Here is a 56,758-nt window from a genome sequence, read left to right on the forward strand (position 1 = left end):
GAGCGCGTTCGTCAGTTTCCCACCGAGCGTATCCTCGCCGGACTCGATATCGAGTTGTCGTTCTGCTAATTCCGGTGACCAGTCGGCTTTCGGCTGTCCGAGTATCTGGAAGGCTATCGGAAACGGGCTGTTCGCGATAGTCTCGACGACGCCGGCCAACGGAACGCGATTCGTGCTGGATTCGCCTTCGTAGAAGGAGCCGAAAGACGTGAGACTCGTCTGCCAATCCTTGCGATGTGTCGTCTGGCGTTCGTACTCGACAGCGGAAGGTGGTGTCCCAGTGGCGTCAGTCGGTAGTGTTGTTACCCCCTGCAAGATTCCTGCCCGACTCTCCCGGACGCGTTCGAACTCGTAGGTGTCCGGAAAGAGCGCTCTGAGCGAGCCCTGTAGTGCGTCCAGTGTCTCAGGTTGGTCAGTCGTAACGTAGTAGGACAGTCCCGCGTCGTCGCCGACGAGCAGCCACTCGAACATCGGTGGCTGGGTTCCTTCGCGCAGTCGTGTCAGCCAGCCTGCCTCCGATGAGGCAGCAAGGCGGTGTAGCCGACGGGCCTGTGTCTCGACGACGGCCGGGTCAAGTGGGTCCTCGGCCGGCTGTATCCGGATGTAGGTGTGCGTTTCCTCGGCTGGGACTGGTAGGGTGTTGTCTGTCGGTGGGGAACGAGCCATCGATACTGGTTGGTCACTCGATGCAGGGTGTCTGTATAAGCGCTCGTGTCCGGGCGAACTGTGACCCAAGGTTGGAAGTAGCAGTTCCAGAAGCAGGGTTGGGCCAATCTGAGTAGAGTTGGAAATACGCAACGGTGCGCTCCAACGCACGCAATCCTGATTATCTGTAGGGCTTGCAAGACTACTCCGGAGCGTATCGGTCGAGTGTCTTGGGGAATTCAGCGATCCCCTTCGTAGAATCGGTCGTCAACGTCGTCATCTCCGCTCGCTCGGTCACTGGTCACAGTTGCAGACGCCGCCTTCGCGGATCTGGTCGGTGACGTGTTGATGGGTTTCGCGGGCCAACCGATGCAGCGCTTCGGCCTGTTGCTTCGATGGATGGCGGCCGCCGTAGTAGCTGTCTGTCCGATTGTCGCCATACAGGTCCTTGAGTTCGCCAGTCAGTCCCCGCTCTTGAGGCCGCCTTCTTTCGCGCAGATCTCGACCTTGGAGTGAGATAGTCTCGGACGACACACCGTCGATTCAACTGGACATCAAAACCGGAATGGTGGTTTTTGGCTGCAGACACACCACTCATTCATGTGAACAAGCAGGTCTATCCTCGGAGGAGGCAAAGATAATCTGGGTCTTGAAAGACTGCACGAGGAAACAATGTTCGATCGCTCTTGGGAAGTAGATTGTTGATAGCGAGAGCTGCGGCTAAAAGTCGAAGAGGGCAAGGGCACCGCGCCAGCGGTGCCCGATATGTTCCCAATGAGCCGATTCGTGTCGGAATCGGCTGCAGCGGACCTGCTGGAACAGGTTCGCTGGCGTGATGGCGTCGAATGCCCCCGCTGCCGTTCTGACCTGACGGTCAGAAACGGCAGCTATCGGGTGTATCAGCGGTATTTGTGTAAGAATTGCGGTCGGACGTTCAACGACAAAACCGACACGATCTTCGCTCACTCGAAGATGAAGCTCAAAGAGTGGTACTTCACGATCTACGTGTTCTTACGGTTTAACACGAGCATTCGACAGATTGAGGCGGAACTCAATCGTTCGTACAGAACGGTGAGACGGCGCGTCGAGCGCTTCGCCAGAGCGCTCGACGCGCCTTCGATCACGCTGTCTGGACCGGTCGAAATCGACGAGGTGTACGTCTCTGCTGGCCTCAAAGGCCGCGAGCGCGACCAGGAGTCGCGCTCGCGTGGCCTGTCCACGCGTGGACGAGGATCGTACGACGGTGACAAACCGCCGGTGTTCACGCTGGTCGACCGTGGCTCGGACGATCGGTACGTCGTGCCAGCGAAATCCGCCGACGAATCGACCATCCGACTCCTGCTCGCCGACCACGAGCAGGAGTCGCTGACCGTCTATACCGATGGATTTCGGGCCTATGATCCGTTAGAGGACGACGACGGGTTCAACCGCAAATACGTCGTCCACGGCGACGGAGAATACGCTGACGGCGATATCCACGTCAACACCTGCGAGAGCCACGCGTCGCTGACGCGACGGTGGCTCTCGCCCCACCGAGGAGTCTCAAAAGACAAGCTAACGCCGTATCTCAGAACGCTTCAGCTCCGTCGCGAACTCTACAGAAAACCAGGTGACGAAGCACTCAAACATGCTCTCGACGCCGTTCTCTGAAATCAACAACGTGCTTCACAAGAGCGATGTTCGATAATTACGACGTCGGTTGATTTCGTTGAGTATTGGTTTATGTTGTTCAGTTGAAACAATGGTGTGTGGGGCACTGTCTAGTTCAGAACCTCCTCTGCTGGCGTTCGTCCGTCGAGTGATTGGTTGGGCCGTTCGTGGTTGTAATGATGTCTGAAGCGTCGTAACCACTGTCTGGCGCTCGATTGACTGCCCCGCCAGTACGTGTGGAAGCGGTCGATTCGCATGGTGATGGTCTGGAACCATTTTTCGATGTGGTTCCGGGTTCGATAGTCGAGCCGACCGCTCAATTCGTGACGTGCGAGGGCAGTCAGATAGCCACCAGCGTCGACGAGAAACTCTGTGTCGGCGAGATCGTGTTTCTCGGTGAGGCGATGAAGGAACGCCGCGGCGGGATCGGTCCCGCGGCGGCTGAACACGTCGATTTCAAGCAGTAGTTTTGAGTCGGTGTCGATCGCTGCAAACAGCCACTTCTCTTCGCCGTCAACCTCGATCTGTTTCTCGTCGACCGCGACCCGCGACGGCTCTGCCGTCGGCGGGTCGCTCTGGACTTCAGAGAGCGTATGCACCCAGTTCCAGACCGCACCGTGGGAACGATCGACACCCAATAACTCTAAGATAGCGACCGTCTCCCTGATCGACAGCCCCGCCGTGTGGAGACGCACCCCAAATCGCCGGACGGGTGTCGGGGTGCGCTCGTTCTCCCAAACGTCTTGACTCTCCTCGTCTAACGTTTCACTGAGCAGGTCTGCGAGTTCCATGAACAGTTCTCGCTACGGCCTGCTCGTTCCTCAATCCCTCAACTAGACAGTGCCCTTCACTTGAAATCGTGGAGTGTCTCGGGTGACGCGGGTGGCCGATTTGTCCTGCCCCGAATCGGTCGGCGGCGACGATTAGTGGTATGCCAACAGTCATGCTAGTACACTGACGTCGAAAGCCCTCGTACCGGTTGGAGACCGACTTGTTGGAAGTGTTTCGAGGTGCCAGCCCCCCGTGTCGTCGACGATGTGTGGCGAGTTGAAGGATGACTGCTTGAATTCGTAGACTGATTATCCGACACGATCAGTAAGTCGGTCCAGTACAGTCCAGAGAATACGCGGTGGTGTGTCCGCCGAGAAGGACACAGACTCGTAGTCGTAGGGTCCGTCGGTTGAAGAGCGTTCCTGGTAGTGGAGTTTCCCGTCCACGTGTGGATTCGGTTCCCGGTGCCAACCACAATCGAATCCGGAAGCATCGCTGTAGTGAAACGCATACTCTGGGTCTCCTGGTGCTGGCCACCAAGCTACGCGGAGTGTCGCTTTGTCCGCATCGACGCCGAGTACTGCCGGATCGAGAATTGCACGGAGTTCACGATATTTGCCGTCCGGACGTCCGGTCGCTCGTTGCACTGAAGGATGTCGTTCGAGTTCACGTTGTAGTTCTCGGAGAATGCGGTGGCGCTCTGCTCCGAGATCGTCCGAGTTTCCACCGTCAGTGGCGACATCTTTCTTGTAAACAGGAGGGAATCCCGACGGCGGCATTACGCTGTCGCCGTCCGCGTATCGCTGTACTCATCGTACCGCGACAGTGCATCTTCGATAAGGGAGAGACGGTACTTCGTGAGCTCCCAGTCACTCGCAGTGCGTCGACGCTCCATAGCCTCCTCAGCAGATGTCTCTTCACCAGCCGCAGTACTGCGGAGTTCGTCCGGCGAGCGCACGTCGTATTCGTCTTGCCACGACTCGACGTCGGCTTTCAGATCTGCAGCCAGTTTAGTGAGTTCGTCACGGTCGTGTTCGATGACGAGTTCGCGGAGGTCACGGGTGCGGACGTACACCGGGTCTGGATAGTACGTGACGGCACTGCCCGTCGTATCCGTAGTGAGGACGTGGAGTTCTGCGAGGCTGTCTAAGTGTCGACGGGCGGTGTTCTCGGCGACGAGTGCTTCCGCTGCGATCCATCCCGCGGAGCGTGGGTCTGATAGTGAGAGCGCGACAGAACGAACGCGATCGAACGCGCTCGTGTGTTCCTTCCAGGCGGCGTCACCCGACGCACCATCCGTGTCGGCGGGAACGTCGGCGTCGTCCTGATCAGTCGGTGCCATGCTAGTCCGTTGGATTTGCAAATGTATAATTGTATCTCTGTATCAAATTATTCACTTCGTTATCGACGACGGCGAAAGAGAATATGGCAAAGACGTTGAGAGGGATGCAGTTACTTCGAAAGCCCTCGGGCCGTTCGACTCCCGCGACTCGCTGCGCGCTTCGCTCACTCCGTTCGCTGCAGTGCTTGTGCTTTGAAAATCGCTGGCCACGATTTTCAGCATCCCGCAAGAGCGCCGCGCTCTTGCGAGGACGTCGTCGGGGTTCCTCGAGCGGCCCTCGCCCTTTCAGTCCACCAGGAAGCGGTTGGGCGGGTCTGGATGTGGCCCGCCCCGCTCGCCCGGCCGACGCCCGCATCACTCACAGCGAACGGCGTTCGCTGTTCGTTCCTCGCTCGCCCGTTTGGGACGCCAGCATCAAGTGCGGTTTCGGTCTTCGTGCCTCAGACCGGAAACCGACTTGAAACTGGCCGCTCGGGCGGCCTGGCCGGCCGCGCGGTTCTGGATGTGCCTGTCGAGAGCGCGCGCTGCCCGCGCCCTGTCGGGCGCGTGAAGGCGCGGACAGCGCGCGAGGATGTCGTCGAGGTGTGATGAGAGCCACGGCTGGAGAGTCGTGAAAGTTGGATGACGCTGAGTAGGCGCCTTCAGGATACTGCAATGAGTATAGAGAATTCGATCCGATATGAAGGTTGGCACGAGGAACAGCGCGTTGAACAGGAAGCCGTCGTCGAGGAGACGCCGGAGCTGCGGCGGTCAGTCGAACAGGAGATACAGGGCACCGTCGACACGAATCACTACGAGGCAGCTGGACGAGGGCTCACCCTCGAAGCGGAGGAGCGGTTAGCGGCACGCGACTGGGAGATTTCGCGAACGCGAACCCGGTGGGACTGCAGAGCGGACTCAGACCGAGAAGCCCGGACGAGAGCCGTGGTCGAAGAGAAGAACGAGGCGCGACGTCGGCGGTTCGAGGAGCGAGCGGCGAGCGTGGATACGTGGGCAGACTCCAAGCGGGTGGACCCACGAAGCGAACTCACCCGAGAGGAGTTGGCGAGCGTGAATCGGCAGGCACGGCGGATACACGAGCGGGTCCGGACGGGAACGACGACGGCGGCGCTCTCGAAGCGCATGGCCCAGAAGATGGCAGACGGTGCAGATATCGTGGATGCGTCGGTCTCAGTCACCGAAGAAGAGTGGCTCGCACCGGGAACGGTCGTGCCGATCGGGAAACTGGAAGGAGCGAATCGAAGCGAAGTGTGTCTCGAGGGTCGGGTCACGGTGCTCTGGGAGCCAACGACGCCAGCCATCTCGCAGGTGGGCCTCATCGAAGACGAGACGGGGACGACGAAGTTCACGGCCTGGACGAAGTCGGACATGAAGCTGGTCAGAGAGGGCGAGTGGGTGCGGTTCCGTGGGGTCGCAAAGAGCTGGTACGACGGGCGCGTCTCGGTGGCACTGACGGGCTGGAGCAGAGTCGAGTTCCCCGAACGCGAGCGCGGCGAGCGGTTGTAGGCCGAGCGGGCGGTCTTTTTTGTTGACCCCCCGTTGCCTCCCCAGCCGTCGTCCTCGCTTCGCTCGGACGCCCCTCGCGCGTTCTCGGCGCGGGAGCCCCGATTCCTCGCGCGCCACTCTGTCATCTACCCACGGCTAAACAGTAGTTGCCGATTCAAATTGCAGAGTGTTCGCTGAGGGACGGCGAGATTGCTGAAATCCAGCCTGAGTCGGTTGTTTTAGCAGTGATTCGAGTAGGTGGTGATGGACGAGACGAGATATTTACGGCGACCGTCAGTCTCGCCAGTACGGAGGGGCGTGCTGACCCGGGCACCAGCCCGGGTCTGCCGCCCCGACGAGGCTTATCCGTAGGTCACTGGCCCGAGGAAGAACCGAAACGTCGCCGTCGAGACTGCTGGGCGCGTTTTCACCCGCCGGTGCTCAGAGAGCAGGAGACACACCACTATCCAAAGATTGTACAGCGCCACAGCGAACAGAAAGTAGAACAACCGCACCGCAAACACCGGTGACGTCGTCCGAGGCAGGAATTCACCGATCTTCCGGTAGGACGTTTCTATGCCCCACCGACGCCGATACGCTTGCGCGAGTGGGACCGCTTCATCTACCGTCCGCTCCCGGTTCGTGATCAGACACAGCGAGTCGTCGTCCCGCGAGTGGTGCGGGACGACGACGAGCGTCACCGGGACACGCATCGTCGGTGAACTCTTCTTCACTAATGCGTAGTCAGTGACGAACACACTCTCATCATGGTCGGATAGGTCGCGCTTGATTCCCGGTGTTTTGGGAGCACGCATGACGAACTCCACACCGAGATCGACGAGTTCGTCGACTAACTCTACCCGATACAATCCACGATCACAGTAGATGCGGGTGATCGAGACGGCCTGACGCGCCGTCTCGATCACCTCGCGGATCGCCTTGATCAGGGACGGTGTGTCGGTCCGAGCAACGTGCTTGGACGCGAGCGTGAACCGCGCTGCCGGTGACACAATGCACAGTGTCACAAAGACGTAGGCGAGGTCGGTGCCGCGGTCAGGGTTGATTCGCGACACCATCGGTGTCTGCTTCGAGCCGTAGTAGAGCCACTCGTGGAGGTCTAACGCAACCTCTGCCGTGTTCGGAAAGCGACGAGCCCTGTGTGTCTGCGTGATGAACTGCTCGCGGACGCCATCGAACTGGGCGTCGATGGCGTCCGCGTTCATCCGGCCGAGATTGTACAGCAGAGATTTCGCCAGCGGACTGCGGTCTTCGAGATCGAGAGTTTCACCTCTGGCAAGTTGGAGATGTCTGGCACTGGTGTTGGTGAACTCCCGTTCGAAGGCACTCCGAGTGAGGACTCTGGCGAAGTCCTCACTCGGATAGGTGCCGTTGTGTTTCGCTCCGAAGTCTAAGGCGGGATAGAGAAGCGAGCCTGCGGCACGACAGAGCTGCCGTGCCTCGGTGGTAGCGACCATACTCCTCGTACGGTGTCACCGAAGAAATCCGACTCTCAGCTACTTCGGCAACTACTGTAAAGTCGTGGGCTTCCGCCTCAATTCTCTGTGAATCGTTCAGTACAGCGGAGTGAGATACCATCTCAGTCGAATCCCGATCGGATACTGAGCAGGAGCGGTGTGCAAGATACAACGTGCGAGTCGGGCGTGTATGTCTCTGTGACGAACCCCGTTCTTTAGCTCCTCCACCATCTCCGGGGAACGAACGGTGTCCATGTCGACCCCACTATGCACAACGGTGGATATCTGCCACTTGAACGAGTCTGTAGGCAGAAGACTAATTACTCACGTCAACAGATGATTACAGTAGATTACAATGCCCGTCGATTTCGAGAGCTACCATCCGAGTAACCTTCCAAATGAGGGGACAAACGGGCGGCGGATCCTAGAATACCTTGCACAGCATCCCGAACTTGGGTTTACGCCGAGCGAGCTCGCCGACGAACTCGAGATACCACGGGGAAGTGTTGGGACGACACTGAGCCGCCTCGAAGAGCGAGGGCTCGTCCGACACAAAGGTGAGTATTGGGCGATCAATATCGAGGCATACGACGCTCAAACAGCCAGTGAGATCGGCCTCCGGGCAGTGGCTGACCAGTTCGAGGGTGATCACTACGATACAAACCCTGATTGGGACGATGCACTCCCAGATGTTAACGCTGAAACGAGTGCCGAGTGATGCTTCGACGTGGAAGCATCGTCGTCGCCTCCGATCCCTACGGACATACTCCTCGACGACCCTACCTCATCTTGAGCGACGAGGCACACCCATTTGCGGGTGAGCAATACATCGCCACCGGTATCACGACGAAAGAGTACTCACCATCGATTTCGTTGGAGGGACGGTTCGTCGAAGGTGGTCTCTCGGAACAATCATTCGTCTCTCCGTGGGCTGTCGTCTCCCTTCGTGAGGCCGATATCGAACGCGCCGTGGCAATTGTCGACCAAACGGTGACGAGAACCGCGGCTGAACAAATGGCCCGATTCGTTGGATACGCCCCAACCGACTCGTAGTAATGCGGTTCAGAGCGCCAGGTGGCTCACGCTGAACAGCAATCTAAAGAAACGGAGACACATTTACACACTGGCTGGGGCGCCATCAGTATCGGAGTCATCAACGAGTGGGTAGTCGATATGCATCTCGATACGGTCGAACGGAACGACAGGTTGTATTGCTCCGCCAGAGCCCCCCTCTTCGAGATTGAGGATACCGATCACCTCCAGATGCTTCAGGTCCGAGTGGACATCGGAGACATCTCGATCGACGAGCCGTGCAGCCTCACGCATACTTTGTGGATCGTGTTCCGCGATTGCTTGAATGAGCTCGAGGCGGAGTGGCGTGAGACTATCGACGAGATCGTCGTAACTTCCGAACTGCAGGGTTACCGTCTCATCAGAGTCATCGAGCGTATTGTCTTCCCCTGCTTGGACGAAATCTAACGCGTCGTTCCGGAGCTGTTCGCGGTCGCCAACGGTGATGTGGAGTGTGGTCATGGTCAGTTGAGGTGGTTTGTTTGGTCAGTACGGTCGGTCTGGTCCGGCGTCGACGGCGTCCCAGTACTCATCAGCACTAGCCCAGAACTCTACAGGCGGAGCAGGCCGAGTGCCTCGGGGTCGTTCGAGAGAGCGAAGGCCCTCTCGTGAGGACGAGACGACGTCGGCGTCTCGAACCACTTGACCCTGAGCCAGTTCACTAGGTGTTGGTTCTCTCCCCAACAGGGTAAGCGTGTTGGGTACGAAGCCAACACGATTGACAGCGAAAAATGGCGACAGGTTGGTCCCAGTACAGACTCACGGCGTCAACTGACGGGGGGCAGACAACCGCCGAATCCAGAACAGCAAGAACTCAGTACGTTTGGGGTGGCCGTTCAAGAATATCGAAGATCTCCTTTGTTCGGTACTCCTTGTTGCGCTTCTTGCCCGTGATGTTGATTTGGCGTGTCTGACTGCAATTACTGGCTCCCGGTGAGGAACATTGTTGCATTTCACTCTACTCTATACAACAAGAAACCACGCGGAGTGAGGAACGAATTCGGCGACTCGTAGACCCATCTATTCGTTCTCGAGAGCCTCATAGAGGTCAGCGTGGCGGTGACCGTCGAGTTTCCCCATCTCGAGGGCGATCTCGTGGCGTTCCGCGTCGCTCTCAGCCGATTGAAAATTTTCGGAGATTATTGGGAATGGAACGGAAATAGAGGCGACCAGTACTAATATTCTGGCTTAGAGTGGAATTGGATGGGCCATAGCTTGTCGCAGTTGTGACATAGCGTGAGATTCTTGAGGAACCGTACCCCACGTCGACGCCCCAAGCAGCGTAATCGATTGTGACGTCGGCCGACGCCTCACCGTCGTCTCCATCGAACGCTGCGAACGTTCCCGAGCGCTGTTAGCTGACCCGGACCCCGTCTCATTGGCTTCGATAGACCACTGGAGCGAATCGCCGGCGTCACTATCGAGTTGTCCGAGGTCACAGCAACCATCGAAGAGTGGGGATACATCTCTCGGCTGCGTCGACGTCGTCGATAATTTTGTCGTGCCCCGCGAGGGGCGCGGGGCACACTACTCGTGCCCTGAAACAGACAATGTCGAACGCACAACCAACGCCGAACCCACAACCAACGCCGAACCCACTCTCGCAGTTGGAGTTCACCACCCGAGTTGCAAAACGTGCTCAGTACGAAGCCTTCGAGTTTGACCTGCTCGGGGACCGAATCCGTGTTCGCAACGGGAGTTATGCCGATCCAGAAAATCACGAGTATCTCGTCCAGATCGAAGACGGCGTGCCAGTTTCCTGTACCTGCCCGGCCGACGAACATTTCGAGGGTGCCTGTAAGCACCGCGTCGGCGTCGCGATTCGCCGACCGATCGTCGACCTCGTCACCGACGTCCAACTCCGAGCCGACGGCGGCGACTCCATTCGGCCGAGGGTGCATGGAGAGCGACGGAACAGCGAACCAGTACCGGGCGACCCGCAAGGTGAGGAAGAGAAAACGGACGACTGTGAGTGTGATGAGTTACCCGATTCGGTCCCGTGCTGGCCGTGTTTCCGTGATGGGCGAAAGGAATTCGAGTAGAGATTGCTCTGTAGAGTAGGACTGTTGCCGGTGAATTGATTACAATCACAAAAGCACGACAGTACATTCAGTACAGTAGCACAACAATTACAGCATATGCCAGTGAGTATCGAGGACTTCGAATCAGGAGATCTACCTCAGGGCCCCTGTATTCCAGAACAGGTCGTCACATATCTGTACAGCCACTCCGATCAGGCCTTCACGCGCTCGGAAATCGCAGCCGCGATAGACGAAACACCGAATGCAGTGGGAACCATTCTTTCACGGCTGAAGAATCGAAATCTGGTTCGACATAAAGGAGAGTACTGGGCAATCACGGACGATATACAGCGTGTCACTGAGGCATACGACCTTCACACGCTCACTACCCGTCTCAACGACGAAGACGGCGGAATCAATCCGGAGGAATGGGATGCCGCTGCACCGGATCGCCCACACCCGAGTGAAGAGAGAAATAACTGATGCAGCCAGAACGGGGCGAGCCAACTACTCTATCTAAAGCTCGGCAACTTCGTCGACGAAATCTTCGTCAAACTGCTGTTTCAAGACACGGAGGTTGGCAGCTTCTTCTGCACCAATGAGCGCTTTGAGCTGCTCGTAGGTGATGACGTCGTCGTAGTAGGCATCAGCAATTTCCTGGGTGAATGCGTCGTCGTGGGTGGCTTCCCGTAGATACTCCCGGAGTGCAGATATGAGGACATCTGCCCGGTCTTCTCCCAGAACTGTAACGAGTGCGTCGGCCCAGACGATGAGTCGATCCGGGGCCCAAAACTGAACTCGCGTCTTATCGGAGCCCGTTGTGCGTACAATGTGAGATAATTCACTTACATATTGCTGTGAGTACAATGTGTGTCGGAGATAGTCGCTCAAGTCGCTAACGAACCCATACGAACCCTCAGCGACATAACCGCCCTTAGCACTAGTCATTCTGTTTACGATTATCTAAATCACAGTTTTACTAATCGTGATTTTACTAATCTCAGTGTTACTAACTTAGATTCGCTGCTCTCTCATTGATCCCGACAGGCGACGGAGATCCACACAACGCCGACAGCCCGTTTTTATTTCCCCCTGACGGGTGCGGGGCCCTCAAACACGTGCCCCTGAAAACGAATGAGTAGTTCCAAACCCTACGCAAATGGCTTCGACGAAGATCCCGAAACCGATGTGCACGGCGACTGCCCGGAGTGTGCAGGTAGTATCGAGACAGACGGCGGCGAGCGAGCGTGTACGGACTGTGGTCTCGTCATCGACGGCCACGGACTCGCCTACGGCAATCGACCGCGGTGGTTCGACGACGGCCCGGATACCCGACGGACGGGCGCTCCGCTGACGCCGGCCAGACACGACAGTGGACTTTCGAGTGAGATCGGGCGGGGCGGCGACGCCAACGGACGGCCGCTTTCGAGTCGGAAGCGACGACAGATCCGTCGACTGCGTCGTGAGCACAACCGGGCCAGATTCCGGTCGAAAGCAGAGCAAAACCTCGCGTTCGCCTGTGGAGATATCGCCCGTATCGTCGGGGCGCTGGACCTGAAACACGACGTTCGCGAATTCGCCAGCGTGCTGTTCAGACGAGCGCAAGATGAGGACCTCCTCAGAGGACGGTCACTCGAAGGATTCTCGGCAGGGAGCGTGTTCGCGGCCTGTCGGTGCCGGGGACTACCCCGATCGGTGAGCGAGATTGCGGCCGTGGCTCGGTGTGAGGAAACCACTGTGTTGAACAGCTACCGTGTCCTCAATGCCGAACTCGAACTGGCGACGGCCGTCCAGGCGCCGCGTCAGCTCTTTCCCCGACTCGCCTCCGAACTCGATGTCGATGACGTCGTCCGTAGCCGGGCACGCGACCTCATCGAGGTGGCAGAAAGCGAGGGCGTTGCGAACGGACGTCGGCCCTCGGGTGTCGCCGCTGCGGCCATCTATCTCGCGGGACAGGAATTCGGTGCGGAGCAAACGCAAGCAGAACTGGCCGACGCCGCAGACGTCTCGCCGGTGACGATTCGAGAGCGAATGTACGACCTCCAGGAGGTCATCGCGTGAGGCTTCTTCCTCGCAACTCAGTAGAGGGGAGGCGTGAGCGCTCATGAAGATCCGATGGTTCCGCTCCCTGTTCAGCGATCAGACCGTCGTCCACGAGTGTCGGTACTGTGGAACCACGCTCCCCTCGAAACGAAGTCACTGTCCGTACTGTGGTCCAACGAGCGTCGTCACGTACGACGTCTCGTAGCTGACAGAGAGGACTATCCTTTGCATAGTGCGTAGCAAACTGCGGCCGTGGAGTCGAACATCAGGAGGCAATACTCATTTTCGAACACGTCGTCAATGTCCCGATTCGCGTCTCGGTTGGTCGTTGCAGCCTCCGGGGTTCGCACCGGATACCTTACACCACTTCGCTAAGCGGGGAATCAGGCGCTGTTCCCCCTTCGGAAACCATATTCGGTATGCCGTACTGGTCGTAGGTACTCAATCTTCGGGGAGTTCCTCACCAGCGGCGACTGCTCGGCCGTGATCAGTGATGCGATAGGCAGGGTCCGTTTCGTGGCGCTTTGCCAATCCGTGGTCGACGTAGACTGGACAGCGCTGTGCTATCCACTGCCTGCTGAAGTCCGTATTCAGCTCCAAGTTTTTCGGCGTGTGCCAGCCATCGTAGCGAGCCAGTTCATCTAAAATAGAGGGATCAGCGGGAACTGCCCACTCAATTGCTGGATACATACCAGATACACATTATCGTCTCTGTTAGTCGTTGCGTTCAGCAAAAAGTGAAGCGGGTTCAGTGCCATCCGTACAAATGTCAGACAATTCGTACGAATGCTAACAATTAAGCCCCCCTTACGCGCTCAGTAGAATAGGAGTCACTCATCCGCGGTCATCGGGTCACGACCGCATTTTGAGCGATTGCTGCCGAGACACATGCAACCGGACAGTCACAACACCGCCGAGTCAGAATCGCTACGAACAGCACACACCACTGAGTCGGTCCGTCAGATACGGACCTCCGTCCTCGCTTTGCTCACTCTGTCGGTGGTCGCCGTCGACCCCGTCGCCGCACAGACAGTGGGCACAGCGTTCTGTGAGTCCGATATGGCGCTGACGGTCAAGAATCTCTTCACGGTCATCCAGTTCGGTGGGCCACTCATCGGGGGCGTCCTCGCGTTGGGTGCGACGGTCGCCATCCCGACGATTCGCCGGGCGGACATGAAGAAGGAGCTCAAAGAAATCCGCAATCAGGGAGTCATCTGGGGCGTCATCGTCGCACCGCTCGCGACGACAATCTTGCAGTTCATCCTGAACAACGTCGTCGCAGGTGGCACGAGTTGCGGATTCTGAGCCAGCAGCAAGTGCCAGTCGCACTCACGCTGGTAGCGTCGCTGCTCGTTGTCCCCGTCATGGCGAGTGCACACCCACCAAACGAGACGAGTCATGGCGTGAATTCGTCGTCGTTCACGCCACTCTGGTCAAACGATACTGATGAGACAGTCCTGACCGGGGAGAACGCCTCGAGTAGCGCGCTTCGAACACTCGCCTCAGGAACCGACATCCCGACGAACGAACCGCCAGTGGCCGTCGAGCAGTGGAACCGTGGTGAACACGAGGAGTTCCCACAGACTGGTAGTGATACGTCGGCCGCACCAAGCCACGCAGCTCTCGAACAGGGTCGATATATCCGAGACGCCCACGTGACGCTCCTTGCTGTGCAGCCGTCGACGGTCGTCCATACGTCAGCGTCCGAGCGAACACACTACGTCGCGCCATCCGGCGCAGTAATGGGCGTCGTCGATTTCCGCGTCCAAGCACCGGCCGGGCGGCAAGCGACGAATCAGCGAGTCGAGCACTCAGTGGTGCAGACTCGCGTGAACGAGACGCGATTACTGGTCGACGGCGACGTAGTCGCTCGACAGACACAGACACGGACGCCGCGGCTCACCTACAGCGGGCTGGAAGCCAGTACCGAACCGACGACGCTCACGCTCGAAGCGACGATAGAGACGACGATTCGGACCACTAGTCGGACGTGTGCAGCGGGCAATACGACACAGCAGTCCTGTACCGACTGGGACAGCAAGACGAGCTATCGGCGTGATTCGGTCACTGTCACTGACTCTGTCGACGTCCGACCCTACACGCTGGAAGTGTCTGGCTACGTCGGCCGATATCCAGATGGCGACTTCGGACTTGTCGTTTACAAAAGCGACCCGTGGGGCGGGTACGAGCGGACCGACGCAGACGGGCAAGTCACTGGCGTCTGGCGCTTTTACACCGCTCGGAACCCTGCGTGGGACACACTCGAACGCCGGAGCAACGACGGAACCGAGCGTGTCCATTCCCCAGTTCACCCGCTGCAGGTGCACGCCTTTCCTATCGAAGTCGGGCCGACGGCGTCGCCTCAGTCTGCGGTGACGATTCTCGACATCTTCGGCGAGGAACTCACCCCACCAACCCTCCCTCGAAACGTTTCGCTCGACGTCGTCGAAGACCCCTATACGGCGAGCTATGGACTGGCCACGCGGTGGGAAGCGTCGGATGCAAACCACACGCAGTATACTGGCGCTGTCACCGCACGTGGTCTCGTCCGCGGTGTCGAGACGACGCGCCAACTCGATACCTTCGCCAAAGTCCCGATTCGTGAGAGTAACCTCACCCTCTCGATTCAGAATCGCTCGAACGAGACGGTGCGTCTTCGTGCGACGCTCCGTGATACCGAGACAGGCGAACCTATCGAGACGCAGACCCGCGACGGGTACGTCCTCATCGCTGGCGACCGCGTCGACACCAACGCCACGGGCGTCGTCGTCCGCACCATCCCTGCGGATAGCGGCGGGGTGAGTGCACGTTATGTGCCCGGACAGTGGTGGCTGAACATCCCTGGGTATACCGGTGACAGTGACAGCATCTACGTTCGCAGTCCCCTGTTGAACCTACTCTCGACGCTGTTCGTCTTCGCTGTTCCAGTCTCGCTGTTCTTACTCGCCGTCTTGCTCATCGACCGCATCACTGGCTGGCGTATCTGGCCACCATGGAGGGCACTATGACCGACCAAACCACGGAGACACCGAACTCCCAAGCGACCGTACTGCAGGCCTCACGACGACAGTTCCTTCGCACCACCGCGATTGGTGGTGTTCTCGGACTCGCCGGCTGTCCCTCGATAGATGGTGATACCGAAGAAGCGACGCCCACGGCCGAGATGGAGGCTATTGAAGATATCTCGTTCGAGGGCGAGCATCTCGTCCTCACTGCAACAGAGGACTTTCGTGGGACGGAACTGCACGTCGTCGACCCGACGGAGACTGTCTGGGCGAAGACTGAGACGGAGCCGACGACCGGGAAGGCACGGATTCGATTGTTGGATGTCGATAGCTATGACGAAGACAATCACTACACGCCCGGAACATTCCGATTCGTCTTCGAACCGCGAGCAGAGGACCCACAGACGGAACAGGTAGATCTGGTTCCAGATGTATCAATTATAGACATTCGCTCTCCAGAGAATGAGAATCCAGAGTATGCTGGTAGGGTAGCTGTCGATATCAAGAATAGTGGTAACTCTCCCACGTGGATTAGTGAGATCGTCTATGAAGATGCCCCAAACTACGCGGCAAATGATGAGCCAGGTGAAAGGATGTCCCCGTCTCTCTATGGCATAGAGGACGCTATTGACGCCATCATCTATCCCAACGAAGGCAAGACGTTCTTCTCGGGAGACATACCATTCATTTTCCCAGATGACGATCGGCCCTACTGCGCAAATAATGAATATGCGGTCACAGTGGTAGTCACGGCACCTCATTCACCACACCTTCGTCGGAAAATCACAGTGGAACGAAATGGAGACCCAACCTTCTCAGCGTTTTCTGGCGAATACGTCTGTTCAGATCTTAAAATAGTAAATGGGGACTCAGAGTGAATAGTTCTCAAGCGGTCACTGACAATTTCTACTCCTCGGTGGCGTGATGCAGGCTCTTAGTGATGTAATCAGCAGTGCGTTATCTAACTGGCTCGGGGAACTTGTTGAGCCAGTCGCAACCACAATAGAAGACGGAACAGAAGCGGTTGTGAAAGCAATCGTAACTACTCCAGCCCCAGATACGGTATTTCGTCCACCAACAAACGACCCTTGGACACAGATTTACGAGTACTACTGGGACGAGCTGATTCCGATAGTGCTCTTTCTCTATGGCATTTCGATTGGACTCGTCATCTTCCTCGAATCGACGAGTCATCTGTTCTCCAGTTACCACAGGACGAAACTCAAAAAGCGAGCGTTCTCCGGCCTGCTGGGGATTCTCGCGTGGTGGTGGATTGCTGCACTCTCTCTGCAATTGATGGATGGGTTTGCGGCCGTCCTGGTGCCAGATCTCTCAGATATCTCGCTCTTCGAGTCACTCTCGTTCGGTGCGATGGGTCTACTCGGATTGTTAGTCTCGTATACTGTAGACCTCATCCTGTTCGTCCTGATCGGCCTCATCTACTTCACCCGGCAGGTGATGCTCTATCTCTTCGTCCTGTTGATGCCGATCCTGATCGTCTTCTGGATTCCCGGCGTCGGGCCGTTTTCGCTCGTCTCGCGGTTCATGGCTCGCCTGGCTGGCTTTTACGCCCCGTTCCTGTTCATGACCATTCCCGTGGCACTCCTCTTTCGACTGGGACAGTTACTGGGCAGTAGTTTCCAGTTCACAGTCAACGGTATCGCGCTGTGGTTCGTCGCGTTGATCATCCCGTTCGTTGCTGTCGTCGCACCGCTGTTGATGTTCTGGCAGGCCGGTGCGATCTTCGTCTTTGGCGAGCGGGCGAGTCGTCACGCATCAACCCAGCGAGCACAGCAGCGATTTGCCAAGACGGCCGGCGGCGCACAGACTGCGGCGCAGGGCACGCAAAACTTCAGCAGAGGCGTTCGTGGCGAACCCGCAATGAGAGGGGACGGCCAGACCGTACTCGGCTCTGGGAACTCCCGTGCCCACGCAGGCGGCCAGCGAGTGAGAAAGACGGCGGTTTCTCTTCGAGATCGAGTCACGGCCGACAGCAGTACTTCTGAGCCGACACAGCGCAGTTCGACGGGCGGCAAAGACTCCGGAGATCAGCGTGAGGAAAGCGACAGTCGGGCAAGCGACTTCGCAGCGATGCGTGACCGCGATACTCGTTCACCATCGGATTCGACGGACTCCGCCAGCTCGCAGAATTCCGAGACGGCGAACAGCACGGACCGATCGGACGACGACCGTCCGCGGTACATCAACTGAAACTGACCACACACGACCCGCGAGATTTACAGACCATATGTCACATCGAGATCCCGCAAAGCGAATCCCGAAATTTCTCGGGACCGAGGCAACGCTCTTTGGAACGTACACCCTGTCGGACGCCGCTATCGGACTGTTTCCAGGCGTGGTAGTCGTCTTACTCTTACAGGTCGTCCTGCCCGAGTCACTCACTATTGGTGGGTACGCTCTCCAGACACTGACACTCCCATTGGCCGGCGTGGCAATTCTCGTTGGTGGGGTATTCGTCTACCTCACACCATCCTACACGACGAGCATCGACTGGATCGCGACGTATCTCGGGTCGCTCAGAACACCCGATGAATACGACGTCGAGGCAGCGAAAGAGCACACACAACTCGAACGCATCCACCCAGAACACGATGCCATCGAACGGACCGACGGCGCGTTCGTCGGGCTGGTGCAGGTCGACCCTGCGAACATGGCGCTCGCAACGAGCGAAGAGTGGGCAGAGCGAGCAGATGCCTTTGCTGACTTCCTCAATACGACTGTCGAGTTCCCCATCCAACTGTACTCGACGACGCAGGACTTTCCCGTCGAAGAGTATCTCGCCCACTACGACGACCGCTTGGACGATCCGGACGTGAAAGCGAATCCTCGGTTGGCGAGGTTGATCGAGGCGTACACCGAGTGGTACGAAGACGAAGTCGAATCACGCCAGATGACGATTCGAGATCACTACGTCGTCGTCCCGGTGACGCCCATGGAAGTCCAATTCGATAGCGAGAGTATCCTGCAGCAGTTGGCCACGCTGCCGATACTGGGCTTACTCGTTACGTCGTGGTTCGCCCCGCGCGTCGCCGACGAACGAGAAGCGATGTTCGACGAACTCGATACTCGGTTGCGACGCGTCGAAAGTGGAATCCGTGAGATCGAGGGGTGTGATGCGAGTCGCCTCGACGCCCACGACGCACTCGGCGTCGTCGGGAATTTCTGGACGCAAGAGACCTATGCGAGCGAGACGCTCGAACAGCTCGCTCGGCGACGGCCCGTCATCAGTGGGGCAGATCGATGATCGGTCGATTCCTCGCGTCGTTCGGTGCGGTCACGTCAGAGAGCGATGGGGACGACGAGGATGCGTCCGGGTCGACGACAGACGGGACGTCTTCGAAACGTCGGGCGACCGACGACATCACCGTCTCCTACAGTCGTTCTGAAACGGTACTTCCCGACCTCTCCGACATCCACTCCGGACTCGTTACCCCATCAGGCATCGAGACGACGCCAAACAGCGTTCGCGTGGGTGAGACGTGGTCACGCTCGCGCTGGATCGCCGAGTATCCAGAGACGCCGATGGACGGCTTTCTCGAGCGACTGTATGCCTCGCCGGAGACACGCAAGACAGACGTCTCGATTCACGTCGACCCACGCGATACCGAACAGACACTCGATTCGCTAGAGAACCATCTCGAGGAACTGGAGGCTGACGTGGAGTACCTCCAGGAGAAACGGCGTGCGGGTGCCCGTGGTCTCCGGAAAGACCTTGAGGACTATCGCGACCTCTACGACACGCTTCGGAATAGTTCGATGCAAGCCTTCGACGTCGCGACGTACCTCACCAGTCGGGCCGACGATCCCGAAGCACTCTCTGGGAATGCCGTCCGGAAGACTGCCAGGCAACCACCGGCCAATCTCACGCCGGTGACGCCACGCTGGCAACAGCTCCAGACACTCATTGCGACGAGTCCGGTTGGTGATGATAGACTGGAGCACTCCCTCTCGACGCGAACGCCGATGCTCGCCGGCGCCGTCGGCGCGATGTTTCCCTTCGTTTCTGGAGCGTTTGCCGAACCCGGGATCGAGTACGGGACGTATGCGTTGAACGAGAGCCCACTGATTCTGGATCGGTTTGCTCGCGAGACGGGGTACTGTACGATGGTCATCGGGAAGCTGGGGGCTGGGAAATCCTTCTCGACGAAACTCCAGTTGGTTCGGCGTGGGATGTACGATCCAGAGACGATCATCATCATGCTCGATCCCCTCCGTGGCTTCGCCGGTGTGAACGATGCCCTCGGGGGCGAGCGGGTGACCGTCGGCGGGACGCGCGGGTTCAATCCACTGGAGTTGAAGGCCACGCCCGAGGCGGTGCTAGCGTCGGTTCCGGACCTCGATCCATGGGCCGAGCAAATCTCCTGGGTGCTGTCCTTCTTCGAGACGTTCTTCGCCCACGTCGCGAACAACCCGCTTGCAGACCGGAAGCAGACGCTCCGTCGAGCCGTCCAGGAAGCGTACGAACGACAGGGGATTACTCGCGAGCCGAGTACGCACTCGAATCCGTCGCCGACGGTGCGTGACGTCATCGAGATTCTGGAAGCGCTGCTTGCCGATCCGGCGTCCTTTGGTTACACGACGGCCGGCGAACAGGCGAGCGTGCAAGACAATGCTCAGTCACTCCTGAAGGACTTGCGACCGTCCTTCCGCGAGAAAGGCGATCTGGCGAACCTTGCACGGCCAACGGAGTTCGACCTCGACTCGAATGTGGTGTATCTGGACTTGCACCAAGAAGAGGGCGCACGCGGCCGCAGCGAGACGAGCCTCATGATGCAGGTGCTGTTCAACGCCGTCTACGAGCGAGCGAAGCAAACCGAGAAACGCGTCATCTTCGCTATCGACGAAGCACACTATCTGATGGCTGACGCCACGTCACTGGACTTTCTGGAGACGGCTGTTCGGCACTCTCGGCATTATGACCTCTCGCTGCACTTCATCACACAGACCGGCGGCGAGTTCGCGTTGACGCCCGAGGCTCGAACGATTGCCAGCCTCTGTTCGATGACTCTGATTCACCGGGTGAACGAAGAGGCCGAGAAGCTGGCCGAGTGGTTCGACCTAAGCGAGCGGGAGGTGAACTGGGTCCGGACAGCGAAGGCCGGGAACGACGAAGATGGGTATTCAGAAGCGTTACTAGGCGTCGACGAGGAGGGGTGGTTCCCGTTACGGGTCCGTGCGAGTGGGTTCGAAGCTGGCGCTATTGGAGGGAACTCCGTGTGAGCGTTCGACCAGACACACCCCTCGCTCCAAGTAGAACGGAAAACGGACTCCGTCACCCCCTCCCCCCTCACAACGAGTGAAAACTAGACACAGTAGGTGCAGGACTTTCTTGCTCATTGGGGACACTCTCACTCATTGATATCTGACCCGTCCAGTGCCGTCACAACATCTGCAACGGTGAAGAGTCGGAGGTCATCGCGTTCTGTAGCAGCTGCTTCGACGGATGGTTTGAAGCCACTGCGCGAGAAAAGAGCATATCTCTCAGTTCGGTCTCCACCAGAGTTTGGCGTCCACCTGAGTTCTGCAGTGTGGCTCTCAAGTTTCGAGAGTGCATCGTATCCCAGCGGAGATTGTTGGAACTTACACTCACCAACAATCAGCGTCTCGGAAGTGGTAAGACCAACAACGTCTATCTCGTGGTCATCATACCACCATTGCCCAGTCTGTGTAATAGTATGCTCTGGGTAGAGGGCGCGCAGCGCTGAACAGGAGAGTTCTTCGAATGATCGACTAACAAAACCTGGCAACTCAGGTTCGATCAGTGTGTCATACGCATCGGTACCGAGTTCGTCATATTGCTCTCCGGTACCGTAGACAAAGTGGAACCAAAAGCGGAAAAACGGGTCCCGGATACGATACCGACTCCGCTTACTCCGCTCTTTCTGCTCTGTGATCGGAACGTGTTGATCGACCAAACGGAGCCGAGACAACCGATTGAGATACTTTGAGAGCTGGTTGTATGCGATTCCAGTCGTCCCCGAAATTTCGTTCCGGCTTGTGCTTCCACCTGCAATTGCCTCAAGAATCGAGAAGTATCGCGTCGGTTCCCTGAGTTCCATACGGAGAACATAGTCTGGTTCGTCATGGAGCGTCCCGTGTCGGGAGAGGATGGTCTCCTGGATGTTCTCCCCGAGTGAGGCCCCAGGTGAGACCTCCTCAAGATAGTATGGAACGCCACCGAAGACACCCCATGTAAGGACTTGTTCAGCCGGAGTATAGGTGTCATCGAAAAATTCCATCGCAGCCGCAAACGGGAGCTGTCTAATATCCAGTTTGAGCGACGATCGGCCATACAGTGGACTATTGCCAAGTAGCGCAGCTTCTTCCATCATACTGATTGAAGACCCCACAAGCACGAATGTCGCAGCAGATCCATCGAGGTCATGATCAAACATCGCTTGTAACACGGAGGGAAGACTCTCATCTTGTTCAACGAGATACGGAAATTCGTCGAGAACGATAATCGCATCCTCGTCAGCAAGATACCCCAGAACGTCCTCCCAGTCCTCTCTAATCCGTTTCACGCCGGGATATGTATCAGAAGCCACGTCGATGAACTGCTGGAGCTGCAGGTCTGTGGTTTTCTGTTTCGCCTGATACACCACGGCGGTATCATACTCTTCGAGAGATTGTTTGACCAGCGCTGTTTTCCCAAGCCGACGTCGCCCAAATATCACGGCGAGCTCAGCTTCCTCGGACTCGTAGAGAGAATACAGCCGAGAGAGTTCTTCTGTCCGATTTACGAAATCTGTCATGGTCTGTGTATGTCCTCGTCGGTTATAATACCTTCTAGAATCGTACTTTGGAGTATGATACTTTGGAGTATTTTCTATGCTCATGACTCTCGAACCTTCGGCGTATTCCCGTTGGTGAGTCCATGACATTCACAGCGACCGGCCCGCATTGGGAGGGTCCTCCCTACGGTCGTCCCGTGCGGCCGCTCCGCTCGGTCGCGGCCTTATGGTGGCTGTGCAGGCAGCCGACTGGTGTCGGACGACAGTCCTACTCCGTCGACGACAGCAGGTCCACTCCAGCCCGGGGAGGATTCTCGGGTGGGACACTTCTCCCAGTCGTGCTTTCAGCAGGGCTGTGCCTCTGCAAGCCTGTCAAATATCGCTGTTTGTGAGGGGCTACTAGTCTTTTCACGCCATACAGCGCGAGTTCTTCGATTGCAATCTGTCACACCCGTTGTGACGTGGGAATTACTCCATCGTTCGCTGTGTTCGTTACATTCGTTGTGCGTACTCTGTAACACGGGACTTCCCCCCTAGTCCTGCAGCTAGTGACTGTCCGTATTCGTGCGGACGAGGGCTGTCTACGGTGTCGTCGAGGGCTTAGTTGTGGGTTGGGTGGTCGAGTGTACTCCTCGTCACAGGGCTTGGGCGGGTTTGCCTGTCACAACGGGTGTGACGCCTCCAGTTGCTGCGTTCCGGTCGGTCCCATCCAGTAGGTCGAGGCCGACGTAGCGCTTTTCGAGAAGCCCGCCAGCCGTGTCTATCTCCATCTCGAGGATTTGGGTTGACTCTTGGGTGCGACCCACCTGGCGGGTCTTTTCACGCAAATCACTCCCTCCAAGTTCGAGGAGTATCTCCCACACACGGGCAACTGTCTGGCGGTGGGGCGTTCGGCCTAACTGGGCGGTCAACGCTGTCGTCAGTGTGTCCTTGGTCATGAACACACCACTGCCATCGGTTCGTTTCGTCGCGAACTCCGGCCAGCGTTTGGCGACGGCGATTGCTCGATACGTATTCTGACGGTTCGATTGCTCGACGAACATGGTCTTGACCTTGGACTGGCGGCAGTTCGCGAAGAAATCCAATGGGGAGCTACTGGGTTCGACACCCTATGGGAGCGCTTCGGCGTCGTCCTGGTGGTCGGTGTCAGCTTCGATTTGGTGGGCTTTGGCGATGGCGCTCTTTGCGACATCGTGCGTGCGTTCCTGTGTGGCTTCGAGGTCGTCGAGGTTGGAAGCGGTGGTTTCAGCTTTCGCGCTGGCTGTGGTGGCGATGTCGTGGGTGCGTTCCTGTGTGGCTTCGAGTTCGTCGAGGCGGGCTTGGAGTCGGGCGTTTTCTTCGAGGAGTCGTTCCAAGAGAGTGAGCAGTAGTGGGTCGATATCTCGGTCGGCGAGGGTCGAGAGGCAGCCCGCAAGGTCCTCGGGGGTGTCCTGGCCGATATCCAGACCGAGTTCAGTGGCAAGCGCTGCATCGCGTTCGTCGGGGCCGTCGGCCGTTGGGTTGTGAGTGTTCACAGATCCGTGCTCGGAATCGAACCAAGCGAACCGACCACGGCACGGACAGTGGCGAAAGCTGTAGCTCAGTGGACGAGCAGCAGCGCTCCTCGGGGTGGGCGAGCCGGTCAGTGGATTAGGTCAGAGGGTTAGTGGGTGGCCTCCGAGTGATGTCGGCGACTTCGCGGGGACTCACGCCTGGGTTCGCGATGGTCGTCGGCCCTGATTGCGAGAATGGATACGTGCGTTGAACTATGGGAGCCCCTCTCCTGACTATCGCTGCGATCTGCTGTGGTCATCGCCTAACTCTTGCTTCGGAGAGAGGGGCAATAGTCTTTGCTCCGCGGCAATAGATACGCTCAGCATGACTAATGTTGAATGCGGATGAAACGTCGCTACAGTGACAGAGAAACCGGGCCCAGATCCGACTGCCGACCGGAGCTCTATACTGAAGGCACTGGTTCTATCATATCCACCGGTATTGGGAACGAGTGAAATCGCCGAGAAGACGGGAGTGAGTCGACAAGCGGCCGATCAACGACTCCGCAGAATGGCTGATGATGGCCTTGTTGGTACACGAAAGATCGGCCGTTCACGTGTCTGGTGGATCACGGACAAGGGGCAACGCTATCTCGACCCGGATGAAGAACCGGGTATCCAGTAAACCACGGCACTGCTACCGACCTTTGTTCGGTCGATCTGTTCCTGTCTATTGAGTCGATTCAGTCTCTGCCTTGCCCTCTCGGAAGACAGAGAAACAGCTTCTGCGACATCTCTGGTCGTTACGAATGGGGATTCTGCCGAACGGATGATATCTAGTATCTCTTCATCGGTTGCTTTGGGATCAGGGCCACGAGTCGCCATATTCTCTATTGCAATTTGATTGCTATATAGCAATAGTCATTTGGTGGTCCGGACCAACAGTATGAGTAGGAACACACGCGCCGCTGGGCGATTTCTGCTGGTAAAGGGAAATCGCCTCGGTGTTAGAGCACCGAGGCGCGTGGTTCTGGAGCGAACCAATGGTAACTAGGAAAGCAACCCCACAAGAACGTATCGCACGCGATTTACTCACCCAGCGGCCGCTCTTTCTCGGCGTCGACGGCGCTGATGCCGCCCACTACTGGGACGGCTACGAACAGGCAGTGGTCGTTATCCAAGATGACGAAGTCGCGAAAGTCGAACTCTCGGAGACTCCCTTTCAGACGCTTTCAGCGTGGACGGAGTATACGCAGGAAGAGCGAGGCTGGACGGTTGGTCCACACGTAGGCGGTTCCATCGTCGATGACCTGGTGAGTGCGCTGGAGGCAAGCGCATGAGTGGGCTCTCGGTCGCCGACGCGAACGGCTTCGTCTACGAGCCCGTTCGTGGTCCCAAGCGAAAAATCGAATTCAGGGAACGGCCGGACGAGGGATTTGAGCGAATCGAGGCAGTGTGGACAGGCTGTAACTGGCGCGTGACCGGCCGAGAGATCGTGCTTACGATGCGTCGAATCTGACTTGGTAGCGGCGTCTCGACTTCTTGAGTCGAGAAGACCCGCGATCCTAATTTGGAGGGCTCGTATCCAGTGTTGGTCTCGACGGCCATATCCTCCGGTGATGGCTCAGTTCGGCTGCGGTAAATGGAGGAGGTGGTCGCGTAGACGACGGTGTCACAGCCGTCGTCGGGGCCTGTTCGACTGTGTTGAGGAAGTCCTCGATAGCGATGCGGGCGCTCTTCGTGGCGTTGTCCCCGTGATATGGTTGGAGGAATTTGCCGCGCGGCGGACGACATCGACGTCCGCGGCGTCGGTGCCGTCGAGGACAGATGCAGTGACGAACTCGACTTTTCGGTGACTTTCTCGGGCGTGCCGAGGGAGCCGTCGTCGAGTGCAATGACACCTAGTCTCCGGCAAGGAGGTCAACAGATATAGCGGGCTCTGTTCGACAATTGCTCGCCATTCGGACTTGGCCACCGGCTTATCGTCGTCACCATTGCTCAGTCGAGGTAGTACTCAACGGTTCGTTCGAGTCCTTCTTCGAAAGTATACTGCGGTTCCCAGCCGAGATTCCCGATTTTCTCGGTTTCAAGTGCGTACCGCTGATCGTGGCCAGCGCGGTCGTCCACGAATTCGATTAAATCGTCTGACGCACCGACAGCATCGAGAATCGCTTCCGTGACTTCCATGTTCGTCTTTTCAGCGTCGCTGCCGATGTTGTATATTTCGCCGATGTCCCCCTCTCGGAGAACGAGATCAAGCGCTCTGCAGTTATCTTCGACGTAGATCCACTCACGGACGTTCGACCCGTCACCGTACACTGGCAGCGTTCCACCAGACGCGGCGTTGTTGATGAACTTCGGAATGAGCTTTTCGGGGTGTTGACGGGGGCCGAAGTTGTTGCAAGTGCGGGTGATAAGGACGGGGAGGCCGTGGGTCGTCTGGAAGCTCCGTGCTAATAGATCTGCGCTCGCCTTCGTCGCCGAGTAGGGATTTCGGGGGTTGAGTTGGTCATCTTCGGCGAATTTCCCATCCAGAATTTGTCCGTACACTTCGTCGGTGGAAATCTGCAGGAACCGCTCGATGTCGGCGTCCTTGGCCGCGTCGAGAAGGACCTGTGTTCCCTCCACGTTCGTCGTGACGAACGGTTTTCCACCATCGATGGACCGGTCCACGTGTGACTCGGCAGCGAAGTTGACGATCGCATCGACGTCGGCGACGAGTTCGTCGACGAGTTCCTGGTTCCGGATATCGCCTTCGACGAACTCGTGACGAGGGTCGTCTAGTACGCCGTCGAGATTATCTTTCGAGCCCGCATAAGTTAACGCGTCGAGCGTGACGACTTCGTCGTCCTCGTGTTCGTCAAGGACGTGGTGAACGAAGTTCGATCCGATGAACCCGGCGCCACCAGTGACGAGAATACGCATGCTATAGGCCTGTTAGCAGTACCTATTTACATTACTGTTGGAATATTTTGATATGAACCTCCTCGTTGTCGGTGCAAACGGTCTGCTCGGAAGCAATGTGGTGCGTGCCGGACAGCACCGTGGGCTAGAGGTCAGCGGCACCTATCATTCGACACGACCGGCTTTCGATATCCCACTCTCACAGCTCGATCTCTCGGAGTACGATACGTTCGACGATATCCTCGCGGAGCATCACCCGGACGTGGTCATCAACTGTGCCGCGATGACGGACGTTGACGGGTGTGAAACGAACCCAGAGCTGGCAGAGGTGCTCAACGGTACCGCACCGGGCAGGCTCGCTGAGTACTGTACTGCACACGACATCGAATTCGTCCACGTGTCGACGGACTACGTCTTCGATGGAACCGAACGAAACCCGCACACAGAGAGCGCAGACACGCATCCCGCACAGGTGTACGGTGACTCGAAGCTCACGGGTGAACAGGCAGTCTCTGAGGCGATTGACGACCCACTCATTGCTCGACTCTCGTTCGTCTGGGGTATCCACCGGAGTAGTGGCGATCTCACTGGATTCCCGGCATGGGTCCGCAGCCAGCTGCAGTCAGGCGAAACGATTCCGCTGTTCACGGACCAGTGGGTGACGCCAACACGTGCTGGCCAGGCCGCTGAAACACTGCTGGATTTACTCGCAGCTGATGCGACTGGCCTCTTTCATGTCGCCTGTCAATCCTGTGTGACGCCCTACGAGTTCGGGGAGATACTCGCGGAGCAGACCGACCACCGCAAGGGCTCGCTCACAGGAGGTTCGATGGACGAGATTAATCGGAATGCGACACGACCGAGCTATAGCTGTCTCGATGTCACGAAGGTGGAATCGACGCTCGGCCGTCCGCAGCCGACGTTACGTGAGGATGTCGCCGCTGTCTGGGACGCTGTGCGTTAAATCTGGTAGCGGTCTCGGTTCTCAAGGAAATGTTCGCGGGCGTCGGTCGGGAGATCCTTGAAGCGGAGGACCTCTTGGCAGCCGAGTCCCGGACACTTCATTATGCGATTCGATTCGAGTTCGTTCGCCGCGACGACGGTGCCACACGCCGGACAGGAGTGAGTGATGATGCGCATCGTTAGAGTTTGAGCTGTGAGTTCTCGCCGACGACGAGCCGGCGGCCTTCTGGCAGATAGTTCTCGGCGCTCTCGACGTTCGCGTTCCGCCCAAGCAGGCTATCGACGATGCGACCGGATGCGGTGATGTCGGAGTCACCGATGACGACGCTGTTCTCGATGTGGATGTCCTCTAGGGTAGAGTTTGCACCGATTGATGTGTATGGCCCGACGTAGGTCCCACTCTTGATCGTCGTGTTCTCCGCGATCGAGACCGGCCCCCGGACGACGGCACCATCCTCAATAGTCGCAGAATCCGCGAGTTCGATCCGGCCGTCGGTTTCGGCGCCGTCTTCGACGACGCCTGCGGTGTCAAGCTCTTTGTCTTCGAGGACGAGGCGGTTCGCGTGGAGGATGTCCTCCGGTTTCCCAGTGTCCTTCCACCAGCCCGTAACGACGTGGGAATCGATCGCGTCGCCATCTTCCAGAAGTGACTGGATTGCGTCCGTGATTTCGAGTTCGCCACGCCACGACGGTTCGAGGTCGTCGATAGCATCGAAGACTGCGGGCGAGAAGACATACATCCCAATGAGTGCAAGGTTTGTGGGGGGATGGTCGGGTTTCTCGATGAGTTCTGTGACGTTGCCCTCGTCGTCAACGTCTGCAATCCCGAACGCCTGCGGGTCGTCGACTTCTTGGAGAGCGATTCCCGCACCGTAGTCACCCGCCTCGAAGCTCTCGACGAGTTCGGTGACGCCAGACTTGAGGATGTTGTCCCCGAGATACATCACGAAGTCGTTGTCGCCGACGAAGTCTCGTGCGCAACCAGCGGCATGGGCGAGTCCGAGGGGGTTCCCCTGGACAATGTACGTGATGTCGACGCCGTACTCCGAGCCGTCGCCGAGGAGTTTCTGGATCTCGTCACGACCCTTATTCCCGAGGATGACGCCAATTTCAGTAATGCCCGCTTCTTCGAGATCTTCGACAGCGTATTCAAGGACTGGTTTGTTTGCGACCGGAACAAGCTGTTTCGGGCCGGTATGGGTAATCGGACGGAGACGAGATCCAGTACCACCCGAGAGAAGAACGCCCTTCATGTCTCACTTGTGGGGAACTTCTTCCCAATCTAAAGGTATTTTGTCAGTGTCGTAAGGAATCCGCTCTTCGTCTGGGTTTTCATAGTCATAGAGTTCGGACGGATAGTTAATTAACAGAGAAGGTTTGTCACCGATTGCCTTGAATCCATGCCAACAATCACCGGGTATCCGGACCATCTGCTGATTGTGCTCACCAATTACGAACGTGTTTAGTTCGTCTTGCGTAGGAGAGGCCTCTCGGTCATCGTAGATTCCGACCTTGATTCGCCCCTGTGGGCAAACAAAGTGGTCAATCTGCCCCTCAAGATGACGGTGCCACGCCCGAATGATACCAGGATACGTCATCGAGTAATAGGACATCGCCGGATCGATATCGTACTCGTTCCAGTCGTTTCGGAAGACCTCAACGAGATGGCCCCGTTCGTCTGCGTTCACTTGGAGATCACGCACTTCGACATCGTGAATCATCAGTATGTGATGTCGATTCAGGCCCGGCATCATAGACGTAGTGGTTCTGACGGATACTAATCACAAGAGGTGTATATATTTATCCATGTTACTTGTGATAGATATTACCTAGTCAATAATTTCAAACTAAGAAATTAAACGGGAAGGGAACCTCATACAACTCGCACATCCAAGATATGCCGTTTTAAACATGAAGAGACAAGATGTTGGGAAGACTGATAGAATCTTGATATCCGTTCACTATTCCGGCCCTGACTTCACATCATAGAGTTTTCGTTACGTGAAATCGAGACAAACTCAGACTGGATATATGTTGGTCAATTCCATTATCTGTCTGGCACTGAAAAGATACGCTTGGCGAAGGTAGGGGGTAGTGTTTAGTTTGGAGCATTGTGCCAGCGAGCGAAACTCTGGAGCCAGTTTTCGGCTGTGTTCGGTTCGACGTGGCTGAAGCAGTTCGAAAAAGACGACGTTCGACGCTTCAGCTCTCGGAAAATTCGCTCGACAGCGTTCCGATTTCCGTGGCGACGTATCTGAAATCGGAGTCCAGCTCGTTGAAGCGCGGTTTGGAGGTGTTGAGCGCCATCCACGAGAAAGACGGCGGCGTCGACATCATGCTTCTGCCGCAGTTCGCGGAGAAATATCTCGGTAAGAGCGGTGGTAGTTGTCGTAAACAGCCTGACGTGAAGCAGTTCGTTCGTCTGTGGGTCGGCGGCGGCGTACAGCCAAAATTGCTTGTCGTTGATCCGAATCACTGTTTCGTCGAGCGCGACCTGATTCGGTTCTTTCCCGGATTCTGGCTGTAGATCGGCCTTCTGGACCCAGTCGTGGATGGCTTTTCGACTGCGTTGGACACCCAGGCAATCGAGTAATTCGACGGTATTCGACAGTGACAGCCCCTCAACGTGCGATTGAATACCCAGCGCCATCGCTGGCTCCGGTGTCGCTCGCGCTCCACAAAATCCAAATCAATCCACTCTCTATTCCCGCTGAGGCGGCTGATTTCTGGCATAGGTACCAAGAAATCCGTCCGCCTCACCTTTCACGCTTAACTAAACACTGCCAGGTAGGGGAGCCACGGATATAAAAAGGGCGCAGTATTCTACTGTTCGTCTCGATATTTGAATACCGCTTTCTGAAGTGAAAGGTGCTATTCTCCCTGTGACAGATGTGAATATTTAGAAACGGTATCACAGTCCGCGGGCTTTATTTGAGTCTCAAATTAAGCAGAGGCTATGTCCGACGACCGGCGGGTCGAACAGCATCTTGACGACCGGCCAGAACTGGCAGACGCTCTGCAGACGGTCCTCGAAATCGACGGTGCGAAGACACGGTGGACCTTCGACGACCTTCCGCTCGACTCCGGTACGTTCGGCGAACTCGTCTCGACCGGCCTCGTCGAGAAGCACGACGACGGCACGTACTCGCTGAGCGACCGCGCGGCGGTCAAGCGCGCCGTATCGGACGGCCTGGGCGATTCGATACCGGACGACGAGCAGTCGCTCTCGACGGACCTCTCGTTCGACGTTCCGGACACGGTCGTTCCGGTCGGCCTTTCTCTGCTCGTCGTGGCCTTATTTCGTTTACTCTCGCTCCCGTCGGTGTTTCGAGACGGCGTGGTCGTCCTCTCCGGGAACGACCCGTACTACTACCGGTACCACGTCGAGCAGTTGCTGGCGGCGGACGGCGGCCCGTTCTCCCCAACGTTGCTCTCGTCGCTGAACCCATCGGTCGCGAAGGGCGAACCGTTGCTGGTCGCGACGCTCGCGTGGGCCTCGGAGATCGCCGGCGGTACGGCGTCGGCCGCGGGAACCGTTCTGGCGTGGTATCCCGTCCTCTCGGCTGTCCTGACCGGACTCGTCGTCTACGCTATCACGACGTGGGTGAGCGAGGACTACCGGGCCGGTCTCGCTGCGGTCCTCCTGTTCGCCGTTATCCCCGCACACGCGTTCCGGACGAGCCTCGGCTACGCCGACCACCACGCGTTCGACTACGTCTGGTTGGCGCTCACCCTCCTCGTCCTCGTGGTCGAAGTGTCGCGGACGGACCGCTCCCGACTGCGTACCGCCGGGATGGCCGTCGCCCTCGGTGTCGTCGTCACCGCGCAAACGCTGGCGTGGGAGGCGTCACCCCTCCTGTTGGCACCCGTCGGTCTCTCGCTGCTCGTGACGACCTATCTCGACGTCAGAGACGGACGCTCCCCGCTCGACTCGAACGCGAGCGTCCTCGCCGGCCTCGCCGTCGCGAGTCTGCTGTCCGCCGCCGTCCATCTCTCGTTGGAGTGGCACACTGGCCAAGTCGCGTACGCCCCCGCACTACTGCTGGCGGGCGGTGTCGGGGTCACGCTCGCCGGCGAACTGGCACGCCGGACGGACCAACCGGTTCGAGCGTACCTTGGTGCGGCGGGCGGGGCCGGGCTCGTCGGATTCCTCGGGCTGCTGCTGGTCCTCCCGGCGTACGGCAACCGGTTGCTGGAAGAGATGGGTGTCCTACTCGCCAGCCGCGGAATCGCCGAGACACAGCCCCTGTTCAGTACGAGCACGATGGGCGGCATCCTCGTGTTCGGCCTGCTTCTGGTCGTCGCCCTCCCGTACGCCGTCCTCGAAGGCCAGCGGGCGCGAGAGGGGAACGTCCGCTCTGCCGTACTCAGCGTGTACGCGGCGCACTTCTTCGTGTTGTCAGCCCTCCAAGTCCGCTTCGGCGGCGAGTTCTCTATCGTCGTCGCGGTGCTCTCGGGGATGGGATTCGTCCACCTCGCCTCGTGGATAGACGTCGCCGACGAACCGGTTTGGCGGACACCTGACACCGATTCCCTCGCCGAACCGCTCTCGCTTCCGTCGACGAAGACTCTCGGGACAGTGGCCGTCTTGCTGGTGCTGGTCGGTGGCCTCGGCATGGTTCAGACCGCCGTCAAGACGAGTCAGGTGACCATCGGAGACGGCCAGTACGAGACGGCCGCGTGGATTGCGGACCACGCGGCCGCGGACGACACCGAGGACGGCGAGTACGTTCTGAGTCAGTGGGGCCGCAACCGGATGTACAACTACTTCGTGAGCGGGAACTCTCAGTCGTATGCATACGCACGCGATACGTACTCCGAGTTCGTGCTGTCGACGGGCAGGGAAGCCGCGTGGTACGACCGGCTTTCGGGTCGCGTCTCGTACGTCGTCACCAGTCGGTCGTGGTCAGAGGGCACCATCGGGCGACGCCTGCACGAAGGGTACGGGAGTCGACAGGGGGACGCCGCAGCGCTCGAACACTACCGGGCGCTGTACCGGAGCGAGAACGGCGGCCACGTCGCCTTCGAAGTGGTGCCGGGCGCCGTCATCACCGGGAGCGGTCCGGCCAACGAGACGGTGACGGCGACGGTCACCCGGTCGCTGGGGAACGAGACGTTCACCTACGAGAAGTCCGTCTCGGTGAACCGTCACGGCGTCTACGAGACCACGGTCCCCTACGCCGGGTCGTACGCCGTCGGCGAGGACAACGCGACGGTGTCGGACGGTGCCGTCACGTCGAAGGGGTACGTCTCGACGTTCGACGGCCCGGGGACCGCGTTCTGGTCGTTCGACGAGGGGAACGGTAACCGCGCCTACGACCGGTCCGGCGGCTACCACGCGCGGGTCGAGAACGGCAGTTGGGTCGACGGCGTCCGTGACGACGCCGTCTCGTTCCCGCGGGACGGAGGCGTCGCCACCGCGAACCGCTTCGAGGGGCCGAGCGAGTCCTACTCTATCGCGTTCTGGATTCGACCCAGCCGAGCGACGCTGGACTCGGGCGACTACAAAGTGCTGATGCGGGCGGGCCGTGCGGCGCCGCTCATCCTCGAATCGTCCGGTCGCATCAGCCACCGCGTCCCTGGCTACGAGGACCAACGGCTGGTCTCCGATGCACTTCCCGCAGACGAGTGGACCCACGTGGCGGTGACCTTCGACGGGTCGACGAAGGGGGTGTACATGGACGGCGAGTTGGTCCGTCGTCAGACCGTCGCTGGGTCCGGGAACGTCTCGTTCGGACCGCGGGTGGCCATCGGCGGGAATTACAACCCCGGGTCGGACTCCTTCGGCGGTGCCATCGACGAGTTCCACGTCTACGACCGGTCGCTATCGGCGGACGACGTCGAGCGACTGTCCACTCGCAACGGGACCGGCCGGTGAATTGAAGGGCTTTTTGTTCCCCACGTTCAGCGTACGCATAGATGCCGCTACACGTGGCTATCGTGACACAGGACGAGCCGTTCTTCATGCCGGAGTTCTACCGGACCTTCTTCGACTCTCTTTCGGCGGACGTCGAAATCGAACGGGTCACCGTCCTCGAGACGATGGACGACTCACTTCCGGACCTGCTCAAGCGAGCCTACGCGTTGTTCGGCCCCGCCAACTTCCTCCAGTACGGCGTCGAGTACGTCGAGCGGAAACTCTTCGACGCGGCGGGACTCGGGCGCTACTCCGTCGCGTCCGTCGCGGCGAAGAACGACGTCCCGGTGGAGTATCGAACCAGCGTCAACGAGGACTCCTACCGTTCGTTCGCGGCCGACGTCGACGTCGTCCTATCAGTCTCGGCACCGGAGATATTCGAGGCGGACCTATTGGACGCCCCAGACTGGGGATGTATCAACGTCCACACCGCCAAACTCCCGCAGTACCGCGGGATGTTGCCGACCTTCTGGGCGATGTACCACGGGGACGACGAGTTCGGCGTGACCGTCCACACGATGGCGGAAGCGGTCGATGCCGGTGAGATACTCGGCCAAGAGAGTATCCCCATTCCGGACGACGCCGCTCTGACAGACGTAATCAGGCTGGGGAAGCGACGCGGCGGTCGGTTGGCGGCAGAGACGCTCGCGGACATCCATCAGGGCACCGTCGACCCCCGTGCCATGGAGGGCGAGGAGTCGTATTTCTCGTTCCCGACCGCCGCGGACCGACGCGAGTTCCAGCGTCGCGGTGGTGAGATTCTGTGAGCCGACACCTGCTGTCGTTCGACATCGAGGACTGGTTCCACGCACACAACCTCTGGCCCGGGCTAGAGCGGTCCCGCTGGGACGAGTACGACCTCCGAGTCGTCGACAACACGCGCACGATACTGGAATTGCTGGAGAAACACGACATCCGGGCGACGTTCTTCGTGCTGGGCCACGTCGCAGAGCGGGCACCCGAACTGGTCACGGAGATAGACGAACGCGGACACGAGGTCGCCTGTCACGGCTACAACCACGAACTCCTCTACGACCAGTCGCCGTCGGCCGTCGAAGCCGACATCCGGCGCTCGCTGGACCTGCTCGAACAACTCGTCGACAGCCCCATCGACGGCTACCGCGCGCCGAGTTTCACCATTACCGACTGGGCGCTGGATATCCTCACCGACCTCGGGTTCGCGTACGACTCCAGCAGTTTCCCGGCGTCCGGGCACGACCGATACGGGAGCATCGACGTCGACGGCGACAGCACGGTGACGACCGCTGGTGACCTCACCGAGGTCCAACTCCCGCTCTTCGAACTGTGGAAGCTCGGCGTCCCGTGGGCCGGCGGCGGTTACTTTCGGTTCATCCCCTACCCGATCTACGAGTACGGCGTGAAGCGCATCAGCCGAAAGCGGGACTTCGTGTTCTATCTCCACCCGTGGGAACTCGACCCGAACCAACCGCGGGTCGACGGGATTCCACGCTCGTACCGCACCCGCCACTACACGAACCTCGACCGAACCGAGGAACGACTCGACCGACTACTGGCCGCCTTCGACTGGGAACCCATCGGGGCCGCCGTCAGAGACAGCTGAGTTATAAAGGTTCATGTGGCTGACCGCGGATTCGCCACCATGAATTCGACAGGGGAGCGGGACGGCGGTTCGATTCTCTTCTTCTCGCAGTACTTCCCGCCGGAGACCGGCGCTGCGCCCAACCGGGTCGACGAACTCTCGAAACGCTGGGCCGACGCCGGATGGGACGTCACCGTCGTCACCTCCGTTCCGGACTACCCGGAGGGCGAGATCTACGACGGGTACGAGAACGACTGGCACAGCGTCGAGTCGCGCGGCGACGTGACCGTCCACCTGGTACGAACACTGCCGGCGTCCAACGCCGGGATGGCGCGGCGAGCGGTGAAGTTCGTCTGGTTCATGCTAGCGTCGATGTTCGTCGGCCTCCGAGCCACCCCGCGACCGGACGTCGTCGTCGCGACCAGTCCGCAACCGCTGACCGGCCTCAGCGCCGCAGTCGTCTCGTTCGCCCGACGTGCCTCATTCGTGTTCGAGGTCCGGGACCTCTGGCCGGAGACGATAACCGCCGCCAGCGACGTCGACAACGATCTCGTGATACGAGCCATCGACGTGGCAGTGAGATTCGCGTACCGTCGCGCGGACCGAGTCGTGGTGGTCTCGCGCGCCTTCGTCGACTCCATCGAGGACGCCGGAGTCGACCCCGAGACGATATGGTATCACCCCAACGGCGTCGACCCCTCATTCGTCGAGGGCCGAGCGAGCGCACTCCCGATGCCGGACGAACTTCGGGCGACGGTGGACAGTCGGTTCGTCGTGTCGTACGTTGGAACTATCGGGCGGACGCACGGTCTCGAAGTGGTACTCGACGCCGCACGGGAGTTCGAACAAGACCCCGAGTACGACGACGTGCTGTTTCTCGTGGTCGGCTACGGCGCGGAACTCGACCGATTGCGGTCGCGGGCCGAGCGCGAGGACCTCTCGAACGTCCGATTCACCGGTCGCAAGCCCAAGGAGATGGTGCCCTCGATACTGGCGGCGGCGGACGTCTCGCTCGTCCACCTGAAGCCCCGGGACCTGTTCGAACTCGTCATCCCCTCGAAGATATTCGAGTCCATGGCCGCGGGACTGCCCATCCTCCTCGGGGTCCGCGGCGAGGCGGAGCGAATCGTGACCGACGCCGAGGCGGGCATCCCGATGGAACCGGGGAACGCCGAGGCGCTGGCGGAGGCCGTCAGAGAACTACGAGACGACGCCGAGCGACGGGAAGAACTCGGCCAGAACGGGTACGAGTACGTCCGGAGAGAGTTCGACTGGGACGCCATCGCCAGCGAGTACGGCGAGAACCTCGCCACGCTGGCGAAGTAAGCCGACGATAGTGGGACCAAAAGACACAATACCAGAGTTCGCCACCTCGAACATATCGAGGAAAATGTCGCGTGAGTATCCCTCTGCCGCCGAAGGAGTATCATACCACCGACGTCGGGGCCGTCGTGAGGGAGCGGAGCGATGAGCGAACCGACAGTCTGCGTCCACGGGCTGGGTTACGTCGGTCTCCCGACCGCGCTGATGTTCGCCGATAGCGGCTACGAGACAGTTGGGTTCGACACCGACCCCGCAGTTCGGGAGACGCTCTCCTCGGGCGTCGTCCCGTACGACGAACCGGAGTTGCAGCGCTATCTGACGACAGGACTCGACAGCGGCCACTTCTCCATCACCGATTCGGTCGAGCCAGCCGATTTCCACGTCATCTGTGTCCCTACGCCGTTTCGGGAGGAGGACCAGCAGACAGACCTGCGGTACGTCGAGGCGGCCGCCGACACGATTTCGGCGGTCCTGCGTGCCGGCGACGTCGTGATACTCGAATCGACGGTGCCGCCGGGAACGACGGCGAAGGTCCTGCGACCCGCGCTGGAGGAGAGCGGATTGACCGCCGGTATCGACTTCACGCTCGCGTACAGTCCCGAAACCGTCCTCCCCGGACAGATTATGACGGAACTCCGTGAGAACGACCGCGTCGTCGGCACGCTCGGCGAGGGCTCGGCGGCCGAGCCGGTGGCGCTGTACGACGCCTTCGTAGAGGGAGCGATACAGACGACGGACGCCACCACCGCCGAGTTCGTCAAACTCATCCAGAACGCCTACCGGGACACGAACATCGCGTTCGCGAACGAAGTCGCTAAACTCGCACATGAGTTCGGCCTAGAGTCGCGGGAGGCCATCCGAATCGCCAACGAACACCCGCGCGTCGACATTCTGTCCCCTGGGCCGGGCGTCGGCGGCCACTGCCTGCCAATCGACCCGCTGTTCCTCGGCCACAACAACGACCGGACGGCGCTAATCGAGACGGCTCGGTCCCTCAACGACAGCATGGCCGAGTTCGTCGTCGAACTGCTCACCCGCGAACTGGGGACCATCCAGGGCCAGCGAGTCGCCGTCCTCGGTGTCGCATACAAGGGCGGCGTGGACGACACGCGCCACAGTCCGGGGCTCCTGCTCGTGGACAAACTCGTCGCGCGGGACGACGTCGAGGTGTCGGTCCACGACCCGCGCGTCGAGTCGGCGCCCGTCCAGCTCGTCTCGCTCGACGACGCCGTGACCGACGCCGACGCCGTCGTCCTCGTGACCGACCATCCGGAGTTCGAGACGCTCGACCCCGAGGCTATCGGCGAGCAGATGTCCCAGCGCGTCCTCGTCGACACGAGGGCGATGCTCGACCGCGAGGCGTGGCGAACGGCCGGCTTCGACGTCCGCCGAATCTGATGGCACGACGTGGTCACCAGCGACGGACGTACGTCGAAACCGCCCTGAACAGGCGGCCGGAGCAACTCGCCGGCATTATCCGGCGGAAGGCCGAGAACGCACTCTTACCCCGCCTTCCGTTCGACGTCGACCGATACTACGCTCGGAAGGTGCCGGAACGTATCGATCTCCACGTCGAGCCGATAGCGACGAATCTCGACCTGCTCCGAGGGAGTCTCGACCGGGCGACGAGAGCGGCGTATCGTGAGCGAGCGGTCGACGCCGGGAACGGGACCGTGACGCTCCTGAACGAGACGTACCGGTTCGATCCGATTGGGTGGGATACGGCCCCGCTCGAATCGGAACCCCTGCTGTGGTGGCTCAAATTGCAGGGCTTCGTCCACTTCGAGTGGGGCCTGTACGGATACGACTCCGGGTCCGAGGCCCCCGACGGAGTTCGGGCGGGGTACGAGCGCTGGTTCCGGACGTGGCGCGAAGACGCCGAAATCGCCTCCCAGCCCGGGTTCCTACGCCGGGACTGGCTCCCTCACTCCGTCTCGCTTCGGATACTCAACTGGGCGCGCTACCTCGCGTGGGGGGCCGACGACGTGACAGCAGACCTGCGGCGGGCCCTCGGCCACGAGGTGTACCGGAACGCGCTGTTCCTCTCGGATCACGTCGAGACCGACATCGGCGGTAACCACCTCGTCGAGAACGCCGTCGCCCTCGTCGTGGCCGGCGTGCTCACCCGCACGGACCAGTTTCTGGAACGGGGCGTATCAGTGTTCGAACGCGCGGCCGAAGAGCAGTTCCTGACAGACGGCGGCCACTTCGAGCGGTCGCCGATGTACCACGTCATCGTCACGACTCGCTTCCTGACCGCGCGGAACCTGTTGCAGACGACCGGTCGTCCGGTCCCCGACGCCGTCGAGGACGTCTGTCGTGACGCCGTCGCGTTCCTGCGAGCCCTCTGTCCGCCGGACGGGCGGATTCCGCTGCTCAACGACAGCGTCTTCCACGAGGCGCTCTCCCTCCAGTCGTGCCTGCGGTACGCCGAGCGAGTCGGCGTGTCGAAGGGGACACCCCCCGAACAGCTGTCGGTGACCGGGTACTACTGGCTGGGGTCCGGAGAGAGTCAGATGCTGGCCGTCGGTGGTCCGAGCGGCGTCCCGTCGCTCCCGGCGCACGCACACGTCCACCCCGGTCACGTGGCACTGTGGCTGGACGGCCACCGAATTCTGACGGACACGGGGACGTACGCCTACGCCGCCGGCGAACGGCGGGAGTTCGCCCGCGGTATCGACGGGCACAACACGGTGCGGGTGGGCGAAGCACAACCGGTTCCGATTGCCGACGCGTTCCTCATGGGCGACGTCCCCGAACCGACAACGACGTTCGGGTCGGGTCCGGTGACGACGCTCGCGACCGCCTACGACAGCGTCCACGGGCCGCGCTATCGGCACTGTCGGCGCGTGTTCCACGCTGGAGACTGGTGGCTCCTTTGGGACGAGGTACAGTCCGATGCAGACGCCCCGGTGCAGGCCCGCTATCACTTCCACCCGTCGTGCGAACTCATCCCCGAACAGTCACCGGTCCACTTCGACGGGGGCACCGTCGATGGTGTCGGCGTCGCTCTTGACGCCGACCGAACGTGTCACGTCGCGCCGCTGGGGGCGGACCAAGACACCGAGTGCACCGAGTACTACCCCGAGTTCGGGACGGCGCTTGAACGGGACTGTCTGTCCCTCGACCTCGGAAACGGGACGACCAGTGCCGGATGCCTCTTTTACGACGGTGAGGGAGATGTCAGCGTCGAGACGGAGGACGGCCGGCCGGCAGTCGTCGTCGCTGACGGCGTCGAGCACCGGCTTCCGTGGCAATCCGTCTGACGGCGAGTCGACCAGATACAAAAGCCATAACTGAGCCGATGGGGTCGAATGCGTATGAAACAGCTCCAGCAGGACTTCGGCACCGGGGAGGTCGAACTCGCCGAAGTTCCAGCACCGACGCTCGAACCCGACGGCGTGCTGGTCGCGACGCGACACTCGCTGGTCAGTGCCGGGACGGAGCGGGCGATGCTCGACCTGGGGAGAAAGAGTCTGGTCGGGAAGGCCCTCGAACGCCCCGACCTCGCGAAGCAGGTCCTCCAGAAGGTCAAGCACGACGGAGTGACCTCGACGTACCGCTCGGTCCGGTCCCGCCTCGACGAACCACAGCCGCTCGGGTACAGTTGCGCCGGGACCGTCGTCGACGTCGGCGCGAACGTGACAGACGTCGAAGTCGGCGACGTCGTCGCCTGCGGCGGGGCCGGGTACGCGAGTCACGCGGAGGTGAACTACGTCCCGGAGAACCTCTGCGTTCCCGTGCCCGACCCCGTCGAGACTCGCGATGCCGCGTTCGTGACGCTGGGGGCCATCGCGATGCAGGGCGTCCGACGGCTGGACGCGACGCCGGGCGAGCGAATCGCTGTCATCGGGTTGGGACTCGTGGGGCAACTGACGACGAAGATTCTGAAAGCGTACGGCTATCGGGTCGTCGGCCTCGACATCGATCCGGGGAAAGTCGACGCCGTCGAGAGCATCGACGAAGGTATCGTCATCGGCGAGGACGACGTCGAACAGGCCGTCGACGCGGCCACCGACGGCCGCGGCGTCGACGGGGTGTTGATTACTGCGGCCACCGACTCGGACCAACCGGTCGAGATGGCCGGCGACATCTGTCGGGACAGAGGTACCGTCACGGCCGTCGGCGACGTCGGGATGGACCTCCCGCGACGGCCGTACTACGAGAAAGAGTTGGACTTCCGCGTCTCGCGGTCGTACGGCCCCGGACGATACGACCGGAGCTACGAGGAGGAGGGGCTCGACTACCCCATTGGGTTCGTGCGGTGGACCGAGCGGCGGAACATGTCCGAGTTCCTCCGACTCCTCGCAGACGACCGGTTGCAGGTGTCGGACATGGTGACACACACGTACGGCGTCGGAGAGGCACGGGACGCCTACGACCTCATCCTCGAAGGGGAGGAACCGCACGTCGGTATCCTAATCGAGTACCCGGACGACGAGGGACGAACCGAACAACGAATCGCCGTCGAGAGCGGCGAGAAGCGACGCGTGGACGGCGCTCTCGGCGTCGGCCTCGTCGGGAGCGGGACGTTCGCCACCTCGGTACTGCTACCGACCATCGACGACGTCTCGTCGCTCCAGTTGCAGGCGGTGGCGACGGCCAGCGGTGAGAGCGCACGGGCGGCCGCCGAGAAGTACGGCGCCGAGTACGCGACCACCGACTACGAGGAACTGCTCGCCGACGAGGACATCGATTTGCTGGTCGTCGCGACCCGACACAGGTTGCACGCCGAGGTCGCCCTCGCCGCCCTCGAAGGCGGCGTCGACGTCCACGTCGAGAAACCTCCCGCGCTCGACGAGGACGAACTGACGGCCCTCGTCGACGCCGAGGCCCGCTCGGACGCACGGCTGATGGTGGGGTACAACCGGCGGTTCTCGGCGAGCGCCGCGGAGGCCCGCGAGCGGTTCGCCGACCGCTCGACGCCAGTCGTCGGGCAGTACCGCGTCAACGTCGACCGCCTGCCGACCGACCACTGGGTGTACGACCCCGAGGACGGCGGCGGCCGAATCGTCGGCGAGGTGTGCCACTTCGTCGATTTCCTCCAGTACGTGACCGGAGCGACCCCCACCGAGGTGTACGCCTCAAGTCCGGACACGACCGACGGGAGCCATCCGGACGACAACGTGCAGGCGCTCGTCCAGTTCGACGACGGATCGAGTGCGACGGTGACCTACACCTCGCTCGGAGACGACTCCGTGGCGAAAGAGCGCGTCGAACTGTTCGGCGACGGGCAGGTCGTGACCGTGGACAACTTCAAGCACGGTAGGCTAGGTCTCCGACAGGACAAGGGCTTCGAGGGGGAGTTCACCGCGTTCGCCGAGGCCATCCAGCAGGGCGACCCGTCGCCGATTCCGATGACGGAACTCGTCGCGACGAGCAGAGCGACGTTCGCGATGGAGGAGTCGCTCCGGACCGGCGGTCCGGTGTCGGTCGACCCGGCGGCCGACGCCGACTCGCAGTAGCGCTACTCGACGGAGACGTCGAACGCGTCGAGCCACAGCCACAGGGTGTACAGCGCCCATATCTTCATCGCGTTGTCCGCGCGGCCGGCGAGGTGGTCGTCCAAGAGGTCACGAGCCACCTCGACGTCGACGACGTCGGCGAACCGGTCGTCGTCGAGCATCGCCTCGAGTTCGGGGCGGAGGTCGTCTTCGATGTACTCCTCGATTGGGAACGAGAACCCCTGCTTGTCGTGGCCCACGAACTCGTCCCCGAGCGTCTGTCCGAGGTGCTCGACGAGGGGCGTCTTCAGCCCGTCTGCCGTCTTCTTGCTCGTGGGGAGGTTGAAGTACTTCCCTGCGAATCGGTGGTCCAGAAGCGGGACGCGGACCTCCACCGACTCGGCCATGCTCGCCTTGTCCATGTAGAGGAGGTTGTGACTCGACAGATACCCTCTGATGTCGAGGTACTGGTACCGCTGTGCCTCGTCGACGAACTCCTTGCCGTCGAGCAGACCCCGAATCTTGTGCGTGTATCGGTCGTGCCACCCCTCGTCGCCGGTCAGCGCGGTAATCTCCTCGCGCGAGAAGTAGTACGCGAGCGAGAAGTAGTTAGACGGGGCGACGTCCGAGAGGAAGTTGGCAACGCGGCCGAGGTTCCGCCGGAGGCGTGAGTCGTCGCCGGGCAGAACCCGGTCCGCGAGCGAGACAAGCGGTGCGGCGTAGCGCAGTCGGTCGGCGTTCGCCACGACCCGCATCCGGTTGTAGCCGGCGAATATCTCGTCGCCGCCCATCCCGCTCAGCATCACCTTCGTGTCGCGGGCACGCGCCTCTCTGGCGAGGAGGTTCGCCGGGATGATGGCCGGGTCGGCGACCGGTTCATCCATGTGGTACACCATGTTGCGGTAGACGTCGAGCATCGAGGCGTCCGGGTCGATGGACTCGACGTCGAGGTCGAGTCGAGAGTCCAACCGCTCCACGTTCCGGTACTCGCCGTCTCTCGACTCCGTGTCGTTCCGCAGGTTCAGTGCGGTCAGCGATTGCTCGGCCGTCGCGTGGCACGCGACGATGGACGAGTCGACCCCACCGCTCAGATACATCCCCAAGGGGACGTCACTCACGAGTTGGTCCTGCACGACGGTCGCTAGGTCCTCGTCGAGGTCGGACAGGTCCGGGTCCCCGCCGTCTTCGACGATGTCCCAGTACTGGGTCTTCGCCACGTCGTCCGTCGCGAGGTCGTACGTCAGGTAGTAGCCGGCCTCCAACTTGTCGACGCCCTCGAACAGGGTGTCGGGTTCGTAGACCCAGAAGTTCGCGAGGTACTCGCCGAGGACGTCGTGGTCGAGACGCGCCTCGATACCCCCCTTCTCCAGCAAGGCCTTCACCTCGGAGGCGAACGTCAGGGAACCGCCCCCGGTGTAGTACAGTGGTTTCACCCCGAGGTGGTCCCGAACGACGTGGGCGACGCCCGCCTCCAAGTCCACGACGCCGAAGGCGAACATCCCGACCACCTCGTCCAGTGTCCGCTCGATGCCCCACGCTTGGTAGGCCTTCAGTAGCGCCTCGGTGTCTGTCGTCGTCTCGAACGTACAGCCGTGGTCGGCCGACAACGTCGCTTTCAGCGACTCGTAGTTGTATATCTCGCCGTTGTAGACGAGGACGACCGACCCGTCGTCGGAGCGGAACGGCTGACACCCCTGCGGTCCGAGACCGATGATGCTCAGGCGGTTGTGGTCGAGATAGACGTCGGTGTCCCCGTAGGAGTCGTGAAACGAATCGTAGTCGTCCGGGCCCCGGTGTTGCAGCACCTCGCTCTCCCCCGCCCCACCGCCCCCGGTGACGGCGGCGTCCTCCATCGACCCGAGCAACCCGAATATTCCACACATTGTCTCCCTACAGTCCACCGCAGACGGCGAGGCTACATACTTCCCCCGCTCTGCGAAGCGCTCCCCGGGCGGCTAAGTCGCGTCGGAATCGAGAACAGTGTCGACGATTCGCTCGGCGGCGGCACCGTCCCCGAACGGGTTCTCCCACGCTGTGTCTGCGCCAAGCATCCGTCTGGCTCCGTCGAGGATGTCCGTCGGGTCGGTTCCGACGACGGTGTTGGCACCGACCGCCACCGTCTCTGGCCGTTCGGTCGAGTCTCTGACCGTCACGCACGGCGTCTGGAGGATGCACGTCTCCTCTTGTACCCCGCCCGAGTCGGTGACGACGAGTGCGGCCTCGTCTTCCAGTCGGAGGAAATCGAGGAAGTCCAGCGGGTCGACCAGCCGAATGCAATCGGGGACGACGACGTCGAACTCCTCGACTCGCTCCATCGTCCGGGGATGGATTGGATAGACCACCGGGTAGTCGAACTCCCGGGCCACCGCCTCGACCCCGTCGAAGATTTCGGCGAGGCGGTCCGGGTTGTCGACGTTCTCGGCCCGGTGTGCCGTCATCAGAACGAACTCGCCAGCGGTCAGGTCGTGGTCGGAGAGCGCCGAACTCTTCTCGGCGGCGAGCGCCCTGTTCGCCTCCACCGCGTCCGCGATCGTATTCCCGACGACGTGAATTCGTTCTCTGGGGACTCCCTCGTCGAGGAGGTGCCCTTCGCTCTCCTCGGTCGGCGCGAACAGGTAGTCGGCGACGTGGTCGGCGACCACGCGGTTTATCTCCTCCGGCATCTCCCGGTCGAAACTCCGGAGTCCCGCCTCGACGTGCCCGATGTCGGCGTCGAGTTTGCTTGTCGCGATTGCGCCGGCCAACACCGAGTTCGTATCTCCCTGCACGAGGACGATGTCCGGCGACTCGTCGAGGAGTACGCGCTCTATCTCCGCCAGCATCTCGCCGGTCTGCTCGCCGTGCGCGCCGGACCCGATACCGAGGTTGTAGTCGGGTTCCGGCAGTTCCAGTCGCTCGAAGAACACCGCATCCAGTTCGTCCGAGTAATGCTGTCCGGTGTGGACGAGCGTGTAGGAGAGGTCGCGCCGCTCACAGACTCGGATAACCGGTGACAGCTTCACTATCTCGGGGCGTGTCCCGAGGACGATGGCGAACTGTGTCACTACACGCCGATAGCCAGACGGCTCATAAATCGCTTCTCCTTCAGTAAGCACCACTTAGCGAGCGGTAGAGCGACTCGTGCCGGTCGACACAGACCTCCAGTGAGAACTCCGACTCGACGCGGTCTCTCGCCCGTTTGGCCCTTCGTCGGCGCTCGTCCGGAGACGTGAGCGCCTCTCGGAGCGCACTGGCGAGCGACGTCGAGTCTTCGGGCGGCACGACCCACCCGTACTCGGGACCGGGCAGTTGCTCCGGGACGCCGCCGACGCGGGTCGCCACGACGGGACACTCCATCGCCATCGCTTCGAGGACCACTATCGGACAGGCTTCCGCTACCGACGGGAGGACGAAGACGTCGAACAGCGAGAGCAGTTGCGGGATGTCGTCTCGGAACCCGACGAAGGAGACGTGGTCGTCGAGGCCCAGCGAGGAACGCATCTCGACGAGTCGCTGGTAGTACCCCTCTCGCGAGTCGAGTCTCGCGCCGACGACCGGAACGGCGACCTCCTGTCCGTCCGCGACGACGTCGGCCACCGCCTCCAGCAGGTACTCGTGGCCCTTTATCGGATTGAGGTTCCCGACGGCCCCGACGACCGGGACGTCCGGGCGAATCCCGAGTTCCTCGCGGAGCGCCGCCGTGTCGTGGTCGATTTCTGTGGGGTCGAACGTCGAGAGGTCGACCGGCGCGTAGATGGTCCTCGAATCGACCGGCGAGTCGAAGTAGAAGTCGTGGACCGCGTCCGCTGCGACGACGAGTTCGTCGGCCCACCGTACGCCCGTCTTCGCCGCCACCTGTCGAACCGGCGTCGGCGTCAGCGTGTCGTTGAAGTGCCACGCGAGTGGGACCTCCGACCGCGCCGTCGCCAGCGCCGTCTGAAAGTTAATCGACATGTTCGCGTGGACGACGTCGACCTCCTCCGTCCGCAAGAGTCGTCCGATTCGCCGCGTCGTCCGCGGGAACGTGCCGAGAAACCGTGCGTTACCCCTTACGTTCGTCGGCGGTCGAAGCCGCGGAAGGGGGAGGCGGTACGTGTCGAACCCGGCGGCCGTCGCCGCCTCGTCGAACGCGTCGTCGCCCTCCGGAATCAGGAACGCCGTCTCGATGTCACGGCGTTCGAGTGCCGTCGCGACGTCCAGCGAACGGCGCTGTGGTCCCCCCATCCGCGGGTCGATGACGCTACTCAGAACACGCATCGGATGTGTCGGCGTTGTCAAAGCGCCGATAAAGACGTTCCGAATCTCTGGACGGCGGAACGACGCTGGCCCCGGCCGTCGACAGTCGAGAAAGGAACATTTTAGCCACCCACTACCGGAGTGTGACGACAAGCGATGTCCAGCCCCGCCGTCTCGGTCGTCCTCCCGGTCTACAACGACGCCGACACCGTCGGCGACGCCCTCGCGAGCGTCCTGGACCAGACGTTCGAGGACTACGAAGTGATCGTCGTCGACGACGGGTCGACCGACGGGTCCGCCGACGTCGTCCGGGAGACCGACGACGACCGGGTCCGACTCGTGCAACACGACACGAACCAGGGACTCCCGGCCGCACTCAATACGGGACTGGACGCCGCGGCGGGCCGATTCGTCGCCAGACAGGACGCCGACGACAGGTCGCTTCCGTCGCGATTGGAGACCCAATACCAATACCTGACCGACCATCCCGACGTCACGCTGGTCGCGACGGGCGTCGAAGTCATCGATAACGAAGGCCAAGTAACGTATTCATTTGCACCGCCAACAGACCCTGGGACAGCACTCGACGGCGGGAATCCCATCGTCCACGGGTCGGTTATGACCTCGCGCGAGGACCTCGTCTCGGTCGGCGGCTACGACGAGTTCTTCAGGTACTGTCAGGACTACGAACTGTGGCACCGGCTCGTCGACAAGGGCTACGAGCTCCGTGCAATATCTGACTCACTCTATCAGTTCCGACGGAACTCAGAGTCACTGACCGTCTCAAAACGGAAGATATACGCGACCTACGCCGTCCTCGCTAGTACGCGAGGGACCGAGAAAGAACGGTTGAAACGTGTCGCGATCGAACACGGTATTGACGCCGTCGCCCCGCACCTCGACAGACGGGACCGGGCGGCGATTAACCGCCGAGTTGTTAAAGCAAACATTGAGCACTCGCAGCGGTTCGACGCGATACGGGCCGCCGTTCGTGGTCTCGCTCAGGCCCCATTGGACTCACAGTCGTACACGCACCTCGGCCTCTCGCTGGCGCCGCTTCGAGTCGGCCACGGTCTGCTCCGACGAATCGACGGAAGGCGAGGTAGGTAGCATCTTCTTATCAACCGCAGCTAAAGTTGTCGACGCAGACGCCCTTGAGACCGCCACCGAGCCACTACTTACCGAGATGACTGCCGACAAGCTTACCACTGTCACCGTTTATCGTATATCAGAATTGGTTTTTTATTGTTGATTTTTGCCAGTTCTGGTAACATCCAACAAAGCAAATAGTTTTTGTGCCTGATGGTAAAGAGAGATTATACCTTCGATGGCGTCAGAGAGCGACGATAGATTGCTTCGCTTCGGTCAGCTCGGCCCTCTCGTGGCCGGGACCATCCTGGTCGCAGTCCTGACGTTGCGGGTCGCTGCGGGACTCGACGGGCGGTATCCCCGGTTCGAGTCCGCGACGGTGTTGCTCCTCGTCCTCCAACTCTACTTGATGTTGCGATACGGCGTCATCAGCGTCCCGTCGCTCTTCGGCGCACTCACCGTCTATCCGGCTATCGTCCCGTTCGTCTCCGAGTACGTCTACCGCGTGCCTTACTACGCGTTTCGCGGCCACCAGTTCCAGACGCCGGCGGTCGTCGACAAGGCCGTCTTCTTCAGCGCCCTCGCACTGGCGGTCATGGTCGTCGCACTCGAACTGTTCACGGCCGGTTCCAGTGACACGCGCTCTACGGAGGGCGACAGCGGCTATCGCGTGTACTACTATCCCCGCGTTTTCGCCGTCATCAGCGGGGTCTTCCTCGTCAGCGCCTACCTGACATCGCCCGGGCCCACGATTCTGACCGTTGACTACGAGACAGTACTGAACAACTACTACTCGTGGGCGAACTTCGCCGGCGCCCTGTTCGTCGGCTCTTGGATAGTGCTGTTCCTGATGGTGCGGCGGTACCGGTTCGACTCGCTCCGGTGTCAACTGTTCCTCGCCGTGACAGCCGTCGGCGTCCTCTGGCTGCTGTTGCACTCGCGGCGAAACGAGAGCATGGGCGTTCTCGCCGTCCTCGGCGTCGACATCGTTCGTAACAGAATCGACATCCGCGACGTGGTGCAGAGCGGCTGGCGACTCGCCGGCGCGACAGTCGCCGGAGTGGCTGGCGTTTTGCTCATCTTCTCGGATAGCTACCGCGGCGGTGGAGAGGTCGGTCTTCCGGAGTTCAATCAGGGCCTCTACGCGTCCTATCCGGGAGGGGCACACAACATCTACGGCACGTTCCAAGCGACGGTGTACCTCTTCACCAACGAGTTTCCACACAGGGCTGGTGTGACCTTCCTCAGGTACCCCGCTCAAGGTATACCCTCAGGGTTCTTCGCGCTTTTCGGTGTCGACTATCCGCCACTGTTCGCGGACTTCCTCGGATCTCAGTACGACCTGTATCAGGGCGGGAGCTACGTTCTGAACCCGTACTTCGCGGACTTCGGACAAGTGGGCGTCGTCCTTGCCGGAATCGTTCTCGCGGCCTTGGCGGCACTCGCGAGGGCGACCCTCGCCGAGTCTCGAAGCAACCACTTCGTCGCCGGTATCGGTGCCGTCGTCGTCTCCGGGTCGTTTCGGGCGTTCTGGTACACGCAAATCGCGTGGGTCGACATGTTCGAGGGGCTCCTCGCGGCGTTCGCCGTCTACCTCGTCCTCGCGAACCTCTTGGGCCTGTTCGACGTCAGCACCGAGCGAACGACCGAACCGACGAAATCAAACAACTAGACCACGAGGTACGGAACGAATCACATGTGTGGCATCGCCGGGGTGTTCGGTTGGACGGACGAGACGACGCTGGACCGCATGTTGGGGTCGATACGGCACCGCGGGCCGGACGACCAAGGCGAGTTCGTCCGGGAATCGGACGGCGTCATGATGGGTGCTCGCCGGTTGGCCATCGTCGACTTGGTGGGCGGTGACCAACCCATCACCAACGAGTCCGGCGACGTGACCGTCGTGTTCAACGGTGAGATATACAACTACCCGACGCTCCGCTCGTCGCTCGAGTCCGAAGGCCATCGATTCGAGACCGACTGCGACACGGAAGTCCTCGTCCACCTCTGGGAAGAGTACGGACGGTCGATGGTCGACCACCTCGACGGGATGTTCGGCTTCTCGCTGTGGGACGAGGGGGAACAGGAACTGTTTATCGCGCGCGACCGACTCGGAATCAAGCCGCTGTACTACGCCAACACCGACCGCGGCTTCGTCTGGGGGAGCGAAATCGCGTCGCTCCTTAACGCCGGCGTCGATACCACTGTCGACGAGCGGGCGGTCTACAACTACTTCACGTTCAAGTACACGCCATGGCCGCAGACGCTCTTCGAGGATATCCGCAAAGTGCCGCCGGGGACGGCTCTCTCCGTGACCGCCGAGGGAATCACCGAGTACGACTACTGGAGTCTCTCGCCCGACCCGGTTACGGGGTCGCCGTCGTCGATAGCCGACCGCGTCCGTGACCACTTGGAGCGGTCGGTCGAGCGACGACTGATGGCCGACGTGCCGGTCGGGGCGTTCCTCTCCGGCGGCGTGGACTCCTCGGCGATAGTAGGGCTGATGGCCGACCGCGTCGACGACTTACAGACGTTCTCCATCGGCTTCGAGTCGGCCGAACACGACGAGAGCGACGAAGCCCGGTTCGTCTCCGACCACTACGGCACCGACCACCACGAGGTGACCGTGGACCTCGACTCGATGGACGTGTTCCCGCGGATGGTCCGACACTACGGCGAACCGATGGCCGACCCGGCGATTCTGCCGACGATGGTGCTCGCCGACCACGCCAGCGACTACGTGAAGACAGTCCTCTCGGGGACCGGGGCGGACGAGATATTCGCCGGCTACCAGCACTATCGGACCTACCCCAGACACCAGCGGTTGCTGGGTCGACTGCCGGCGCCGGTCCATCGAGCCGCGACGCGTCTCGCTCCGCACGTCCCGGCAAAGCAGAAGCACTTCGCGTATCTCGGGAGCCTCACATCGGACCCGGAGGGCTTTCTCTACTGGGCTCGCGACTTCGACCGGGACCCGGAGGCGTACCTCGAAACCGACTACGATGCGGACTCCGCAGGGGCACAGGCGTGCGTCGACTCGACGTTCGACGTGCCGCCAGAGAACGACCTCGTGAAGAAGATATCGACGTTCGACGTCACGTACTGGCTTCCAGACGACCTCCTGTACAAGGTCGACCACGCGACGATGGCCAGTTCGCTGGAGGCCCGCGTCCCCTTCCTCGACCACCAGTTCGTCCGGTTCGCCTACAACATCCCCTCCGAGTACAAGGTGGGCGACGACGAGTACAAGCCGATTCTCAAGCGGGCGGTCAGCGACCTCCTACCCGAACGCATATATCAGCGGGAGAAACACGGCCTGTCGGTCCCCATCGACGACTGGTTCCGCGAGGGCCACGAGGCCATCGAAGGCGTCCTGACCGAGGACGCCGTCGCACGGGCCCCCTATCTCGACGACGAAACGCTGTTCTCGCTGTGGACCGCCCACCGGCGCGGGCAGGCGAACAACAGCATCACGCTGTGGAAGGCGCTGAACTACGTCGCGTGGCACGAGGAGTACTGTACTGGCCGAGAGCGTCAGATGGCGCTCCAGTAGGTTCGACCCGAAGAGACAGGACACTCTGCGTGGCTTACGCGTCGGACCTGCTGTCCACGCTTTCGTCGTCGAGGTAGTACGCCACCGTCTCCTCGAGTCCCGTCTCGAAGGACCACCGCGGTTCCCACCCGAGCGCCTCGATTTTCGAAGTGTCGAGCGCGTATCGCTGGTCGTGTCCCGGCCTATCCTCGACGTACTCGACGAGGTCCGACGACGCACCGACGGCGTCGAGGATGGATTCCGTGACCTCCAGATTGGTCCGCTCGTCACCACTCCCGATGTTGTATATTTCGCCGGGAGCCCCCTCCTCGAGAAGGAGCGCGATGCCCCGACAGTTGTCCTCGACGTACGTCCACTCCTGGACGTTCGACCCGTCTCCGTACAGTGGCAGGGATTCGCCCGCGGCGGCGTTAGTGACGAACTTCGGAATCAACTTCTCGCGGTGCTGCCGGGGACCGAAGTTGTTCGACGACCGGGTGACGAGCACCGGCACGTCGTGAGTGACGTAGTAGCTCCGAGCCAAGAGGTCGGCACCGGCCTTGGTCGCGGCGTAGGGATTACGCGGTTCCAACCGACTCGTCTCCGTGAACTCCCCGCTCTCGATTTCGCCGTACACCTCGTCGGTGGAGACCTGCACGAACCGGTCGAGGTCGTGTGTTCGGGCTTTAATAACGTTCGAACGTTACCGACGCTCGTGGTGAAGAAGTCGGCTACAACATCGGCCCGCTTGAAGCGAGAGCCGCTTTCGAACTGGAGCAACTGAAGAAACTCCTAGAGTTCGCCGAACAGCGCCGGGAAAACTTCGAGACGCGCTTAGCATTACTTTGCCAGTACGACGTATACTTGATGCTCCCGGAAAATGCGAGGAGATTACCACCTCGGACCTCGCCTCCCCTCCCATCCTGACAGAGGATACGTCTCTAACCGAGAGGAGAGCTTCAAGCACCTAAGAACAACAACTTCAGACCCGAGCTATGTTGGACCGGCAACCTTCTTCACCATTCCGGATTCAAGAACATCGCGTATCTGTGTCCGCTTGACGAGCCCCGAACGCCGACTACAGCATGGAGAACGCATTCGTCATCAACTGTCACTAGTTGATCGGACGACCCGAACGGGAATACGTCCAATCCCTCGTCTGCGAGTGGTTAGTGCAGTTCGATTAGGTGGTTCCTGTCCGGAATCGACGGTGAATCTTTGTCCCTATATTGACTGGCTCGGTGGCGTAGTCAGCCAGTGCGAGACAGAGAAATTGGAGTCTGCGAGTCGAGGGCTTCTTTCGTAGCGCCTTCGAGCAGTACCGAATCGCTTCACCACTCCGCCCGCTGACGAAGGCGCTTCGCCCTCGGTTGAACAGAATACTACTACGGACTGTCTCGATATCGCTCTTGTTGAGAAACGGGTATCGTTCCGCCATCTTCTCCAGAATGTAGATATTGTCACCGTAGAGCATCCGATAGTTCCCCGAGTAGTTCTCCTCGTGATCTCGCTTCGAGACGAGTGGTGCATCGATATGGCTGAACGTGTGTTCGTCAGCGAGACGGAGCCAGAAGTCGAAGTCAGCCGCTCCCTTGATTTGGGTATCGAATCCTCCGACTGCGTCCCACGCGGCACGCTTAACCGTCGTATTGCTTAAGCCAACGATGAAGTTGCGTCCGAACAGTAGTTGACGAACGAGTTCCGGTCCGGATGTCTCAGCATCGGGCAACGAGTGTCGTTGAATTAGGCCGCCGTCGGCGTCGACTCGCTCGAAATCCGAATAGACGACTGTTGCATCTGTCCGACGGTGTTCTTCGAGGTGTCGAGAGAGCTTGTTCTCAGCCCACGTGTCGTCTTGGTCGAGGAATGCGATGAGGTCGTTTGAGGCGAGTTCGACAGCACGATTGGTGCTGGCAGCGATGCCAAGATTCTCTTCATTCTGTGTGAAGTTCGAAACGCCGTCGTACGATTCCACGAGTTCTGGCGTTCGATCGGAGCTCCCGTCATCGATTACGATTAGTTCAACTGATGCAGAACATCGTTGATTTAGGACGCTTTCGATGGCGTCTGCGACATACTCCTCGCCATTGAAAGCCGGAAGGACGACTGAGACACTCCCGAGATGAGTCACAGATTACTTTCCAGTAGGTCCAACAATAACTGTTGTCGTTCGTGGGGTCCTGCGCAATGGCGTTATCCTTATCTGAAACAAGTGAATTGGACTTGCTATGTGGCAGAAAAAGAATGTCTTTCTCTTAACTGTTGACTGTCTCCGCGCTGATCATCTTTCGCTATATGGATACCACCGAGAGACGACGCCTTATCTGGATTCGATAGCTGAGAAAGGATGGACATTCCAGAACGCGTTCGCAACTGGTCCCGGTACGTCAATTTCGTTTCCGTCTATTTTTGGCTCAACGTACCCGTTTGACTTTGGAGGTTACAAGGGCTTTGGTAAAGATCGAGAACACCTCGCAGAGGTATTGAAAACCCAAAAGATATCTACAGCAGGAATTCATTCGAACGGATATCTTTCTTCCTACCACGACTACGACCGTGGCTTCGACTTCTTTGAGCCGTTCTTATCGGTAGATGGGAACGAACCCGCTGTCGTGAAGACTGTCCGATCGAAATTGGAACGCGACTCACTCCTGTTTACCGTTCTCAAGAAGGCCTACAGGGCGTACAAAGGCACGGGGAAAATGGAAGTCCCATACACGCCCGCGGATACGACCACCGACACCGCAATAGAATGGATGAGAGACACGCGTGACACTGGCCGGTTCATGTGGATTCACTATATGGATCCTCATGCACCTCACCGACCACCGGATCGGCACTTCGAACGGTTCAGTGGAAATACCCCGAACTGGCAGGCAGTCCGTGAACAGTGGAAAGCCGCTAAATGGGACGAAGAAGTAAACGACGAGACACTTGAACTCTTCAAGAAGGCCTACGACGCGGAGATACGGTTCGTCGACGAACAAATCAAACGGTTCGTTAGAGAGTTAGAACAACAGAGCATAGCCGAAGATAGTCTCATTATCATAACCGGAGACCACGGAGAAGAGTTCATGGAACACGGTGGTATCTCGCACACACCGAAACTCTATGACGAACTTCTTCATGTTCCGCTAATAATCTATGACCCCGCAACAGACGAAGGCGCCCGCATCGACGAGCTTGTTTCGCTACTCGATATCGCCCCGACGATATTACAGAATTTTGACATAGACTGTCCCGAAACGTACAGAGGGACACCTCTACAAAAAGCAGTAGAAAGACCGGAACAACGATACGAATACGTCTTTGCCGAGGTCTGTCACGAGAAGGGGAATGGTAGTGAAGGTGGAAAACTGGACAGAGAGAATGCAATCGTCGCGTGCCGGTCGCTGAAACGCAAATACATCTTAAACCGACAGACGGGCACAGAAGAATTCTACGACCTCATGGAGCCATCTGGAGACATCGGCAGTCCAAACGCATTTGACCCCGAGGAGCGAGAACGACTTCGAGAAGCCGTCGAAACACATCTGTCCAACTTATACGAGCCAACCAATACTGGTGAATCTCATACCGAAGTGCCGGACGAAGTGCGTGAGAGAATTGCGAATCTCGGCTACGTTGAGTGAACCACAGTTCCGACGCTATCAGAGTACTTTTCTCCCGTACTCAAATGTCTGTATCCGGATCGGTCGATAAAGCAGGAGAGAGAATAAATAAATGGTCGCACCTCCAACGATATAGCCGACGAGTACGGGTATTGAAGATATATTTATCGAGGGTTTAACCATGCTGAGAACTATGAACATCCAGACAGAGCTAACCGCGCTCCACAGGAACTCTTTCATTGGCAGTTCAATAGAAATTTTCCTAGCCAATGGGACAAAGTGAAGTATCATATTGGCAACTGATGCAACGATAGTCGCTACTGCCGCGCCAAGTAACCCAAATTCGAACACTAATATCACGTTCAAAACTACGTTAAGAGACATACTTGCTATAGAAGCACGTGCCGCATGGTTTGACGAACCAATACCATGTAGGAACTGCCCGACAATCGCGTGGATAGACCGGAGGATACGTTCAAACATGAACAAGACGAGTATCGAACTGGCAGCTATGTACTCCGCCCCGAAAAACTGTCGAAGGATACTCTGTGAAATAGCAATGGTACCGAAGAACGCAGGAACTGTAAGTAGCAGTCCCGGTAACAACGCTTTCGGAAAGAGCTCTTCTATCGTCGCTTTCTCACCGGTTTCGTTCCAGTGACTAATTTGTGGATGGATCGTTGATCCAATCGTTGTCGTGACCAGCCCAACTACCGCGGCTACCCGCCACCCAATCTCGTAAACGCTGACTGCAGATGGCGACATGAACAAGCCGATAACCAAGACGTCGGTCCAGTTATACAATCCCCCGCTTAGGGTTGTCGTGAACCGATATTTCCCCGAAGATGCCAATTCTCTAGCAATCCCGTATTCGGGTATTCCAAGACTGGTAGACGACTTCCAAATGCCAATTAGCGTCGATATTCCGAACCCACAGAGAAGACCCCAAATTAATCCTTCGCCTCCATATCCCAATCGTACAAACACGAAGCTAGTTCCGAACCAGACTATCTTTTGAGCAAACCGGACAATAGCCGTGTCTCCGACGCGGAGTTCGCCGTTCAGTAGTCGGATGTACGTCGTGCTCAACTCCCGGAGAGTGAGAGCGAGCACGAAGAATACCGTGACAGGTGCTCCAAGGTACGAATTTATTTCACCTCTGAAAAGTAGGGCGATAATAGAGAGGCCTAGAACGATAGTGATTTTCACCACTAATGTCGTCGAGAGCGTAGTGTTCGGATTTCGACCTTCGCTAACGAACTTCTCCATAGCCTTCGAAAGGCCGAAATCTGCAGGAATTGCTAGCACGGCGAGTGCGCCCTGAAAGAGGAAATACGTCCCCAGTTGACCAGTTCCGAGGACGTTGGCGAAGTACGCGATACCGACAAAGGAGAGTGCGGATCCCGCAACGTTCGCCAGCAGAACCTTCGTCCCTGATTTCGATAAGTTCATTCTCGAAGTAGTCGGTGTATTCTACACTGTACCGTACCTCGGTAAATATATTCTTGAACCGAGTTGCGATAGTCTTAGTCATCGACATAGTTATGCCGGCGAGTGGACTGGCCGAAATATGGGCACCCTCTCCGTGAGTCTCGAAGTCGAACTCGGGTGGGGTCAGGTGCTGAACGAACCGGGCGACCGGTTCGAGAACCTCAGCGGGCCTGACCGGGCGGTCGAAACCCGAGCGTTGGAGGCGCTCCTCGACGCCTGCGACAGAAACGGGGTCCCGATGACGTTCGACGTCGTCGGGCACCTGTTGCTCGACGAGTGTGCGGGCACGCACGACGGTCCGCACGAAGACGGGTGGTTCGAACTCGACCCTGGTACCGACGTCGAGACGGACCCGCTGTTTTATGCACCTGACCTCGTCGACCGGATCGCGACCGCGGAGACCGACCACGAGATATGTACGCACACGTTCTCACACATCCCGTGTGACGAGGTGGACCCCGACGTGGTCGACTGGGAACTCGAACGGAGCGCCGAACTCCACGAGGCCGCCGGCCTCGAACGGCCGCGGTCCATCGTCACCCCGTGGCACCGTGACCCGCCGATAGACGTGTTGCTGGAGAACGGCATCGACGTGTTGCGCGTGCCCGACGACGAGTTCGACCTCGAGTGGCCCAAACCCCGGAAACTCTACTGGTACCTGTTCCGCGACCCGTGGGTGGCGGTCCCGAGCACCGAGGACGGGATGCGCTACGTCTACACGTCGAGTGGCCCGTCGCTGACGGCGCCGTTCCTCGACAGCGGCCAGCGACCGCCGCACTCTGTGTTTCAAGCGATTCCCGAGCGGGTTCGGGCACGGCTACACGAACGCTATCTCGACGCCGTCCTCGACGCCGTGTCACAGACCGACCAGCACGTCCACCTGTGGTCGCACCTCTACGACCTCGGGAACGAGACCCAGCGGACGCTGGTCCTCGACTTCCTCGACCGCGTGGGGGCGGCACAGCGGTCGGGC

50 protein-coding genes and 4 pseudogenes (2 of these 54 only partly in view) are annotated in these 56,758 nt (G+C 59.8%); 29 read left to right on the forward strand and 25 right to left on the reverse strand.

Annotated elements, in window-relative coordinates; all coding sequences use genetic code 11:
- Window positions 1-666: the 5' portion of a type IV secretory system conjugative DNA transfer family protein gene (locus Hhyl6_RS10555; protein ID WP_483739152.1), read on the reverse strand. Its footprint begins 3,024 nt before the window's first position; only the first 666 of its 3,690 coding nucleotides appear in the window; the start codon lies at window positions 664-666; its stop codon lies beyond the left edge, outside the window.
- A 273-nt stretch (window positions 667-939) separates the two neighbouring features.
- Window positions 940-1,179 (reverse strand): DUF8154 family protein, encoded by a 240-nt coding sequence (locus Hhyl6_RS10560; RefSeq protein ID WP_483739153.1) that lies wholly within the window; start codon window positions 1,177-1,179, stop codon window positions 940-942.
- A 231-nt stretch (window positions 1,180-1,410) separates the two neighbouring features.
- Between Hhyl6_RS10560 and Hhyl6_RS10565 the strand changes: the two genes are divergently transcribed.
- Window positions 1,411-2,295, forward strand: a complete 885-nt coding sequence (locus Hhyl6_RS10565; protein WP_483738666.1) for an IS1595 family transposase — start codon at window positions 1,411-1,413, stop codon at window positions 2,293-2,295.
- Window positions 2,296-2,405: 110 nt separating this feature from the next.
- Here the strand turns inward: Hhyl6_RS10565 and Hhyl6_RS10570 are convergent, their stop codons facing one another.
- From Hhyl6_RS10570 to Hhyl6_RS10580, 3 genes are all read right to left on the reverse strand, one after another.
- The gene (locus Hhyl6_RS10570; protein WP_483739154.1) at window positions 2,406-3,086 is read right to left on the reverse strand and encodes an IS6 family transposase; all 681 of its coding nucleotides are present in this window, start codon (window positions 3,084-3,086) and stop codon (window positions 2,406-2,408) included.
- Between the two features lie 288 nt (window positions 3,087-3,374).
- The gene (locus tag Hhyl6_RS10575; RefSeq protein WP_483739155.1) at window positions 3,375-3,845 is read right to left on the reverse strand and encodes a toxin-antitoxin system TumE family protein; all 471 of its coding nucleotides are present in this window, start codon (window positions 3,843-3,845) and stop codon (window positions 3,375-3,377) included.
- A complete protein-coding gene (locus Hhyl6_RS10580) occupies window positions 3,845-4,408 on the reverse strand; it encodes a DUF7342 family protein (protein ID WP_483739156.1) in 564 nt (187 codons plus the stop codon). The genes Hhyl6_RS10575 and Hhyl6_RS10580 overlap by 1 nt, the downstream gene beginning before the upstream one ends.
- A gap of 654 nt (window positions 4,409-5,062) precedes the next feature.
- On the opposite strand from Hhyl6_RS10580, the gene Hhyl6_RS10585 reads away from it, so the two are divergent.
- On the forward strand, window positions 5,063-5,914 hold the full coding sequence (locus Hhyl6_RS10585; RefSeq protein WP_483739157.1) for a DNA-binding protein: 852 nt from the start codon (window positions 5,063-5,065) through the stop codon (window positions 5,912-5,914).
- Between the two features lie 341 nt (window positions 5,915-6,255).
- Here Hhyl6_RS10585 and Hhyl6_RS10590 read toward each other — a convergent pair whose 3' ends face one another.
- Window positions 6,256-7,368, reverse strand: coding sequence for a transposase (locus Hhyl6_RS10590; RefSeq protein WP_483739158.1), 1,113 nt, complete (start codon window positions 7,366-7,368; stop codon window positions 6,256-6,258).
- 355 nt (window positions 7,369-7,723) lie between these two features.
- Between Hhyl6_RS10590 and Hhyl6_RS10595 the strand changes: the two genes are divergently transcribed.
- Window positions 7,724-8,086 (forward strand): MarR family transcriptional regulator, encoded by a 363-nt coding sequence (locus Hhyl6_RS10595; protein WP_483739159.1) that lies wholly within the window; start codon window positions 7,724-7,726, stop codon window positions 8,084-8,086.
- Between the two features lie 71 nt (window positions 8,087-8,157).
- Complete coding sequence (locus tag Hhyl6_RS10600; protein ID WP_483739160.1) at window positions 8,158-8,421, forward strand: hypothetical protein; 264 nt, start codon at window positions 8,158-8,160, stop codon at window positions 8,419-8,421.
- 63 nt (window positions 8,422-8,484) lie between these two features.
- Here Hhyl6_RS10600 and Hhyl6_RS10605 read toward each other — a convergent pair whose 3' ends face one another.
- Window positions 8,485-8,901, reverse strand: coding sequence for an HVO_A0114 family putative DNA-binding protein (locus tag Hhyl6_RS10605; protein ID WP_483739161.1), 417 nt, complete (start codon window positions 8,899-8,901; stop codon window positions 8,485-8,487).
- 558 nt (window positions 8,902-9,459) lie between these two features.
- Window positions 9,460-9,612 carry a hypothetical protein gene (locus Hhyl6_RS10610; RefSeq protein ID WP_483739700.1) on the reverse strand — a complete coding sequence of 51 codons (153 nt, stop codon included), beginning with the start codon at window positions 9,610-9,612 and terminating at the stop codon, window positions 9,460-9,462.
- 434 nt (window positions 9,613-10,046) lie between these two features.
- On the opposite strand from Hhyl6_RS10610, the gene Hhyl6_RS10615 reads away from it, so the two are divergent.
- Both Hhyl6_RS10615 and Hhyl6_RS10620 read left to right on the forward strand, forming a co-directional pair.
- Window positions 10,047-10,481, forward strand: coding sequence for an SWIM zinc finger family protein (locus Hhyl6_RS10615; RefSeq protein WP_483739162.1), 435 nt, complete (start codon window positions 10,047-10,049; stop codon window positions 10,479-10,481).
- Window positions 10,482-10,577: 96 nt separating this feature from the next.
- Complete coding sequence (locus Hhyl6_RS10620; protein ID WP_483739163.1) at window positions 10,578-10,943, forward strand: hypothetical protein; 366 nt, start codon at window positions 10,578-10,580, stop codon at window positions 10,941-10,943.
- A 33-nt stretch (window positions 10,944-10,976) separates the two neighbouring features.
- Here Hhyl6_RS10620 and Hhyl6_RS10625 read toward each other — a convergent pair whose 3' ends face one another.
- Entirely contained in the window at window positions 10,977-11,291 is a 315-nt protein-coding gene (locus Hhyl6_RS10625) for a hypothetical protein (protein ID WP_483739701.1), read from the reverse strand.
- Between the two features lie 303 nt (window positions 11,292-11,594).
- Between Hhyl6_RS10625 and Hhyl6_RS10630 the strand changes: the two genes are divergently transcribed.
- Window positions 11,595-12,521, forward strand: a complete 927-nt coding sequence (locus tag Hhyl6_RS10630) for a transcription initiation factor IIB (protein ID WP_483739164.1) — start codon at window positions 11,595-11,597, stop codon at window positions 12,519-12,521.
- Window positions 12,522-12,944: 423 nt separating this feature from the next.
- Here the strand turns inward: Hhyl6_RS10630 and Hhyl6_RS10635 are convergent, their stop codons facing one another.
- On the reverse strand, window positions 12,945-13,193 hold the full coding sequence (locus Hhyl6_RS10635; protein ID WP_483739165.1) for a hypothetical protein: 249 nt from the start codon (window positions 13,191-13,193) through the stop codon (window positions 12,945-12,947).
- Between the two features lie 198 nt (window positions 13,194-13,391).
- Here Hhyl6_RS10635 and Hhyl6_RS10640 point away from each other — a divergent pair, with 198 nt between their 5' ends.
- The 6 genes from Hhyl6_RS10640 to Hhyl6_RS10665 are packed head-to-tail and all read left to right on the forward strand — an operon-like array spanning window position 13,392 to window position 20,749.
- Window positions 13,392-13,808: a hypothetical protein gene (locus tag Hhyl6_RS10640; RefSeq protein ID WP_483739166.1), complete on the forward strand. Its 417-nt coding sequence runs from the start codon at window positions 13,392-13,394 to the stop codon at window positions 13,806-13,808.
- Between the two features lie 59 nt (window positions 13,809-13,867).
- The gene (locus Hhyl6_RS10645) at window positions 13,868-15,511 is read left to right on the forward strand and encodes a DUF8186 domain-containing protein (RefSeq protein WP_483739167.1); all 1,644 of its coding nucleotides are present in this window, start codon (window positions 13,868-13,870) and stop codon (window positions 15,509-15,511) included.
- Window positions 15,508-16,386, forward strand: a complete 879-nt coding sequence (locus Hhyl6_RS10650; RefSeq protein ID WP_483739168.1) for a twin-arginine translocation signal domain-containing protein — start codon at window positions 15,508-15,510, stop codon at window positions 16,384-16,386. Before Hhyl6_RS10645 ends, Hhyl6_RS10650 begins: the two co-directional genes overlap by 4 nt.
- A gap of 46 nt (window positions 16,387-16,432) precedes the next feature.
- Window positions 16,433-17,719, forward strand: coding sequence for a TrbL/VirB6 family protein (locus Hhyl6_RS10655; protein WP_483739169.1), 1,287 nt, complete (start codon window positions 16,433-16,435; stop codon window positions 17,717-17,719).
- Between the two features lie 37 nt (window positions 17,720-17,756).
- Window positions 17,757-18,773, forward strand: a complete 1,017-nt coding sequence (locus Hhyl6_RS10660; RefSeq protein ID WP_483739170.1) for a TraC-like domain-containing protein — start codon at window positions 17,757-17,759, stop codon at window positions 18,771-18,773.
- Window positions 18,770-20,749 carry a VirB4 family type IV secretion system protein gene (locus Hhyl6_RS10665; RefSeq protein ID WP_483739171.1) on the forward strand — a complete coding sequence of 660 codons (1,980 nt, stop codon included), beginning with the start codon at window positions 18,770-18,772 and terminating at the stop codon, window positions 20,747-20,749. The genes Hhyl6_RS10660 and Hhyl6_RS10665 overlap by 4 nt, the downstream gene beginning before the upstream one ends.
- Before the next feature lie 128 nt (window positions 20,750-20,877).
- Here Hhyl6_RS10665 and Hhyl6_RS10670 read toward each other — a convergent pair whose 3' ends face one another.
- Complete coding sequence (locus tag Hhyl6_RS10670) at window positions 20,878-22,284, reverse strand: ATP-binding protein (RefSeq protein WP_483739172.1); 1,407 nt, start codon at window positions 22,282-22,284, stop codon at window positions 20,878-20,880.
- Between the two features lie 614 nt (window positions 22,285-22,898).
- Window positions 22,899-23,777 (reverse strand): annotated as a pseudogene (locus Hhyl6_RS10675) (hypothetical protein).
- 379 nt (window positions 23,778-24,156) lie between these two features.
- Between Hhyl6_RS10675 and Hhyl6_RS10680 the strand changes: the two are divergent.
- Window positions 24,157-24,420, forward strand: a complete 264-nt coding sequence (locus tag Hhyl6_RS10680; protein WP_483739173.1) for a helix-turn-helix domain-containing protein — start codon at window positions 24,157-24,159, stop codon at window positions 24,418-24,420.
- Here the strand turns inward: Hhyl6_RS10680 and Hhyl6_RS10685 are convergent.
- Entirely contained in the window at window positions 24,384-24,620 is a 237-nt protein-coding gene (locus tag Hhyl6_RS10685) for a FaeA/PapI family transcriptional regulator (protein WP_483739174.1), read from the reverse strand. The genes Hhyl6_RS10680 and Hhyl6_RS10685 overlap by 37 nt on opposite strands.
- Before the next feature lie 158 nt (window positions 24,621-24,778).
- Between Hhyl6_RS10685 and Hhyl6_RS10690 the strand changes: the two genes are divergently transcribed.
- On the forward strand, window positions 24,779-25,075 hold the full coding sequence (locus Hhyl6_RS10690; protein WP_483739175.1) for a hypothetical protein: 297 nt from the start codon (window positions 24,779-24,781) through the stop codon (window positions 25,073-25,075).
- The gene (locus tag Hhyl6_RS10695) at window positions 25,072-25,254 is read left to right on the forward strand and encodes a hypothetical protein (RefSeq protein ID WP_483739176.1); all 183 of its coding nucleotides are present in this window, start codon (window positions 25,072-25,074) and stop codon (window positions 25,252-25,254) included. The genes Hhyl6_RS10690 and Hhyl6_RS10695 overlap by 4 nt, the downstream gene beginning before the upstream one ends.
- 44 nt (window positions 25,255-25,298) lie before the next feature.
- Here the strand turns inward: Hhyl6_RS10695 and Hhyl6_RS10700 are convergent.
- A pseudogene (locus tag Hhyl6_RS10700) lies at window positions 25,299-25,634 on the reverse strand (NAD-dependent epimerase/dehydratase family protein); the annotation flags it as partial.
- A 99-nt stretch (window positions 25,635-25,733) separates the two neighbouring features.
- A complete protein-coding gene (gene rfbB, locus Hhyl6_RS10705; protein WP_483739177.1) occupies window positions 25,734-26,660 on the reverse strand; it encodes a dTDP-glucose 4,6-dehydratase in 927 nt (308 codons plus the stop codon).
- Between the two features lie 52 nt (window positions 26,661-26,712).
- On the opposite strand from rfbB, the gene rfbD reads away from it, so the two are divergent.
- The gene (gene rfbD / locus Hhyl6_RS10710) at window positions 26,713-27,603 is read left to right on the forward strand and encodes a dTDP-4-dehydrorhamnose reductase (protein WP_483739178.1); all 891 of its coding nucleotides are present in this window, start codon (window positions 26,713-26,715) and stop codon (window positions 27,601-27,603) included.
- Here rfbD and Hhyl6_RS10715 read toward each other — a convergent pair.
- From Hhyl6_RS10715 to Hhyl6_RS10730, 4 genes and pseudogenes are all read right to left on the reverse strand, one after another.
- The gene (locus Hhyl6_RS10715; protein ID WP_483739179.1) at window positions 27,600-27,779 is read right to left on the reverse strand and encodes a hypothetical protein; all 180 of its coding nucleotides are present in this window, start codon (window positions 27,777-27,779) and stop codon (window positions 27,600-27,602) included. The genes rfbD and Hhyl6_RS10715 overlap by 4 nt on opposite strands.
- 2 nt (window positions 27,780-27,781) lie before the next feature.
- Window positions 27,782-28,855, reverse strand: coding sequence for a glucose-1-phosphate thymidylyltransferase (locus Hhyl6_RS10720; protein WP_483739180.1), 1,074 nt, complete (start codon window positions 28,853-28,855; stop codon window positions 27,782-27,784).
- 3 nt (window positions 28,856-28,858) lie between these two features.
- Window positions 28,859-29,323 carry a dTDP-4-dehydrorhamnose 3,5-epimerase family protein gene (locus Hhyl6_RS10725; protein WP_483739181.1) on the reverse strand — a complete coding sequence of 155 codons (465 nt, stop codon included), beginning with the start codon at window positions 29,321-29,323 and terminating at the stop codon, window positions 28,859-28,861.
- A gap of 377 nt (window positions 29,324-29,700) precedes the next feature.
- Window positions 29,701-30,335, reverse strand: a pseudogene (locus Hhyl6_RS10730) (IS6 family transposase).
- Between the two features lie 223 nt (window positions 30,336-30,558).
- On the opposite strand from Hhyl6_RS10730, the gene Hhyl6_RS10735 reads away from it, so the two are divergent.
- The 7 genes from Hhyl6_RS10735 (at window position 30,559) to Hhyl6_RS10765 (ending at window position 41,868) form a co-directional block, all read left to right on the forward strand.
- Window positions 30,559-33,480 carry a LamG-like jellyroll fold domain-containing protein gene (locus Hhyl6_RS10735; protein ID WP_483739182.1) on the forward strand — a complete coding sequence of 974 codons (2,922 nt, stop codon included), beginning with the start codon at window positions 30,559-30,561 and terminating at the stop codon, window positions 33,478-33,480.
- 41 nt (window positions 33,481-33,521) lie between these two features.
- The gene (locus Hhyl6_RS10740; RefSeq protein ID WP_483739183.1) at window positions 33,522-34,286 is read left to right on the forward strand and encodes a formyltransferase family protein; all 765 of its coding nucleotides are present in this window, start codon (window positions 33,522-33,524) and stop codon (window positions 34,284-34,286) included.
- Window positions 34,283-35,101, forward strand: a complete 819-nt coding sequence (locus Hhyl6_RS10745) for an XrtA system polysaccharide deacetylase (protein WP_483739184.1) — start codon at window positions 34,283-34,285, stop codon at window positions 35,099-35,101. Before Hhyl6_RS10740 ends, Hhyl6_RS10745 begins: the two co-directional genes overlap by 4 nt.
- 39 nt (window positions 35,102-35,140) lie before the next feature.
- Window positions 35,141-36,406, forward strand: a complete 1,266-nt coding sequence (locus tag Hhyl6_RS10750) for a glycosyltransferase family 4 protein (RefSeq protein WP_483739185.1) — start codon at window positions 35,141-35,143, stop codon at window positions 36,404-36,406.
- Between the two features lie 141 nt (window positions 36,407-36,547).
- On the forward strand, window positions 36,548-37,801 hold the full coding sequence (locus Hhyl6_RS10755) for a nucleotide sugar dehydrogenase (protein ID WP_483739186.1): 1,254 nt from the start codon (window positions 36,548-36,550) through the stop codon (window positions 37,799-37,801).
- Window positions 37,801-39,669, forward strand: coding sequence for a heparinase II/III domain-containing protein (locus Hhyl6_RS10760; protein ID WP_483739187.1), 1,869 nt, complete (start codon window positions 37,801-37,803; stop codon window positions 39,667-39,669). Before Hhyl6_RS10755 ends, Hhyl6_RS10760 begins: the two co-directional genes overlap by 1 nt.
- A 54-nt stretch (window positions 39,670-39,723) precedes the next feature.
- Window positions 39,724-41,868 (forward strand): bi-domain-containing oxidoreductase, encoded by a 2,145-nt coding sequence (locus Hhyl6_RS10765; protein WP_483739188.1) that lies wholly within the window; start codon window positions 39,724-39,726, stop codon window positions 41,866-41,868.
- A 2-nt stretch (window positions 41,869-41,870) separates the two neighbouring features.
- Here the strand turns inward: Hhyl6_RS10765 and asnB (Hhyl6_RS10770) are convergent, their stop codons facing one another.
- From asnB (Hhyl6_RS10770) to Hhyl6_RS10780, 3 genes are all read right to left on the reverse strand, one after another.
- Window positions 41,871-43,730, reverse strand: a complete 1,860-nt coding sequence (asnB, locus tag Hhyl6_RS10770; protein ID WP_483739189.1) for an asparagine synthase (glutamine-hydrolyzing) — start codon at window positions 43,728-43,730, stop codon at window positions 41,871-41,873.
- A gap of 72 nt (window positions 43,731-43,802) precedes the next feature.
- Complete coding sequence (gene wecB, locus Hhyl6_RS10775) at window positions 43,803-44,891, reverse strand: non-hydrolyzing UDP-N-acetylglucosamine 2-epimerase (RefSeq protein WP_483739190.1); 1,089 nt, start codon at window positions 44,889-44,891, stop codon at window positions 43,803-43,805.
- A gap of 40 nt (window positions 44,892-44,931) precedes the next feature.
- Window positions 44,932-46,083: a glycosyltransferase family 4 protein gene (locus tag Hhyl6_RS10780; RefSeq protein WP_483739191.1), complete on the reverse strand. Its 1,152-nt coding sequence runs from the start codon at window positions 46,081-46,083 to the stop codon at window positions 44,932-44,934.
- Window positions 46,084-46,218: 135 nt separating this feature from the next.
- Here Hhyl6_RS10780 and Hhyl6_RS10785 point away from each other — a divergent pair, with 135 nt between their 5' ends.
- From Hhyl6_RS10785 to asnB (Hhyl6_RS10795), 3 genes are all read left to right on the forward strand, one after another.
- A complete protein-coding gene (locus tag Hhyl6_RS10785) occupies window positions 46,219-47,172 on the forward strand; it encodes a glycosyltransferase family 2 protein (RefSeq protein ID WP_483739192.1) in 954 nt (317 codons plus the stop codon).
- Between the two features lie 217 nt (window positions 47,173-47,389).
- Window positions 47,390-48,823 (forward strand): hypothetical protein, encoded by a 1,434-nt coding sequence (locus tag Hhyl6_RS10790; protein ID WP_483739193.1) that lies wholly within the window; start codon window positions 47,390-47,392, stop codon window positions 48,821-48,823.
- A 24-nt stretch (window positions 48,824-48,847) separates the two neighbouring features.
- Entirely contained in the window at window positions 48,848-50,704 is a 1,857-nt protein-coding gene (gene asnB, locus Hhyl6_RS10795; protein ID WP_483739194.1) for an asparagine synthase (glutamine-hydrolyzing), read from the forward strand.
- 34 nt (window positions 50,705-50,738) lie between these two features.
- Here asnB (Hhyl6_RS10795) and Hhyl6_RS10800 read toward each other — a convergent pair.
- A pseudogene (locus tag Hhyl6_RS10800) lies at window positions 50,739-51,356 on the reverse strand (dTDP-glucose 4,6-dehydratase); the annotation flags it as partial.
- A gap of 510 nt (window positions 51,357-51,866) precedes the next feature.
- Complete coding sequence (locus Hhyl6_RS10805) at window positions 51,867-52,814, reverse strand: glycosyltransferase (RefSeq protein WP_483739195.1); 948 nt, start codon at window positions 52,812-52,814, stop codon at window positions 51,867-51,869.
- A 97-nt stretch (window positions 52,815-52,911) separates the two neighbouring features.
- On the opposite strand from Hhyl6_RS10805, the gene Hhyl6_RS10810 reads away from it, so the two are divergent.
- A complete protein-coding gene (locus Hhyl6_RS10810; RefSeq protein ID WP_483739196.1) occupies window positions 52,912-54,315 on the forward strand; it encodes a sulfatase in 1,404 nt (467 codons plus the stop codon).
- Between the two features lie 18 nt (window positions 54,316-54,333).
- Here the strand turns inward: Hhyl6_RS10810 and Hhyl6_RS10815 are convergent, their stop codons facing one another.
- On the reverse strand, window positions 54,334-55,746 hold the full coding sequence (locus Hhyl6_RS10815; protein ID WP_483739197.1) for an oligosaccharide flippase family protein: 1,413 nt from the start codon (window positions 55,744-55,746) through the stop codon (window positions 54,334-54,336).
- A 118-nt stretch (window positions 55,747-55,864) separates the two neighbouring features.
- Between Hhyl6_RS10815 and Hhyl6_RS10820 the strand changes: the two genes are divergently transcribed.
- Window positions 55,865-56,758 carry the 5' portion of a polysaccharide deacetylase family protein gene (locus Hhyl6_RS10820; protein ID WP_483739198.1) on the forward strand. 39 nt of this gene lie beyond the right edge of the window, so 894 of the gene's 933 nt are visible here — the first part of the coding sequence; it begins with the start codon at window positions 55,865-55,867; its stop codon lies off the right edge, out of view.

This window comes from Haloarcula sp. H-hyl6, from assembly GCF_056934455.1.

What these genes read in the sequence shown, in the direction of transcription:
- Hhyl6_RS10735 (WP_483739182.1), top strand. Translation starts at nt 30,559, where the DNA reads ATGTCCGACGACCGGCGGGTCGAACAGCATCTTGACGACCGGCCAGAA.
- Hhyl6_RS10695 (WP_483739176.1), top strand. Translation starts at nt 25,072, where the DNA reads ATGAGTGGGCTCTCGGTCGCCGACGCGAACGGCTTCGTCTACGAGCCC.
- Hhyl6_RS10780 (WP_483739191.1), bottom strand. Translation starts at nt 46,083, where the DNA reads ATGCGTGTTCTGAGTAGCGTCATCGACCCGCGGATGGGGGGACCACAG.
- Hhyl6_RS10665 (WP_483739171.1), top strand. Translation starts at nt 18,770, where the DNA reads ATGATCGGTCGATTCCTCGCGTCGTTCGGTGCGGTCACGTCAGAGAGC.
- Hhyl6_RS10635 (WP_483739165.1), bottom strand. Translation starts at nt 13,193, where the DNA reads ATGTATCCAGCAATTGAGTGGGCAGTTCCCGCTGATCCCTCTATTTTA.
- rfbB (WP_483739177.1), bottom strand. Translation starts at nt 26,660, where the DNA reads ATGCGTATTCTCGTCACTGGTGGCGCCGGGTTCATCGGATCGAACTTC.
- Hhyl6_RS10655 (WP_483739169.1), top strand. Translation starts at nt 16,433, where the DNA reads ATGCAGGCTCTTAGTGATGTAATCAGCAGTGCGTTATCTAACTGGCTC.
- Hhyl6_RS10605 (WP_483739161.1), bottom strand. Translation starts at nt 8,901, where the DNA reads ATGACCACACTCCACATCACCGTTGGCGACCGCGAACAGCTCCGGAAC.
- Hhyl6_RS10580 (WP_483739156.1), bottom strand. Translation starts at nt 4,408, where the DNA reads ATGGCACCGACTGATCAGGACGACGCCGACGTTCCCGCCGACACGGAT.
- Hhyl6_RS10660 (WP_483739170.1), top strand. Translation starts at nt 17,757, where the DNA reads ATGTCACATCGAGATCCCGCAAAGCGAATCCCGAAATTTCTCGGGACC.
- Hhyl6_RS10690 (WP_483739175.1), top strand. Translation starts at nt 24,779, where the DNA reads ATGGTAACTAGGAAAGCAACCCCACAAGAACGTATCGCACGCGATTTA.
- Hhyl6_RS10645 (WP_483739167.1), top strand. Translation starts at nt 13,868, where the DNA reads ATGGCGAGTGCACACCCACCAAACGAGACGAGTCATGGCGTGAATTCG.
- Hhyl6_RS10630 (WP_483739164.1), top strand. Translation starts at nt 11,595, where the DNA reads ATGAGTAGTTCCAAACCCTACGCAAATGGCTTCGACGAAGATCCCGAA.
- Hhyl6_RS10685 (WP_483739174.1), bottom strand. Translation starts at nt 24,620, where the DNA reads ATGGCGACTCGTGGCCCTGATCCCAAAGCAACCGATGAAGAGATACTA.
- Hhyl6_RS10725 (WP_483739181.1), bottom strand. Translation starts at nt 29,323, where the DNA reads ATGATTCACGATGTCGAAGTGCGTGATCTCCAAGTGAACGCAGACGAA.
- rfbD (WP_483739178.1), top strand. Translation starts at nt 26,713, where the DNA reads ATGAACCTCCTCGTTGTCGGTGCAAACGGTCTGCTCGGAAGCAATGTG.
- Hhyl6_RS10810 (WP_483739196.1), top strand. Translation starts at nt 52,912, where the DNA reads ATGTGGCAGAAAAAGAATGTCTTTCTCTTAACTGTTGACTGTCTCCGC.
- Hhyl6_RS10650 (WP_483739168.1), top strand. Translation starts at nt 15,508, where the DNA reads ATGACCGACCAAACCACGGAGACACCGAACTCCCAAGCGACCGTACTG.
- Hhyl6_RS10575 (WP_483739155.1), bottom strand. Translation starts at nt 3,845, where the DNA reads ATGCCGCCGTCGGGATTCCCTCCTGTTTACAAGAAAGATGTCGCCACT.
- Hhyl6_RS10590 (WP_483739158.1), bottom strand. Translation starts at nt 7,368, where the DNA reads ATGGTCGCTACCACCGAGGCACGGCAGCTCTGTCGTGCCGCAGGCTCG.
- Hhyl6_RS10570 (WP_483739154.1), bottom strand. Translation starts at nt 3,086, where the DNA reads ATGGAACTCGCAGACCTGCTCAGTGAAACGTTAGACGAGGAGAGTCAA.
- Hhyl6_RS10815 (WP_483739197.1), bottom strand. Translation starts at nt 55,746, where the DNA reads ATGAACTTATCGAAATCAGGGACGAAGGTTCTGCTGGCGAACGTTGCG.
- Hhyl6_RS10565 (WP_483738666.1), top strand. Translation starts at nt 1,411, where the DNA reads ATGTTCCCAATGAGCCGATTCGTGTCGGAATCGGCTGCAGCGGACCTG.
- Hhyl6_RS10620 (WP_483739163.1), top strand. Translation starts at nt 10,578, where the DNA reads ATGCCAGTGAGTATCGAGGACTTCGAATCAGGAGATCTACCTCAGGGC.
- Hhyl6_RS10715 (WP_483739179.1), bottom strand. Translation starts at nt 27,779, where the DNA reads ATGCGCATCATCACTCACTCCTGTCCGGCGTGTGGCACCGTCGTCGCG.
- Hhyl6_RS10720 (WP_483739180.1), bottom strand. Translation starts at nt 28,855, where the DNA reads ATGAAGGGCGTTCTTCTCTCGGGTGGTACTGGATCTCGTCTCCGTCCG.
- Hhyl6_RS10750 (WP_483739185.1), top strand. Translation starts at nt 35,141, where the DNA reads ATGAATTCGACAGGGGAGCGGGACGGCGGTTCGATTCTCTTCTTCTCG.
- asnB (WP_483739189.1), bottom strand. Translation starts at nt 43,730, where the DNA reads ATGTGTGGAATATTCGGGTTGCTCGGGTCGATGGAGGACGCCGCCGTC.
- Hhyl6_RS10790 (WP_483739193.1), top strand. Translation starts at nt 47,390, where the DNA reads ATGGCGTCAGAGAGCGACGATAGATTGCTTCGCTTCGGTCAGCTCGGC.
- Hhyl6_RS10595 (WP_483739159.1), top strand. Translation starts at nt 7,724, where the DNA reads ATGCCCGTCGATTTCGAGAGCTACCATCCGAGTAACCTTCCAAATGAG.
- Hhyl6_RS10785 (WP_483739192.1), top strand. Translation starts at nt 46,219, where the DNA reads ATGTCCAGCCCCGCCGTCTCGGTCGTCCTCCCGGTCTACAACGACGCC.
- Hhyl6_RS10755 (WP_483739186.1), top strand. Translation starts at nt 36,548, where the DNA reads ATGAGCGAACCGACAGTCTGCGTCCACGGGCTGGGTTACGTCGGTCTC.
- Hhyl6_RS10670 (WP_483739172.1), bottom strand. Translation starts at nt 22,284, where the DNA reads ATGACAGATTTCGTAAATCGGACAGAAGAACTCTCTCGGCTGTATTCT.
- Hhyl6_RS10640 (WP_483739166.1), top strand. Translation starts at nt 13,392, where the DNA reads ATGCAACCGGACAGTCACAACACCGCCGAGTCAGAATCGCTACGAACA.
- Hhyl6_RS10765 (WP_483739188.1), top strand. Translation starts at nt 39,724, where the DNA reads ATGAAACAGCTCCAGCAGGACTTCGGCACCGGGGAGGTCGAACTCGCC.
- Hhyl6_RS10740 (WP_483739183.1), top strand. Translation starts at nt 33,522, where the DNA reads ATGCCGCTACACGTGGCTATCGTGACACAGGACGAGCCGTTCTTCATG.
- Hhyl6_RS10585 (WP_483739157.1), top strand. Translation starts at nt 5,063, where the DNA reads ATGAGTATAGAGAATTCGATCCGATATGAAGGTTGGCACGAGGAACAG.
- asnB (WP_483739194.1), top strand. Translation starts at nt 48,848, where the DNA reads ATGTGTGGCATCGCCGGGGTGTTCGGTTGGACGGACGAGACGACGCTG.
- Hhyl6_RS10760 (WP_483739187.1), top strand. Translation starts at nt 37,801, where the DNA reads ATGGCACGACGTGGTCACCAGCGACGGACGTACGTCGAAACCGCCCTG.